At 32.5% G+C, this 57,671-nt stretch carries 54 protein-coding genes (2 of these 54 only partly in view); 14 read left to right on the top strand and 40 right to left on the bottom strand.

What is annotated here, in order from left to right; translation table 11 throughout:
* The 4 genes from LOS89_RS02975 to idi all read right to left on the bottom strand — a co-directional run.
* Positions 1-56, bottom strand: partial view of a type I phosphomannose isomerase catalytic subunit gene (locus LOS89_RS02975; RefSeq protein ID WP_374107727.1) — the 5' end (the start) only. The gene continues 910 nt to the left of window position 1, outside the view; the window shows 56 of its 966 coding nt (coding positions 1-56); the start codon lies at positions 54-56; the stop codon falls past the left edge of the window.
* Positions 57-246: 190 nt separating this feature from the next.
* The gene (locus tag LOS89_RS02970) at positions 247-699 is read right to left on the bottom strand and encodes a peroxiredoxin (RefSeq protein WP_231836279.1); all 453 of its coding nucleotides are present in this window, start codon (positions 697-699) and stop codon (positions 247-249) included.
* Positions 700-701: 2 nt separating this feature from the next.
* A complete protein-coding gene (locus LOS89_RS02965; RefSeq protein ID WP_231836277.1) occupies positions 702-1,112 on the bottom strand; it encodes a 6-pyruvoyl trahydropterin synthase family protein in 411 nt (136 codons plus the stop codon).
* A gap of 108 nt (positions 1,113-1,220) precedes the next feature.
* Positions 1,221-1,748: an isopentenyl-diphosphate Delta-isomerase gene (idi, locus tag LOS89_RS02960; protein WP_231836275.1), complete on the bottom strand. Its 528-nt coding sequence runs from the start codon at positions 1,746-1,748 to the stop codon at positions 1,221-1,223.
* A 296-nt stretch (positions 1,749-2,044) separates the two neighbouring features.
* Here idi and LOS89_RS02955 point away from each other — a divergent pair, with 296 nt between their 5' ends.
* The 4 genes from LOS89_RS02955 to LOS89_RS02940 all read left to right on the top strand — a co-directional run bounded on the left by LOS89_RS02955 (position 2,045) and on the right by LOS89_RS02940 (position 6,329).
* A complete protein-coding gene (locus LOS89_RS02955) occupies positions 2,045-2,491 on the top strand; it encodes a cold-shock protein (RefSeq protein ID WP_231836273.1) in 447 nt (148 codons plus the stop codon).
* Between the two features lie 216 nt (positions 2,492-2,707).
* Positions 2,708-3,601: a DUF6607 family protein gene (locus tag LOS89_RS02950; RefSeq protein WP_231836272.1), complete on the top strand. Its 894-nt coding sequence runs from the start codon at positions 2,708-2,710 to the stop codon at positions 3,599-3,601.
* Complete coding sequence (locus tag LOS89_RS02945) at positions 3,601-5,673, top strand: TonB-dependent receptor plug domain-containing protein (RefSeq protein WP_231836270.1); 2,073 nt, start codon at positions 3,601-3,603, stop codon at positions 5,671-5,673. Before LOS89_RS02950 ends, LOS89_RS02945 begins: the two co-directional genes overlap by 1 nt.
* A gap of 29 nt (positions 5,674-5,702) precedes the next feature.
* Positions 5,703-6,329, top strand: coding sequence for an HmuY family protein (locus LOS89_RS02940; protein ID WP_309508558.1), 627 nt, complete (start codon positions 5,703-5,705; stop codon positions 6,327-6,329).
* 51 nt (positions 6,330-6,380) lie between these two features.
* On the opposite strand, the gene LOS89_RS02935 is transcribed toward LOS89_RS02940, so the two are convergent.
* Positions 6,381-7,943 (bottom strand): NAD(P)/FAD-dependent oxidoreductase, encoded by a 1,563-nt coding sequence (locus LOS89_RS02935; protein ID WP_231836268.1) that lies wholly within the window; start codon positions 7,941-7,943, stop codon positions 6,381-6,383.
* Between the two features lie 81 nt (positions 7,944-8,024).
* Here LOS89_RS02935 and LOS89_RS02930 point away from each other — a divergent pair, with 81 nt between their 5' ends.
* The gene (locus LOS89_RS02930) at positions 8,025-8,264 is read left to right on the top strand and encodes a hypothetical protein (RefSeq protein ID WP_231836267.1); all 240 of its coding nucleotides are present in this window, start codon (positions 8,025-8,027) and stop codon (positions 8,262-8,264) included.
* A 2-nt stretch (positions 8,265-8,266) separates the two neighbouring features.
* Positions 8,267-8,629 (top strand): DUF983 domain-containing protein, encoded by a 363-nt coding sequence (locus LOS89_RS02925; protein WP_231836265.1) that lies wholly within the window; start codon positions 8,267-8,269, stop codon positions 8,627-8,629.
* Between the two features lie 152 nt (positions 8,630-8,781).
* On the opposite strand, the gene recQ is transcribed toward LOS89_RS02925, so the two are convergent.
* A complete protein-coding gene (recQ, locus tag LOS89_RS02920; protein WP_231836263.1) occupies positions 8,782-10,977 on the bottom strand; it encodes a DNA helicase RecQ in 2,196 nt (731 codons plus the stop codon).
* Between the two features lie 85 nt (positions 10,978-11,062).
* Here recQ and LOS89_RS02915 point away from each other — a divergent pair, with 85 nt between their 5' ends.
* The 4 genes from LOS89_RS02915 to lptB all read left to right on the top strand — a co-directional run bounded on the left by LOS89_RS02915 (position 11,063) and on the right by lptB (position 14,126).
* Positions 11,063-12,028, top strand: coding sequence for a KpsF/GutQ family sugar-phosphate isomerase (locus LOS89_RS02915; RefSeq protein WP_231836262.1), 966 nt, complete (start codon positions 11,063-11,065; stop codon positions 12,026-12,028).
* The gene (gene tatC, locus LOS89_RS02910; RefSeq protein ID WP_231836260.1) at positions 12,028-12,849 is read left to right on the top strand and encodes a twin-arginine translocase subunit TatC; all 822 of its coding nucleotides are present in this window, start codon (positions 12,028-12,030) and stop codon (positions 12,847-12,849) included. Before LOS89_RS02915 ends, tatC begins: the two co-directional genes overlap by 1 nt.
* 3 nt (positions 12,850-12,852) lie before the next feature.
* Positions 12,853-13,203, top strand: coding sequence for a carboxymuconolactone decarboxylase family protein (locus tag LOS89_RS02905; RefSeq protein WP_231836259.1), 351 nt, complete (start codon positions 12,853-12,855; stop codon positions 13,201-13,203).
* A gap of 122 nt (positions 13,204-13,325) precedes the next feature.
* A complete protein-coding gene (gene lptB / locus LOS89_RS02900; RefSeq protein WP_231836257.1) occupies positions 13,326-14,126 on the top strand; it encodes an LPS export ABC transporter ATP-binding protein in 801 nt (266 codons plus the stop codon).
* A 47-nt stretch (positions 14,127-14,173) separates the two neighbouring features.
* On the opposite strand, the gene LOS89_RS02895 is transcribed toward lptB, so the two are convergent.
* Both LOS89_RS02895 and LOS89_RS02890 read right to left on the bottom strand, forming a co-directional pair.
* Complete coding sequence (locus tag LOS89_RS02895) at positions 14,174-15,025, bottom strand: glycoside hydrolase family 25 protein (protein WP_231836255.1); 852 nt, start codon at positions 15,023-15,025, stop codon at positions 14,174-14,176.
* Positions 15,025-15,765 carry a CDP-alcohol phosphatidyltransferase family protein gene (locus tag LOS89_RS02890; protein WP_231836253.1) on the bottom strand — a complete coding sequence of 247 codons (741 nt, stop codon included), beginning with the start codon at positions 15,763-15,765 and terminating at the stop codon, positions 15,025-15,027. Before LOS89_RS02890 ends, LOS89_RS02895 begins: the two co-directional genes overlap by 1 nt.
* 124 nt (positions 15,766-15,889) lie before the next feature.
* Here LOS89_RS02890 and LOS89_RS02885 point away from each other — a divergent pair, with 124 nt between their 5' ends.
* Positions 15,890-16,963, top strand: coding sequence for a putative type IX sorting system protein PorV2 (locus LOS89_RS02885; RefSeq protein ID WP_445156333.1), 1,074 nt, complete (start codon positions 15,890-15,892; stop codon positions 16,961-16,963).
* A gap of 278 nt (positions 16,964-17,241) precedes the next feature.
* Positions 17,242-18,360, top strand: a complete 1,119-nt coding sequence (locus tag LOS89_RS02880; protein WP_231836251.1) for a lipoprotein N-acyltransferase Lnb domain-containing protein — start codon at positions 17,242-17,244, stop codon at positions 18,358-18,360.
* Between the two features lie 23 nt (positions 18,361-18,383).
* On the opposite strand, the gene LOS89_RS02875 is transcribed toward LOS89_RS02880, so the two are convergent.
* The 7 genes from LOS89_RS02875 to LOS89_RS02845 form a co-directional block, all read right to left on the bottom strand.
* Positions 18,384-19,766: a sugar transferase gene (locus tag LOS89_RS02875; RefSeq protein WP_231836250.1), complete on the bottom strand. Its 1,383-nt coding sequence runs from the start codon at positions 19,764-19,766 to the stop codon at positions 18,384-18,386.
* A gap of 157 nt (positions 19,767-19,923) precedes the next feature.
* Positions 19,924-20,931 carry a glycosyltransferase family 4 protein gene (locus LOS89_RS02870; protein ID WP_231836249.1) on the bottom strand — a complete coding sequence of 336 codons (1,008 nt, stop codon included), beginning with the start codon at positions 20,929-20,931 and terminating at the stop codon, positions 19,924-19,926.
* Positions 20,897-22,249, bottom strand: a complete 1,353-nt coding sequence (locus LOS89_RS02865) for an O-antigen ligase family protein (RefSeq protein WP_231836248.1) — start codon at positions 22,247-22,249, stop codon at positions 20,897-20,899. The genes LOS89_RS02870 and LOS89_RS02865 overlap by 35 nt, the downstream gene beginning before the upstream one ends.
* On the bottom strand, positions 22,246-23,337 hold the full coding sequence (locus tag LOS89_RS02860; protein ID WP_231836247.1) for a glycosyltransferase: 1,092 nt from the start codon (positions 23,335-23,337) through the stop codon (positions 22,246-22,248). The genes LOS89_RS02865 and LOS89_RS02860 overlap by 4 nt, the downstream gene beginning before the upstream one ends.
* 129 nt (positions 23,338-23,466) lie before the next feature.
* On the bottom strand, positions 23,467-24,696 hold the full coding sequence (locus LOS89_RS02855; RefSeq protein WP_231836246.1) for a glycosyltransferase family 4 protein: 1,230 nt from the start codon (positions 24,694-24,696) through the stop codon (positions 23,467-23,469).
* Between the two features lie 484 nt (positions 24,697-25,180).
* Positions 25,181-25,732, bottom strand: coding sequence for a serine O-acetyltransferase (locus LOS89_RS02850; protein WP_231836244.1), 552 nt, complete (start codon positions 25,730-25,732; stop codon positions 25,181-25,183).
* Between the two features lie 49 nt (positions 25,733-25,781).
* On the bottom strand, positions 25,782-25,988 hold the full coding sequence (locus LOS89_RS02845; protein WP_231836242.1) for a hypothetical protein: 207 nt from the start codon (positions 25,986-25,988) through the stop codon (positions 25,782-25,784).
* Positions 25,989-26,971: 983 nt separating this feature from the next.
* On the opposite strand from LOS89_RS02845, the gene LOS89_RS02840 reads away from it, so the two are divergent.
* Complete coding sequence (locus tag LOS89_RS02840) at positions 26,972-27,721, top strand: hypothetical protein (protein WP_231836240.1); 750 nt, start codon at positions 26,972-26,974, stop codon at positions 27,719-27,721.
* A gap of 563 nt (positions 27,722-28,284) precedes the next feature.
* Here the strand turns inward: LOS89_RS02840 and LOS89_RS02835 are convergent.
* The 25 genes from LOS89_RS02835 to LOS89_RS02715 form a co-directional block, all read right to left on the bottom strand.
* Entirely contained in the window at positions 28,285-29,439 is a 1,155-nt protein-coding gene (locus LOS89_RS02835; RefSeq protein WP_231836238.1) for a glycosyltransferase family 4 protein, read from the bottom strand.
* On the bottom strand, positions 29,440-30,816 hold the full coding sequence (locus tag LOS89_RS02830) for a CDP-glycerol glycerophosphotransferase family protein (protein WP_231836236.1): 1,377 nt from the start codon (positions 30,814-30,816) through the stop codon (positions 29,440-29,442).
* The gene (locus tag LOS89_RS02825; protein WP_231836235.1) at positions 30,806-31,693 is read right to left on the bottom strand and encodes a hypothetical protein; all 888 of its coding nucleotides are present in this window, start codon (positions 31,691-31,693) and stop codon (positions 30,806-30,808) included. The genes LOS89_RS02830 and LOS89_RS02825 overlap by 11 nt, the downstream gene beginning before the upstream one ends.
* Positions 31,693-33,126, bottom strand: a complete 1,434-nt coding sequence (locus LOS89_RS02820; RefSeq protein WP_231836234.1) for an MBOAT family O-acyltransferase — start codon at positions 33,124-33,126, stop codon at positions 31,693-31,695. Before LOS89_RS02820 ends, LOS89_RS02825 begins: the two co-directional genes overlap by 1 nt.
* Before the next feature lie 90 nt (positions 33,127-33,216).
* Positions 33,217-34,173, bottom strand: a complete 957-nt coding sequence (locus LOS89_RS02815) for an LB_356 family protein (RefSeq protein ID WP_231836232.1) — start codon at positions 34,171-34,173, stop codon at positions 33,217-33,219.
* A 3-nt stretch (positions 34,174-34,176) separates the two neighbouring features.
* Positions 34,177-35,613, bottom strand: coding sequence for an MBOAT family O-acyltransferase (locus LOS89_RS02810; RefSeq protein ID WP_231836230.1), 1,437 nt, complete (start codon positions 35,611-35,613; stop codon positions 34,177-34,179).
* On the bottom strand, positions 35,613-36,737 hold the full coding sequence (neuC, locus tag LOS89_RS02805; RefSeq protein ID WP_231836228.1) for a UDP-N-acetylglucosamine 2-epimerase: 1,125 nt from the start codon (positions 36,735-36,737) through the stop codon (positions 35,613-35,615). Before neuC ends, LOS89_RS02810 begins: the two co-directional genes overlap by 1 nt.
* A gap of 359 nt (positions 36,738-37,096) precedes the next feature.
* The gene (gene neuB / locus LOS89_RS02800; protein WP_231836226.1) at positions 37,097-38,137 is read right to left on the bottom strand and encodes an N-acetylneuraminate synthase; all 1,041 of its coding nucleotides are present in this window, start codon (positions 38,135-38,137) and stop codon (positions 37,097-37,099) included.
* A gap of 519 nt (positions 38,138-38,656) precedes the next feature.
* Positions 38,657-39,322, bottom strand: coding sequence for an acylneuraminate cytidylyltransferase family protein (locus tag LOS89_RS02795; protein WP_231836224.1), 666 nt, complete (start codon positions 39,320-39,322; stop codon positions 38,657-38,659).
* Positions 39,315-39,947: a CatB-related O-acetyltransferase gene (locus tag LOS89_RS02790; protein WP_231836223.1), complete on the bottom strand. Its 633-nt coding sequence runs from the start codon at positions 39,945-39,947 to the stop codon at positions 39,315-39,317. The genes LOS89_RS02795 and LOS89_RS02790 overlap by 8 nt, the downstream gene beginning before the upstream one ends.
* Position 39,948: 1 nt before the next feature.
* Positions 39,949-40,962 carry a glycosyltransferase family A protein gene (locus LOS89_RS02785; protein WP_231836222.1) on the bottom strand — a complete coding sequence of 338 codons (1,014 nt, stop codon included), beginning with the start codon at positions 40,960-40,962 and terminating at the stop codon, positions 39,949-39,951.
* Positions 40,953-42,107: a glycosyltransferase gene (locus LOS89_RS02780; protein ID WP_231836221.1), complete on the bottom strand. Its 1,155-nt coding sequence runs from the start codon at positions 42,105-42,107 to the stop codon at positions 40,953-40,955. The genes LOS89_RS02785 and LOS89_RS02780 overlap by 10 nt, the downstream gene beginning before the upstream one ends.
* Complete coding sequence (locus LOS89_RS02775) at positions 42,108-43,037, bottom strand: glycosyltransferase (RefSeq protein WP_231836220.1); 930 nt, start codon at positions 43,035-43,037, stop codon at positions 42,108-42,110.
* Positions 43,034-44,032 (bottom strand): glycosyltransferase family 2 protein, encoded by a 999-nt coding sequence (locus tag LOS89_RS02770; RefSeq protein ID WP_231836219.1) that lies wholly within the window; start codon positions 44,030-44,032, stop codon positions 43,034-43,036. Before LOS89_RS02770 ends, LOS89_RS02775 begins: the two co-directional genes overlap by 4 nt.
* Positions 44,033-44,133: 101 nt before the next feature.
* Positions 44,134-45,078, bottom strand: coding sequence for a glycosyltransferase family 2 protein (locus tag LOS89_RS02765; RefSeq protein ID WP_231836217.1), 945 nt, complete (start codon positions 45,076-45,078; stop codon positions 44,134-44,136).
* A complete protein-coding gene (locus tag LOS89_RS02760; RefSeq protein ID WP_231836216.1) occupies positions 45,078-45,974 on the bottom strand; it encodes a glycosyltransferase family 2 protein in 897 nt (298 codons plus the stop codon). The genes LOS89_RS02765 and LOS89_RS02760 overlap by 1 nt, the downstream gene beginning before the upstream one ends.
* A gap of 12 nt (positions 45,975-45,986) precedes the next feature.
* Complete coding sequence (locus LOS89_RS02755; RefSeq protein WP_231836215.1) at positions 45,987-47,003, bottom strand: acyltransferase family protein; 1,017 nt, start codon at positions 47,001-47,003, stop codon at positions 45,987-45,989.
* Positions 47,004-47,007: 4 nt separating this feature from the next.
* A complete protein-coding gene (locus LOS89_RS02750; protein ID WP_231836214.1) occupies positions 47,008-47,898 on the bottom strand; it encodes a glycosyltransferase family 2 protein in 891 nt (296 codons plus the stop codon).
* 3 nt (positions 47,899-47,901) lie between these two features.
* The gene (locus tag LOS89_RS02745) at positions 47,902-48,312 is read right to left on the bottom strand and encodes a GNAT family N-acetyltransferase (RefSeq protein WP_231836212.1); all 411 of its coding nucleotides are present in this window, start codon (positions 48,310-48,312) and stop codon (positions 47,902-47,904) included.
* Positions 48,309-49,013: a WbqC family protein gene (locus LOS89_RS02740; protein WP_231836211.1), complete on the bottom strand. Its 705-nt coding sequence runs from the start codon at positions 49,011-49,013 to the stop codon at positions 48,309-48,311. The genes LOS89_RS02745 and LOS89_RS02740 overlap by 4 nt, the downstream gene beginning before the upstream one ends.
* The gene (locus tag LOS89_RS02735) at positions 49,014-50,087 is read right to left on the bottom strand and encodes a DegT/DnrJ/EryC1/StrS family aminotransferase (RefSeq protein ID WP_231836209.1); all 1,074 of its coding nucleotides are present in this window, start codon (positions 50,085-50,087) and stop codon (positions 49,014-49,016) included. It abuts the gene before it with no gap.
* Between the two features lie 2 nt (positions 50,088-50,089).
* Entirely contained in the window at positions 50,090-50,869 is a 780-nt protein-coding gene (locus LOS89_RS02730) for an FkbM family methyltransferase (RefSeq protein ID WP_231836208.1), read from the bottom strand.
* An 11-nt stretch (positions 50,870-50,880) separates the two neighbouring features.
* Positions 50,881-52,140 carry an ABC transporter ATP-binding protein gene (locus tag LOS89_RS02725; protein WP_231836206.1) on the bottom strand — a complete coding sequence of 420 codons (1,260 nt, stop codon included), beginning with the start codon at positions 52,138-52,140 and terminating at the stop codon, positions 50,881-50,883.
* A gap of 744 nt (positions 52,141-52,884) precedes the next feature.
* The gene (locus LOS89_RS02720; RefSeq protein ID WP_231836204.1) at positions 52,885-53,742 is read right to left on the bottom strand and encodes an ABC transporter permease; all 858 of its coding nucleotides are present in this window, start codon (positions 53,740-53,742) and stop codon (positions 52,885-52,887) included.
* Between the two features lie 1,447 nt (positions 53,743-55,189).
* Complete coding sequence (locus tag LOS89_RS02715) at positions 55,190-56,398, bottom strand: ATP-binding protein (protein ID WP_231836202.1); 1,209 nt, start codon at positions 56,396-56,398, stop codon at positions 55,190-55,192.
* Positions 56,399-57,191: 793 nt separating this feature from the next.
* On the opposite strand from LOS89_RS02715, the gene LOS89_RS02710 reads away from it, so the two are divergent.
* A protein-coding gene (locus tag LOS89_RS02710; RefSeq protein ID WP_231836200.1) for a hypothetical protein crosses the window boundary here: on the top strand, positions 57,192-57,671 show its 5' portion. 291 nt of this gene lie beyond the right edge of the window; 480 of the gene's 771 nt are visible here — the first part of the coding sequence; the start codon lies at positions 57,192-57,194; its stop codon lies beyond the right edge, outside the window.

The raw sequence follows: 57,671 nt of genomic DNA, 5'->3' as shown, positions 1-57,671 counted from the left end.
CAAATGCGGTCTTTAAGTATTGGTGTAAACGTTAATGGATAAAACTTCATAGTCAAATAGTGAAGTGCAAAGATGCGAAAAACAATTAAAATATGCTAGAGATGGAAATTGTAAAGCAATAAAGCGTAATGAAAATTCAGAAATAATGATATTTTTTAAAACTTTAATCTGAAAAATAGTATGAAGATAAGATAGTAAGAAAGTATTGTCCCCTTAAGGGGACTTTAGGGGTGTAAAACAGATTTTTTATTTTACCTTTTGAATCGCTTTCAAAGCTCTTTCAATATGATTTTTCGCACTCATACTATCAAAAATATAAATACAATAACCCTTAGCATCAAAAACATACGTTACACGTCCAGGCAACAACCCAAAAAGTGCTGTTGGAACTCCAAATAAGCGTCGTAGTTTTCTATCTGAATCTGATAGCAAAATAAAAGGCAATTTATATTTCTGTTGAAAATTCTGATGAGAAGTAGCTGAATCACCACTTACACCAATCACTTCAGCGCCTAAATCTTGAAAATCTTGATAAGCATCTCTAAAATTGCAAGCTTGAGTAGTACAGCCTGGTGTAAAATCCTTTGGATAGAAGTAAATCACAACAGGTTTCTGATGAATTTCATGACTATCAAAAGCAGTTCCATCCTGCTTAGTAGCTTTAAAACTTGGTAATTTATCTCCTATTTGAATCGCCATAATTAGTTTCCTTTATAAGTTACAAAATTTCTAGGTGTTTCGTATAAAGTAATTTCCAACTCTTTATCAGCAGCAATCAAAACGCGAAGTTTGTTCCAGATAATATAAGCGATATGTTCCGCTGTTGGATTCAAATCTTGGAATTCTGGAACATCTTCGTTTAAATTTTTATGATCAAATGCTTCTTCAATATGTTCTTTAATTAAATCGGATAAGATTTTAGTATCAATCACATAACCTGTTTCCTTATCCACTTCACCTGTTACCGAAACAATCAGTTCGTAGTTGTGCCCATGAAAGTTAGGATTGTTACATTTTCCAAAAACTTCCTGATTTTTTTCCATAGACCAATCCTTGCGATACAAACGATGCGCAGCATTAAAATGGGCTTTTCTTGAAACAGTTACTCTCATGGCAATTTAGAATTTAGAAATTTGAATTCAGAATATAATTTTAATTTTTAAGAAATAAGATTTTTAAAATTTCTCTTATTTCTTCAATCTGTGTTCCCTAAATGAATTTTACAATTTATGATCTTCTAGATAATGATAAAACTCATCAAATATGATTTTAAACCAAACAGTATAAGCATCCGGATTAACAACCATATCTCCTTTTATAGCTTCAATAGTCATCCATTTCCAGCTTTCTACTTCATCCTCATTAATAACAGGCTCTCCATTGTAATAACCAATCATTACATGATCTAATTCGTGTTCGGTTAAACCGTTATCAAAAGGGGCTTTGTAAATGAAATGAAACAACTCTTTTAATTCTGTTTGAAAACCCATTTCTTCAAACAGGCGTCGTTTTCCAGCTTGGATGTTAGTTTCACCAGCGCGTTGATGACTACAACATGTATTAGTCCACAAAAGAGGAGAATGGTATTTGTGATGGGCGCGTTGTTGCAACATCACTTCGTTTTTATCATTCAAAATAAACACTGAGAAAGCTCTGTGCAAAACCGCTTTTTCATGTGCTTCCATCTTATTCATAAGCCCAATAGGCTCATCTTGCTCGTTGACTAAAATTACTTGTTCTTCTATCATATAGGTTATAATGCTTGTCAAAAATACGAAAAAAGATAGGATTAAATACTCGTTTTTGAGTTTGTGATAAGTTTAACGTGTGTTGAATAAAGTTTCTTCGAAACCCAAATCATGTATTAAATTGTGCTTTTTTACAATTGGAACACTTTTTTCACTATCTTTGCACCATTAGTAATGATATGAATTTCTTCTCGCAATACTTTGAATAAAAGTACTTTATAAATTTCTTGTTTATTTCGCTTGTGTGTTTTTATCCGTTTACTTTTAAAAAATACTAATTAAAATTATTAAATTTAATGGCAAGACCGCAAGAAACCTTCAACAAAAGAGAACAAGAAAAACTAAGAGCACAAAAAAGAAAAGAAAAACAAGAAAAAAAAGAAGCTCGTAAAGCCAATCCAAAATTATCAGGAGAGGATTTATATGTCTATGTAGACGAAAACGGGCACTTAACAAACACTCCTCCAGACCCTTCAAGAAGAATTGAAATTGATGTTGAGAGTATCGAAATTGGCGTTTCAAGAAGAACTGAATCCGATGAGGCACCAGCAGAAAGAAGAGGAACTATCGATTTCTTTAACGAATCAAAAGGATTTGGTTTTATTAAAGAAGTAGAAACTGGAGAAAAATACTTTGTTCACATCAGTGGCTTAGTGGATAAAGTTAAAGAAGGTAACTTAGTAACGTACGATTTAGAAAAAGGCGCTAAAGGCATGAATGCTGTAAACGTTAAAAAAATATAATTTCCCCCCTTTTTATCCCAAATTTCTTTAAATCACAGTGCAAGCTGTGATTTTTTTGTTCCTACTAAAAAATTGATTCTTTAATAATCATATCACATTATAAATCAATTCACTATTTAGAATAATTAAAAATAATGTCTTTATTATTTGGATTTATTCTAAATAGTTTTTTAAATTTGCATTGTTTAGAATTAGTCTAATTTAAAATACAAAAAAATGAAGAACTATTTATTACTTGCTATTTTGTTTTTATCAGTTTCAACTTATGCACAAAAAACTGAAGATGTTAAATCAATTAAAGCAATGTGTGGTTGCTATGAAATCAAATTCAATTTTGCAGAAACGTTTAACTACCCTAAAGATTCTGCAAATTACAAAGCATCAAAAGTAAAGCATGAAACCGCTTTAGAATGGGCTCAATTAATTGAAGATGGTACTGATAAAATTTCAATTCAGCATTTATTAATTGTTGGAAAAGGTCATATAGTAAAGCATTGGAGACAAGATTGGTTATTTGAAAACACCAAATTATATGACTACAACGGTTTTGAAGATTGGAAATTTAAATCACTTCCAAAAGATAAAGTAAAAGGTCAATGGACACAAAAGGTGTATGAAGTTGATGATAAGCCAAGGTATGAAGGTAGCGCATCATGGATTCATGCAGATGGTCGTCACTATTGGGAAAACACTACAAACGCACCACTTCCAAGAAGAGAGTATACGCAAAGAAGTGATTATAACATTACTAAAAGAACTAATGTTCACGAAATCATCAAGGATGGATGGATTCACGACCAAGATAACGATAAAATCATTAGAGACGAAAAAGGTAATGACTATGTTTTAGCGCAAGAAAAAGGTCATAATACTTATACAAAAGTTGATGATTCAAAATGTGAAGCAGCTCAAAAATGGTGGGTAGCCAACCAAGAATTTTGGAAAAAAGTTCGCACAAAATGGGATGCAGAATTTGCAAAAAACAAAGACATTAAACTAAAAAGCGATATTGATGGAAAGCCTTTATATATGCACTTAAGCAAATTAAAAGCAGACGCAAGCCAAGAAGAAATCAATACAGTAATTGACAGTTTTATAGTTTCAAAATAATGCAATTTAAAAAATACATAGGCATACTATTTTTTAATTTTTGTAGTCTATTATTGGTAGCTCAAGTAGAGACTGATTCTTTAAAAACGAGTCATCTTAAAGAAGTTATTGTAACAGGAACAAGAACTGAAAGAAGCGTTGCAACATTACCTTTGCCAACACAAATTATCACAGGCGAAAGCATTCGCAAGTCAGGATTAAGTCGTTTGAATGAAATTATTCAAGAGCAAACGGGTTTAATTACTGTACCTGATTTTGGCGGTGGCGAAGGTATTCAAATGCAAGGTCTAGATGCGGCCTATGTTATGGTTTTAATTGATGGTCAACCTCTTTTTGGAAGAAGTGCAGGAACTTTAGATTTAAGTAGAATTTCGGTTAACAATATCGAAAAAATTGAAATTGTCAAAGGTGCTTCCTCAAGTTTATATGGTTCTGAAGCATTAGCTGGAGTTGTAAATATTATCACAAAAAAAACAACAACTAAAGAACAATTAAAAGGCAATATCAATTACAAGTTGGCTACATTTAATACACATGATATTTCAACTTCGTTTGAATTTGGCAAGAAAAAAATCGGATTTGAATTGTTTGGAAATTACTTTAAAACGAATGGTTATAATCTTTCGGAAAGTAACTTTGTTCAAACAGTTGAACCCTATTCAAATTTTACTATTCAACCAAAAGTAAAAATTAATTTTTCTGACAAAGTGAATTTGCTATTAAACTCGAGAATTTACAATCAAAACCAAGACTATAAATCAGAAGTTGGAACTGATAAATTCAGAGGAAAAAGTAAAATTAATGAATGGAACAATTCTATTTTATTAAATCATGCCGTTTCTGATAACTTCAAATTAGTTTATGATTTATATGCAACTAACTATGAAGCAGATGAATATTTAAATGACGAAAACAATCAATTGTTTGATGAAAGTAATTTTAACCAATGGTTTTATAGACCTGAAATTCGTTCACATTATAAATTAGGTAAAAATACACTTACAACCGGAATTGGTGTGAATTATGAAACGCTAGAAAGAACCTATTTCGAAGAAAAAGCAAACTTAAATTCTGAGTATTTATTTGGTCAATTCGAATGGTTCTTAAAAGAAAAATGGAATGTATTGGTTGGTTTTCGTTATGACAACCATCACCAATATCAATCACAATTTAGTCCAAAAATTGGGTTAAATTATAAATGGAATGATAATCTTTCTTTAAAAACCTCTCTTGGATACGGTTATAAAGCACCCGATTTACGCCAATTGTATTTTGATTTTACCAATTCATCTGTGGGTTACACTGTTTTAGGCTACAATGTAGCAGCCGAAAAGCTTGCTGAATTACAAAGTCAAGGGCAAATATTATTTACAAACGGTTATGATTTTTCAAACCCACTTAAACCAGAAAGTTCTATAAACATCAATTTTGGTGGATATTATAAAAAGAATAAGCTTTCTGTTGATTATAATTTTTTCTACAATACCATAGAAAATTTAATTGACACAAGAGCAATTGCACAAAGAACAAACGGTCAAAATGTTTTTTCTTATTTCAATATTGACAAAATTTTCACTTATGGTTTAGAATTAAACGGAACATATAAAATTAATTCCAATTTTTCAATCAGTTCAGGTTACCAATACTTAATTGCTAAAGACCAAACCATTGTAGATAAAATTGAACGAGGCGAAATTTTCGCAAGAGATCCGATAACATTATCCTCTTTTAGACTTAAACCTAGTGACTATTTTGGACTATACAATCGTTCAAAACATACCGCAAATATTAAACTAAATTATCTAATACCATCAATTGAAACATCAATTAATGCTCGAGTTTTTTACAGAAGTAAATACGGAATTTTCGACTCTAACAACAATGCTATTTTAGATAAATACGACGATTTTGTTAAGGGATATTTTTTAACAAATCTGACAATAAATAAAGATTTTAAATATCGTTTTTCCGTTCAATTTGGAGTAAACAATCTGTTTGATTATAAAGATGAAAATAATATTCCAAATGTATCAGGAAGACAATTATATACCAGAATCCAATATCAATTTTAAAAAACAATTAATCAATAAATTTTATAATTATGATCAAATCAAATTTTTTCAAATCGGTTTTACTACTTTCAGTATTTAGTTTCTTTACCTCTTGCTCTAATGACGATGATAACACATCTGGAACAGCAACTTTAGAAACTAAAACATTCTCAAATTTATATGCACCACAAACTGGCGGAATGGGTGCACCAGTTGGAGGTGAATTTACAAAATTTAGTTTTTCTCAAAACGCAATTGTAACAAACGATTCATGGGATATTGCATTTCGTGGCACAACAATTATTGTAAATGGTGGAACTGCGATTGGAATTACAGATGAGCCAACTCGCACAGGAAATGGAGCTGTAAGTATTGTTTCAAATACTTTAGATGCTGTTACTACAATTCCAAATGTTTCCACTTTTAATCAAGATGGCGCAAGTACTTACGCGATTCCAACTGGAAGCGGAAATGGTTGGTACAATTATGACGGAGCAACAAACATAGTTACTCCAATTGCAGGAAAAGTATTTGTTGTAAAAACACATGATGGAAAATATGTAAAAATGGAAATTATTAGCTATTACAAAGATGCTCCAGCAAATCCAGATGCGACTTCGTTGACAAGATATTTTACCTTTAAATATGTTTACCAACCAAACGGAACGAATTTCTAAATACCATTTTTTTCGTTTCAAAATTAAAATCACAGTGAGAGCTGTGATTTTTTATTCCCCTAAACTCTCAGCAATTTTCAAAGCACATTTTTCTCCATCAATTGCTGCAGAAATAATACCACCAGCATAACCAGCACCTTCTCCACAAGGATACAAGCCTTTAATTTGAACGTGTTCCAATGAATAATTATCTCTTGGAATTCTAACTGGAGATGAAGTTCTACTCTCTGGAGCATGTAAAATGGCTTCATTTGTCATGTAACCACGCATGGATTTTCCGAACTGCACAAAACCCTCTCGCATGATTTGAGTTAAAAATCCAGGGAAAACTTGTCCTAATTCAACCGAAGTAGTTCCGGGAACATATGAGGTTTTTGGGATATCCTTCGAAACTTTATTTTGCGTAAAATCAACCATTCGTTGTGCTGGAACTTTTTGGGTTGAACCCGCTAAATGCCATGCTTTTTGCTCGATAGCTTTTTGAAATTCCATTCCCGCTAGCGGTCCGAATTTTTGAAACGGTTTGAAATCTTCTAATTTTAATTCCACCACAATTCCCGAATTGGCTGTAGCTTGATCGCGTTTTGAAGGTGACCATCCGTTGGTAACTACTTCACCTGGAGCCGTTGCACAAGGTGCAATTACACCACCTGGACACATACAAAACGAATACATACCACGACCATTCACTTGTTTTACAATTGAATACGGTGCAGGCGGCAAATAATCACCTCTAAAATCGCATGAATATTGAATTTGATCAATTAATTCTTGAGGATGTTCTGCACGAACACCTAAAGCAAAAGGTTTCGCTTCAATATGAACCCCTTTTTTATGTAACAATTCAAAAATATCACGAGCCGAATGTCCGGTAGCTAAAATGACTTTGTTAGCCGAAATAACCTCACCGCTTTGAAGTACAACACCTTGCATCTCGTTATTTTTGATAACAAAATCCGTCACACGAGTTTCAAACAATACTTGTCCGCCACATGCGATGATTTTCTCGCGAATATCTTGAATGATTTGAGGTAATTTATTAGTTCCAATGTGCGGATGTGCTTCCACCATAATATCAGGTGTAGCTCCGAAGCCTACTAAAAGCGCTAGAATTCGGTCTACGTCACCTCGCTTTTTAGAACGAGTATATAATTTTCCGTCAGAATACGTTCCTGCTCCACCCTCTCCAAAACAATAATTAGAGTCTTCGTTTACGATACCATCACGATTAATAGCTTTCAAATCACGTCGACGACCGCGTACATCTTTTCCGCGTTCTAAAACGATTGGTTTTAATCCTAATTCTATTAATTGCAAAGCAGCAAATAATCCAGCCGGACCTGCACCAACCACAATTACTTCTTGTTTGTTGGTAACATTAGGATAATCGGGTAATTCAATTTTAGATTCAATATAGGCTTCTCCAACTAGAAATACATTCGCTTTAATGTTAATTTTTATCGCTTTCTGACGTGCATCAATCGAACGCTTTACAACCACTACTTTCTGAATTTCTTTAGGGCTAACCTGAAATAGCTTCGCTACATGTTGGGCTAACAAACTTTCGTTTGCGGCTACTTCGGGTGAAACTTGAAATTGAAATTCGCGTGGCATAGTGTATTCATTGTTAATTATGCTGCAAAAATAGTAATTTGAAACTTGACTTTGTAACTTTGCTACTTTGAAACTTACAAAATGCGAAAAATAAAACTAATTTGGGATTTTAGAGGAGAAGCCGCCGCCAAAACAGCGGAACATCATGATATTCATCTAAACGAGTACTTAGAAAAAGAGAAAATTACACTAGAAAAAACAGGCTTTGAAATCATCAACGAAATGCATGCTATCGCTTTTATTGTAGTAGAAGAGAGAGATATGATTAGATTTAGAGATATTTTAAAACCACATCGCGGTGAAATTTATACCATAAATTAATTATGATTAGTACTATTATCAATATGTTTGGGAACAAATGTCCCAATTGCAACAAAGGAAAGATTTTTGAAAAAGGATTGTTGCATTTTAGCTTTAGTTTTCCAAAAATGCATGAAAATTGCTCCAATTGCGGAACAAAATTTGAAAAAGAACCTGGTTTTTTCTTTGGAGCTATGTTTGTAAGTTATGCTTTAGGAGTTGCTGAAGCAATTATCACCTATTTCGTTTGCATGCCGTTTTTTGAAGAAACTTTTGATTTACGTATTATTCCAATAATTGGAGTGGTGATTTTGAGTTTAACCTTAATCAATATCAAACTATCGCGAATCATTTGGATTTATATGTTTAAGGAGTATTCTGTGTAAAAAAAGAAAGAGGCTTTCTAAACAGTCGTTTGTCATTTCGAATTTATTTCGGAATCAAAAATACTTAAATTAAATATTTTTAGAAGCTGAAACGAGTTCAGCTTGACAAAACACAATGGTTAAGAAAGCCTCTTTTATTTTACTATTTAATCTTAATTTGCTACTTCGCTAATAAACTTAATTCGCATCAATCGTAATTCTTCGATATCGTAATCGCCATCGAATTCTTTCAAAGCATCTTTAATATTATCTGATTCAGAATCCATGAAATAATCGTGAATTTCTTCTTGTTGATCTTCATCTAAAATTTCGTCAATCCAATAATTGATATTCAATTTAGTTCCCGAATACACAATTTGTTCCATTTCTTTCAACAAACCATCCATATCCAAACCTTTAGCTTTAGCAATATCGTCTAAACCTAATTTTCTATCAACGTTTTGAATAATATACAACTTCAATCCAGAATTGGCTCCAGTAGATTTTACTACTAAATCATCAGGACGAATAATATCGTTATCTTCTACATATCTGTTGATTAACTCAACAAATGGTTTTCCGTATTTTTTTGCTTTTCCTTCTCCAACACCGTGAACATTACTTAACTCTTCAACAGTAATTGGGTATTTCAAAGCCATATCTTCTAATGAAGGATCTTGAAAAATAACAAATGGAGGAACTCCAAGCTTTTTCGCTTCTTTTTTACGCAAATCGCGCAACATACTCATTAAAGCTTCATCTGCTGTTCCTGTAGATTTAGCAGCTGTTACAATTGCTTCATCTTCTTCTTCGTTGTATTCATGATCTTCCGACATCATAAACGATTCTGGTTTTTTGATAAATGCTTCTCCTTTTTCAGACATTTTCAACACACCATAGGTTTCAATATCTTTTGTAAGAAGTCCCGCAACTAAAACCTGACGAATAAGTGCCATCCAATATTTTTCATCGAAACCCGAACCGCTTCCAAAATAAGATTGCGTATCTATTTTTTGTGCTTTAATAATTGCATTTACCTTACCAACTAATGCCAAAACAACTTCTTTTGACTTGAATAATTGTTTGGTATCGCGAACCATTTTTAACAAGGTAACTACTTGATCTTGCGCTTCAACTTTTTTCTTAGGATTACGAACGTTGTCATCCATATCAGCACCTTCTCCGTTTACATCGTCAAATTCTTCACCAAAATAGTGTAGCAAAAACTTACGACGCGACATTGACGTTTCTGCATAAGCAACCACTTCTTGTAACAAAGCAAAACCTATTTCTTGTTCGGCAACTGGTTTTCCTGAAAGGAATTTTTCTAGCTTCTCAATATCTTTATAGGAATAGTACGCCAAACAGTGTCCTTCTCCTCCATCGCGACCAGCACGACCCGTTTCTTGATAATAACTTTCTAGTGATTTTGGAATATCATGATGAATTACATAACGAACATCGGGCTTATCGATTCCCATACCAAAAGCAATCGTTGCCACTACAACCTCAACATCTTCCATCAAAAACATATCTTGATGTTTAGCGCGTGTTTTAGCATCTAAACCTGCATGATAAGGCACAGCACTAATTCCGTTTACTTGTAAAACCTGAGCAATTTCTTCTACTTTTTTACGTGACAAACAATAGATTACTCCCGATTTCCCTTTATGTTGTTTTATAAAACGAATAATATCTGATTCAACATTTTTCGTTTTTGTACGTACTTCGTAATATAAATTAGGACGATTAAATGAAGCTTTAAACGTATTTGCATCTGGCATATCCAAATTCTTCAAGATATCTTCTTGTACTTTTGGAGTTGCCGTAGCGGTTAATCCAATCATTGGAACGTCGCCTAATAAACGAACAATATTTCTTAAGTTTCTATATTCTGGGCGAAAATCATGCCCCCATTCTGAAATACAGTGTGCTTCATCAATAGCAACAAAAGATAATTTTACGCTATTTAAAAATTCAATATATTCTTCTTTTGTTAACGATTCTGGAGCAACATATAACAATTTAGTGATTCCTGAAGTAATGTCTTTTTTTACTTTAGCAATCTCTGTTTTATTTAAAGATGAGTTTAAAACGTGTGCAATTCCAGACTCAGAACTCAAGCTTCGAATAGCATCAACTTGGTTTTTCATTAAGGCAATAAGTGGAGAAACAACAATTGCAGTTCCATCAAGCACTAAAGCCGGTAATTGATAACATAACGACTTTCCTCCACCTGTTGGCATAATAACAAAAGTATTATTTCCTGTAATAATACTTTTAACAACCTGTTCTTGAAGACCTTTGAACTGGTTAAAACCAAAATATTTCTTTAATTCTTTATGTAAATCAATTTCGTTTGGATTCATTCTCTATTAATATGATTTTACCTAAATTTGCAAACATAAAGATACAATTTTCTTTTACACATACAAATTTTTTAATATTTCAATTTTGAGCACAACTGATACGATTTTAGCTACCGCAAAAAGGACTTTACTTGACGAAAGTAAAAGCATTGCAAATCTTGTAAATTACCTTGATGATGACTTTGCAAAAAGTGTTACAGAAATTTATAATACCAAAGGAAGACTAGTAGTAACTGGCATTGGCAAGAGTGCTTTGATAGCTCAAAAAATTGTAGCCACGTTAAATTCTACAGGAACACCTTCAATGTTTTTACATGCAGCTGAAGCAGTTCATGGCGACTTAGGAATGGTACAACCAGAAGATATTATCATTTGTATTTCTAAAAGTGGCAACAGTCCTGAAATTAAAGTTTTAGCTCCGTTATTAAAGCGTTTTGGTAATACTTTAATTGGAATGACAGCTGATAAAAACTCATTTTTAGGAAAAGAATCACATTATATTTTACACGCTTATGTTGAAAATGAAGCTTGTCCAAACAACTTAGCACCAACTAACAGTACAACTGCACAACTTGTTCTTGGTGATGCTTTAGCTGTTTGCTTAATGGAAATGCGCAACTTTAAAAGTGAAGATTTTGCAGTTTATCATCCTGGAGGTGCTTTAGGTAAAAAACTTCTATTACGCGTAAAAGATATGTTGGACACAACTCACAAACCTATGGTTAGTCCAGATGCTTCTATCAAAAAAGTAATCATGGAAATCTCAGAAAAACGTTTGGGTGTTACCGCTGTAGTTGACAACAATACAGTAGTTGGAATTGTAACGGATGGAGATATCCGTAGAATGCTAAACAACAGAGATACTTTTGCCGATTTAACAGCACAAGATATCATGACTAAAAATCCCAAAAACATCAATTCTACTATTTTAGTTTCTGAAGCATTAAATATTTTAGAAAACAATTCGATTACGCAATTAGTAGTAATTGACGATAACGAATACAAAGGAATACTACACTTACACGATATTTTAAAAGAAGGAATCGTATAATGGCAGATAAAAACATAAAAGAGATGTCTTTTTTAGATCATCTTGAAGAATTACGTTGGTTATTAGTTAGAACTTCAGCTGCAATATTAATTTGCAGTGTAGTGGCTTTTTTCTTCAGCGATTTTATTTTTAATGAAATTATTTTTGGTCCAAAAAGCCCAGATTTTATTACCTATCAATTCTTTTGTGATTTAGGCAAACAATTCAACTTGGAAGAAACCATGTGTGTTACCGAAATAAATCTTCCTATTCAAAACAGAGAAATGGGAGGTCAGTTTTCAATGCACATGTGGACATCAATAACAGTAGGATTCATTTTTGCATTTCCTTTCTTCTTATGGGAACTTTGGAAATTCATTAGTCCAGCTTTGTATGAAAAAGAGAAAAAATATGCAGTTTCATTCATTATTATTTCTTCCTTTTTGTTTTTTATTGGTGTCTTATTTGGTTACTATTTAATAGCGCCTTTATCGGTACAATTTTTCGCTAGTTATATAGTGAGTCCAGAAATCAATAATTCGATTGATATTGATTCCTATATTAGCTTAATGAAAACATCTGCAATAGCGAGCGGATTACTATTTGAATTACCTATAATTATTTTCTTTTTAACAAAAATAGGATTGGTAAACCCAGAATTTTTAAGAAAATACAGAAAATACACTTTAGTAATTGTTTTAATTTTATCAGCAATTATAACACCTCCAGACGTTATTAGTCAGGTTATTGTTGCAATTCCAATCATGATATTATATGAAGCAAGTATCCTTATAAGTGTTTTAGTAGTTAGAAGTCAAGAAAAAGAAAAATTAAAAGCATAAAAAATGGCAGATTTAGTAAAAGAATTTAATGATTATCGTTCTAAAATGAACGAAAAATTATTAGCAGACAACAATAAAGTTATCAAAAGAATTTTCAATGTAGACACCAATGCCTACATGGAAGGTGCTTTAGATGTAAAAACGAAAGAATTACTTGGATTAGTAGCTTCAGCTGTTTTACGTTGTGATGATTGTATCAAATATCATTTAGAAACAGCTTATAAAAATGGCGTAAACAAAGAAGAGATGATGGAAGCGATGGGAATTGCCACATTAGTTGGTGGAACTATTGTAATCCCTCATTTAAGAAGAGCTTACGAATTTTGGGAAGCGCTAGAAGAAAGTGCTCAGTAAGCAGTCTCGGTCGCAGTCTACAGTTTTCTAAAATTGACGTTAAAACTAAAAAAGTACAGTTTGTTTTTTGTTTATTTGTAAATCAATTAAACAATTAAACTTCTAAACATTTAAACCTTAGAATGAAATTAAGAGCAGAAAATTTAGTTAAAACCTATAAAAAAAGAAGTGTAGTTAAAGGGATTTCCGTAGAAGTAAATCAAGGGGAAATCGTGGGTTTATTGGGTCCAAATGGAGCCGGAAAAACCACTTCGTTCTACATGATTGTAGGTTTAGTAAAACCAAACAGCGGGAATATCTATTTAGACGATATGGATATTACAAATTTCCCAATGTACAAACGTGCCCAACACGGGATTGGCTATTTGGCACAAGAAGCTTCTGTTTTTAGAAAATTGAGTATTGAAGATAATATTTTGAGTGTTTTGCAGTTAACAACGCTTTCTAAAGCTGAACAAGAAGCTAAAATGGAAGAATTAATTGCAGAATTTGCATTAGAACACATCAGAACCAACCGTGGTGATTTGCTTTCAGGAGGAGAACGTCGCCGTACGGAGATTGCACGTGCTTTAGCAACCGATCCAAAATTTATCCTTTTGGACGAACCTTTTGCTGGAGTTGACCCTGTAGCGGTAGAAGACATTCAACGAATTGTAGCCCAATTAAAAAACAAAAATATCGGGATTTTAATTACGGACCATAACGTTCAAGAAACTTTAGCAATTACGGATAAAACCTATTTAATGTTTGAAGGTGGAATTCTGAAAGCCGGAAAACCTGAGGAACTAGCGTCAGATGAAGTAGTAAGACGTGTTTATCTAGGTCAAAACTTCGAATTAAGAAGAACTAAAATCGATTTTGAAGCTCCAAAAACCACTATCATTCACGGTAAAGGCGAATTGAATTTGAATAAAGAAGAATAAAAAAATCCCTCAATCTATTTGAGGGATTTTTTTATATGTAATTTTAATCATCGAATACACTTCAACAACAACTTATTCTTATCGCCATTAAAAATATTCACATCCACCATACCTTCAATTCCTTGAATTTGGGCTTTCTCGGTGAATTGCCAAAACAACCAATCGTCTTCTAAATGATTGCGCCAAAAATTATAATTGGCAATCCAAAGCGGATAATCCGAAAACTCTTTTTTTAAAAAATCATTGTAATAACTTTCTCCGGAATAAATTATGGGCTTGACTTTATAATGCTTTTCTACCTTTTTCAACCAGCGACGTAATCCTACTTTTAAACTATCAATTGATTGCGATTTAGGTAATTTTTCAATATCTAAAACAGGCGGCAAATCGCCTTTTTCTAGTTTTACGTTTTTGATAAAGTTATTGGCTTGTTCGATAGAATTTTCGTTGGGACGATAATAATGATAAGCGCCGCGAATGAGTTGACGTTCTTTTGAAGCTTTCCAATTCTCTTTGAATCTTGAATCTACCTTATTTTTTCCAGCAGTAGCACGAATAAAAACAAAAGACAATTCAAACGATTCATCAATGTGATAGGTTTGTTCCCAATCGATTTCACTTTGATATTCCGAAACATCAAAACCTATAGCTTTTTCATCGTGTTTGTGCAACACTTCATAAATTCGGATGTCGGCTAATTTTCGTTCTTCTTTAGAAAGTGCGGCTACATTTTTATCGGTTTTAAAACCTAAATAATAGAGAAATCCATCGCGAAATTTATAAATTCCAATCGCAACAAAGAGCAACAAAACAAAAGAAATAAAGTAGAAAATCCATTTATTGGTACTATTGGATTTTCTTTTAGAAAGAGGTTTTCTTCTGTAACTTGTGGACGCCATTACGACTTAGCCGTCATTTTATTACTGATTACCGACACTAGCACATAACTAATGATAATCAAAGGAATAGCTACAAAACCTAGAATAAAAAAGGACACCAAAGAACCAATTAAAAATAGGATTTGCATTTTATATTTTGACCAAGTAAATTCTTTAATTTTCAAAGAAAACAAGGGAATTTCGGCATTTAAAATATAAGCACTAATTAATGTAATTACTAGTAAAACATAAGGATTGTATAAAATAGCCGTCAACATTTCAAAATCATTTGCATACTGAATCATCGGAATGCTCATGATGACTAAAGCATTTGCTGGTGTTGGTAATCCTATAAAAGAATCTGTTTGACGCGTATCGATATTAAAATTTGCCAAACGATAACAGGAGGCAATGGTGATTAAAAAGCCCAAATAAGGAACAAATCCCATATAAAACGTTTCTTCTGTTAACATGTACTCGGGTTGGGTTTGCTGAATATCTTCAAACAAACGAAACATCATCAAACCTGGAACTACACCACAAGTAACCATATCAGCTAAAGAATCCAACTGCACGCCTAAAGGACCTGCTACATTGAATTTTCTAGCTAAAAATCCATCCCAAAAATCAAGAAAAATCCCCAAACAAACAAAAATAAAGGCTTCATCAAAATAACCTCTAAAAATGGCAATAATAGCTAATAAACCAGTGGATAAGTTCAATAGCGTGATAGCGTTTGGGATGTGTTTTTTAATCTGCATAAATAAACGTTTAAAAAAATCTTACAAGACTTTACGAATTTAGAACAAAGGTAATACAATAAGTTAATACTTTTAGAGTTTACTATTTGAGAAATTTATTTCATCTTTGTAAAAAAAATTGGCATTGAAAAAGACCACTTTATATTTTCTAATTTGCTTTAGCTGGATGGCATATGGCCAAACCGTTCGAAAATATTCCAACGAATTCATGAATATTGGAGTAGACGCTGCGGCTTTGGGAATGTCTAATGCGGTGGTATCCCATACAGGGGATGTGAACTCAGGCTATTGGAATCCTGCTGGTTTATTAAAATTAGAAGACAAACAATTCGCTTTAATGCATGCAAATTATTTTGCGAATATTGCCCAATACGATTATGCCGGCTTCGCTATGCCAATTGATGACAGAAGTGCGGTGGGAATTTCGTTAATTCGTTTTGGGGTTGACGACATCTTGAATACGACCCAATTAATCGATAGCGAAGGCAACATTGATTACAATAGAATTTCTCTTTTCTCTACTGCCGATTACGGCTTAACCGTTTCTTATGCTAGAAGTTTACCTATCGAAGGCTTAAATTATGGTGTAAATGCAAAAGTAATTAGAAGAATTATTGGAGATTTTGCTAATTCTTGGGGATTTGGATTGGATTTAGGAATTCAGTACATCAGCGATGATGAGGATTGGAAATTTGGTTTAATGATTCGCGATATTACTACTACCTACAATACTTGGACCATCGACGAAGCAAAATATCAAGAAATCGCCGATGCCATTCCAGGAGAAAATCAAGAATTACCAGAAACCAGCGAAATTACATTACCGAAAGCACAATTAGGTATGTCCAAAAAATGGATAATCCGCTATGATTACAGCTTGTTAGCAGCTACCAATTTAAACATGCAATTTACCCGAACTAACGATATAGTTTCAACCAACACCGTAAGTATTGATCCAGCATTGGGATTGGAATTTGGATATATTGATTTGGTATATCTAAGAGCAGGAGTTGGAAATTTTCAACAAATTACACAAATAGACAATTCAAGCAAACTAAGTTTTCAACCCAATATCGGATTAGGATTCAAATACAAAGGCATTCAAGTAGATTACGCTTTAACCGATTTAGGCGACCAAAGTGCGGCTTTGTATTCCAATATTTTCTCTTTAAAAGTAGACTGGGAATTGTTTAGATAATGAGTTATAGGTGATAGGTATTTGGTTATAGGTAATGGGTCATAGCAAACAAACTTGAAACCTGAAACTTGAAACCTGAAACCTGAAACAAAAACATTACAAATCTAATGTGAGTTATGTCTAGTGAAACGCCTAAAAATAGAGACAAAGCTAATCTAATGTGTCTATGTGTTGAAAAATAGCTAAAACCATTGATTCGCCCAGGCGGACCCGTTTCATTCGCGTGCCAAAACCTGAAACCTGAAACTTGAAACCTGAAACTTGAAACAAAATACTATATGACTAAAAAACTACTTTTAACACTTTCAATACTACTAAGCACCATTGCTTTTTCCCAAAACATGTCACTTTCTGAAAAAGCAAAAGTCAGTATTTTAACCTGTGGATTAGGTCCAGAATCATATGCCATGTATGGTCATACCGGAATTCGTATTCAAGATAGCTTAAAAGGCATTGATGTAGTGTATAATTATGGCGCTTTTGATTTTAGCACGCCTAACTTCATTGGAAAATTCGTAAAGGGCGATTTACAATACTTTGTAACTAATGGCAGTTTTATCGATTTCTATTACAACTATCAAGCAGAAAATAGAGAAATCATTGAACAAGAAATCCAAATGAATCCTGCCCAAATGAATCTGTTGTTCCAACAGTTAAATCATTCCGTTTACAGTGACGAACGTTTTTACACCTATAAATTCATCGATAGAAATTGCACGACAATGGTAGTAGATAAAATCAATGGGATTTTAGGAAAAGAATACATCAAATCAGATACTTCCAATCAAACATATCGAGAAATTCTGTATCCGTATATGACGGATTTTTACATGAAATTAGGTATTCAATTGATTTTTGGGGCTAAAGTTGACGAACCAGCAACACGATTATTCCTCCCTTACGAATTCAAAGAAGCGATTTCGTATACTAAAGTTAACGATAATGCAATTGAAAAAAGCAATAAAAGAATTCTGGAAGTCAGTAAAACAGAAGTGTCTTTCAATTGGATGAACTCTATATATTCCTTAATCGCCATCTTATTGGCTTTAGTGTTAGCAAACAAAAAATGGATTCAAATCAGTTACTTTGTTTTCGCGGGAATATTGGGATTGTTTTTCTCTTTAGTAGGATGCTATTCCTTACACGAAGAAGTGTTGTGGAACTACAACATTTTATTGTTCAATCCACTTTTGTTGGTATTCGCTTGGTATCTTAAAAAAGGAATTAAAGAAAGAATAGTACTATTTGGACAAGTTATTTTGGCGATGCTATTACTATATCTAGCCTACATGACCACAAAAATTCACTTAGAAATCGTTTGGCCATTTATAGCCTTACATTTTTATTGGATAGGAAAAATCATTTTGCAAATTAAGAAATCAAATCTAGCACGCTAATAAAACTGACTACTGAAAACTAATTACTGTCCTCTAAAAAACAAAACTGTACTCATTGTTTTCACAACAATATTGATATCTAAAAACAAGCTACGATGTTTGATATAATACAAATCGTAACGAAGTTTCATTAAACTGTCTTCTAAATTAGAACCGTAAGGATAATTCACTTGTGCCCAACCTGTAAGCCCTGGTTTAATAACGTGACGCGTTTGATATAAAGGAATTGAGGCTGCTATTTGCTCCACAAAAATAGGACGTTCTGGTCGAGGACCGATAATGGCCATATCCCCTTTCAATACATTGATAAATTGAGGCAATTCGTCTAATCTTGTTTTTCTAAGAAATTTTCCAAAAGGAGTAATTCGACTATCATTAGTTGTTGCAAAAACAGCTCCGTTTTCTTCGGCATTTTGTACCATGGTTCTCATCTTGTAAATCGTAAATGGAACTCCGTTTTTACCTACGCGTTCTTGTGCATAAAAAAAACTTCCCTTATTAACAAAAAGATTGATAATCCATAAAAAAGGTGCCAATATAAAAAAACCAATTAATCCAACTAGCGAAAAAACAATATCAAAAAAACGGCTGTAATACACATACAATTTGTTTTGATTGCTTCTACTAAACGGGAAAAACTTATACAATTCTCGATCTTCAAAATGAATAGGCAATCGATACGTACTGTATTCATAAACTTGATTGTACTTTCTAATTACAATACCTTTTTCAAGTAGTCGAAGTAACTTATTATACAAATCAACCGAGGTTAATTTATTTTTAACATTAGCTACTACGATTTCAGAAATGTAATTTTGGTACACAAAATCATCCAAATCAGAATCTAGTACACGTTCGACTTGAGTATCATCAGGTTCCTCATTTACTGCAACATAACCTACTACTTTATAATGTGGATTAAATTTTGCTAGTTCCCTCACCAAACCATCCACTTCTTTACTACTTCCTACAAAAAGTACTTTTTTCATAAATCGATTGGAAGCCAAAAAAATAATGTAAGTATAACGCCAAATGGACAATGAAATTAAAATAGAAAAGAAAAACAGAATAATTTGGAAACGATTAGAAGGCAAAACAGGAGTATAAAAAGGAGTTAACAAATAAAGTAAAACAGTTACAGAAGTTGTTAAAATAATACTTTTAGATATTTGAAATCGGTTACTTGCGGTTTGTAAATTATACATTTCGAAAATTGTCCCGAAAAAAACCAAATAAAGAGCTAAAACGATTGTCCAGTAAAAATTGGTTTGGGATATTCTGAAATAATCAAATTTTGTATAATGTCCAATTAATGCTAAAGTCATTAAAGTAAAAAATACATCCATGACACGCAATAAGATTTTGCGTTCTGAAATTTCAAAATGTATTTTTTGAGAGGCACTCATTCGTTTATAATTCTAACGCAAAGTAACGAATTTAAAAGAAACCACGAAATCATCCTTAAAAATTTATTGAAATAGTAATATTAAATTTTAAAGATTTCTCCAATCTGTGTTCCAAAAAACTTGAAACTTGAAACCTGAAACAAAAATACTCTCCCTTTTACCTCAAAACCTGCTTCCAATCCTCTTTCACTACATTCCAATCCATCTGTTCGATAAAGTTACGTGCATTTAAGGCTAAAGCTTTGGTTTTTTCTTGATTATCTAATAAACTACAAATAGCGGTTGTCATTGTAACAACATCATTATCGTTAACCAATAAAGCATTTTCTTTATCTGTAAGTAAATAAGGAATACCACCTACATTAGTACTCACAACTGGCAAACCTAAAGCCATCGCTTCCATAACACTAACAGGCGTATTATCAAAATGAGTGGTATTGATAAAAATATTGTGTTCTGAGGCCAACTGCCACCAATCTTCTTTTGCTAATTGTCCTGTAAAATTTACTGCAACCCCAACAGATTCAGCAAATGCTTTTGTGGTTTGTAAACTACCATCTTTGTCAGGGCCCACCATAGTTAAAGAAGCATTGGGATATTTTCTTTGCAATTCAAACAACACTTTAACGGCCATTTCGGGATTATAAATAGATGCAAAAGCGCGTACCCAAAGTAATTTTGGAGCAAACTCCGTTCTTATTTTGAAAGAATATTTTTCAATTTCAATAGAATTCGGAATGTAGATTACATTTGTAAAAGCGGCTTTCTCAAAAGCTTTTTTTAAGTAACCTGATGGAGCAATATTTTTGTGTGCATTGGCAAACAACATTTGGCATAACTTGGGATTCTTTTTTAACCGATTTGGTAAAGCGCCACCATGCAAAATAGGAATATATTTAATATTGAAAATACGTGCCAATTGACTACAAAAAAAAGCATACCAGAACGCTTTTGTACTATAGGTATCAATCAAAATGTAAGACACCTGCTTGCGATAAATAAATACAGCCCATATCATATCCAACAATCGAAATAAAAAGGACTTTTTATCAGAAGCATAATAAATTGTATAACCTTCCTGCTCTAGCTGAAGTCCTAAAGTTTCTATTGTGGTTTTATTAAAACCATGCTTACTTAACTGATTCCCTAGATACAGTAGTTTCATCTACAAATTGAACTTTTAAAAGTGACAAGGCGTATACAAAAGCTGGTGCCGCTAATCGCATGGCGGCGTGGTTGATAGTAAGGAGCCAAAAAACAACAAAAGAAAAAACAAAAATGTTTTGTTTATTATTCAAATACAACACCATTGGAGTGATTAATAGAATAATCAATCCAAATAATCCGAACATTCCATGTTCAGCTAACATTCTTGTAATCTCATTATGTGAAGCTGCATCAATACCTGTTGTTTCAAGCCTATACTCTTTATTTTTTCCAACACCAATACCAAAAATAGGATTATCTAAAAACATATTAAATTCTGATTCGATTAATCGCTCTCTTCCAGTTAGTTTACTTGCCTTTTCTCTTCCTCTTGCATCTTGATTAGCATAACGTTTATCAATAAGACCACTAGTTTGTATGGAACTATAAGCCCAAATACCACCCAATGCAAAAAAGCCAAATACAACTAACATTATAATTTTAGACTTTACATGTGATTTCGTAAATAAAAGAAGTAAAACTACAACAATCAAAATCATAGCAAAGCCTGTAATAATACCTCCCCTAGAGAAGGTTACAATACCTCTAAAAGTAATGACAATAAAAAATAAGATATTAATGTTGCGTATCCACGTTGTTTTAGAAATTAAAACAATCTTTACAAAAAATAAAAAGATACCCAACCCCAAAATAGTAGAAACTTGGTTGGGACCAAATCCACCTGAAGTTTCAAAATTAGATTCCGTATTAGTGACCACATCCTTAACACTTGGTGTATACAAGTACATATAAACTAAAGTAGCCATTAATGGGTAGGCCAGCATATCAATCACGTTTTTAATCTGGTCAAAAGTAATACGACGCTGATAACAATAAATAGCACTAACGGTCAAAGTTATAGGTCCAATAATGTTAAAAGTAATTGCTTTCCGAATATCAGTTTCAAAGTTCAATGTAAAAAACCCATAAATCACTCCTGGTAATAATAGTAATCCAAAAATCCAGTACATAATGGCATTTTTAGAAAACCCTTTGAAAAGCATTCCAATAATTAAAACACCCATTACCCCATATTTTGCATATTGTTCGAAAAAATTTCCTTGAGTCATTCGCAAAAAAACCTCAGATCCAACTATATATGCCGCTACATATAAGGCTTCATTATTAGCATTTTTTCTTAGAATCACATAACGAAAACCTACCAAAATAATAGCTATCGCATACACTTTTGAAATCGGCGGTACTAAAAATATCGCCAATCCAATTAGTAAGTGGATGATTACAAATTTTAAATACTTTAGGGTTTCGCTCTTCATACGTGTTTTTGATAGGCTGCTATTATTTTTTGAATCACCTTTTCTGGAGCATAATTATTTTTGACAAAAGTATTCAAATTTTTAGCTAGAGTATCATTTTTATGAGATTCATTTGCTAATTTGATGAAGGCCTCTGTGAGCAATTCATTATTATCTGACGGAATCAAATAACCTGTTTTGTTATTTTGAATAATAGTGTTACAATACCCTACATCGGTACTAATCACGGTCAGTTCAGCCATTCCATATTCCAATAGTGTAACTGGAAACCCTTCATAACTTGAAACTAAAATCCCCACCTTAGCTTGCTCCAAAATAGATTTTATATCATTACAAGAACCATAAATAAAAATGGCTTCTTGCAAATTATTTTGATGTATAAAGTTTTTTAATTCCTGAGAATAATCGTCTTGTTTGTCCTTTCCAATTAAGTGTAAGGTCCAGTCTTGACTAGCTATTTTACTATTCAAAAAAGCCTTTAAAGCTAGTATATGGTTTTTAGGAGCATGTAAATTAGCTAAAAAAACAATTCTTTTGTTTGCAACTCCTTCCAAAACAGTAACAGCTAGTTCTTTCTCATTTGAAGAAGTAAAATTAGGAAGAAACTGAACATCCCCAACCCATAAATACTTCTCAGCCCATACTTTGAGGGTTTCGTTAACCGTAAAAACACCACTAAAAAAAACAGAAAACAATCGAAGTGATAAATAACTCGCCTTAGATTGTACTCGGTTTCCAAAATGATCGTGCCAAAAAATTTGAAGAGACGGCATGGTTAACTTTAGCAAAACAGCAAAAAAACAAGAACTGCTGTGAGCATGTATAGTGTTTACTTTATTTTTTTTAACAAAGTCTCTTAAACGAAGTAGTGCAAAAAAGTCAACAGCCTTCTTTTTATTTAAAAAAGTGTATTCTACTCTCTTAGCAAGGGTGTTTTTTAGTCCGCCTTCTAAACGGGTTGTCACCAAACCTGAAAAAGCTACCTCATCAGCAAGTTCATTCGCAATAGTAACCGCCATACGTTCCGCTCCACCAGGTTCAAGGCTATCGATTAATTGAATAACTCGTATTTCTTTTGGAGAAGCCAATGCTACTTACTTATTAAGATTAGAATGTAAAAATAGAAAAAATCAAAAGAACAAGAGCAAGAGCAAGGGCAAAAATCAAGTACAAGTTTCAATTTTCTATTTTAATTAAAAACAAGTACATAAGAACTATTATTTGAGCAACTTCCTAATTTCGGCTTCAAACTTATCTGTGGTAAATTGTCTCGACCAAGATTGTCCTTCAGAAGACATTTTTAAATACACTTCTAGATTCTTTAAAACGTTGACTATTTGATTTACATCAAAATCTAATTGTTCTTTTAAAATAATACCTCTACTACCATTCCCCATCATATAGGGAACACAAGAAACAGGAGAAGCAATAGGCACACAACCCCAAAACATAGCTTCCGCCACTACTTTGGGCCAGCCTTCACTTTTGGAAGGCAGAATTAAAAAGTGATGAGATTGATACGCTTTTAAAACGGTTTCTTTAGATTGATTTCCTTTTAAAGTTACAATAGGTTCTAACTTATTTTGGGCTATATAAAGTTCTAATTCTTTTCGTAAAACACCTTCCCCATAAAGTTCAAGAGTCACTCTTAACCCTTTTTTATACAACTCTTCCACTAATTGAATAGCATATAAAGGCTGCTTACCAGGTGAAAGTGTCCCTATAAACAGAAACTTGAATTGGTTTTCATTAGTTCTCGACTCCGCTCGAAGTGACAATGAGTTGTTATCCTTTTTGTCAGACTGAGCGGAGTCGAAGTTGTTTTCAGTAGTTTTTGACTGCGCTGGAAGTGACCATTTGTTCTGAATTCTAAATTCTGAATTCTGAATTTCATCTACGCCATAAGTAGCTGTAAAAAACGGTTTAATATTTTTTGTCTGATTCGGCCATTCCCCATAGACCAAAACTTGCATATTTCGAGTTAAAAAAGTAGTAGATAAAATCCATTTTTGTAGGCGATAACTCCATGGTTGTTGGCTTTTAGGATCCCAATTTCCTGCGTACTTAGCCGTTTTTTGTTTATTAGAAAATAAAATCTGTACCAAACAAGCCAATAAAGCAATATTACCTGGACAGCGTAAGTGAATATGGTCGGCTTGTTTCATGGCTTTAAAGATTTTCACCAAAGCCACTAAAGCAAGAGGAATTGCTTTCAGTTTATTTGAAAATGAAGTGATATCAAATTCTTGAAGTTCAACAACTTTTTCCACTTCAAAAGAAACAGGTGCAATTAGAAGTTTTTTATCTTCTCTCCAAATCGGACAGCAAAATTGTATCGTATCGGCATGTTTTGCCCACAATTGCATTTCCTTTTCATAGGGAGCGTACAAATGTAATTTACCATCAAGTTCTACAACTGGTGCTGAGGATATGACTAAAAGCTTCAAGATAATTTATTTTTTGGTGCAAGTTACAATTTCAAAAATCAACTTCAAACTCTAAACAAAACTCTATTTAAGTGTAACGTGCAAAACTTCGAACTCGGAGTGTCTCGTTCAACACAATCTACTTCAAAAAATCTCGGTGTAGCTCTGTGTAAAAAACCTTCTATAGTTCTCGACTGCGCTCGAAGTGACAATCATGTGAAACCAATTTTTAAGATTATTACAATTTCTTTAATCTGTGTTCCTAAAATTTCAAAATTCAACATTCATTACTCGAGAGTTTTGCTCGAACTGGCGAAGCAATCAATATTCAAAATTCAAAACAACCGCTACACCCCTAAAGTCCCCTCAAGGGGACAATCCTACCAATAACTTTTGCTTTAAATATTTTAAATAAGAAAATCCGTAATTATCAGCGCTTCCCCTAGGCGGACCTATTTCACCCGCGTCCCAATCTCCCCATCATCCAATCTCCAAGACTCCCCATCTAAACATATCCCTCAGAACTTTTTTCTGAAACCTTTACAGCTGGCACTCCTAACATTACGCTATTTGCTTTGACATTAGTATTAACTAGTGAACAAGCTCCAATTAACACATTATCTTCTATTATAATATTTCCTGCGACTACTACATTCGCTCCAATATATACATTATTTCCGATTTTTGGAACCCCTCTATTTTCTCCTTGACCTGAAACCCCAATGGTTACGCCTTGTGATATATTGCAATTATTTCCAATAGTTGTTTTTGCATTTAAAATAATTCCTCCAAAATGCCCTATATAGAACGAATGTCCAATTTGAGCTGAAGCAGGAATTGAAATACCAGTGAGTATTTCAATTATTTTTTGCCAAATCAAACACAAAAATTGCAATAATTGCTTTAGAATAGGAATAGGCATCTTGTGAACAGCATGTGCTACTCGGTATTGGAAACTGGCCCAAAATCCTTGCGTAAAAAATAAGATGGTGATAAAGTTACCTCCATATTTTTTATATTTTTTGTAATCGGATGAAATTAACTGTAAAAAATTCATTTACTTTCAAAATTGAAAAGTAAATATACAATTAACCTGAATAAAAGTATCATTTCCTTTTATAAAATTCTTTTAACTCTTGAATAACATCTTGTAGATCTAAGCCTTGATCTCTGCAAAACTCTTTTACGGTTATTTTTTGGTGTTTCAACTTGTTGTTTTTCATTTTAATTACTCTAACTACTTTTCTGGCATAGCTGGAGCTTCCTCCTAAAATAATTTGTACCTCTTTTGGAGTCATAATAATTCTTGACATAATTTTTAGTTTTTGTTTTTAATACTCAATTTATATTTCAAAATAAACACGTGTTTCTTTTTAAATGTGTAACGTGAAAAACTTATCCTTTTAAAGTTTTACAATACAATATTAATTTATTGGTCATTCCCAAAATAGGACACTTCATTTCCTTCATTTAATAACATACTTCAACAAAGTAAAACCAACCCTTTTTCTAATGTTGTGGCATGAAACAAATTTTACTTCGCAAACTTAAATTGAAGACTTTTTAAAAAATAGGACACTTCATTTTATCCATCTTATAACATAATTCAACAAAGTAAAATCAGCTCTTTTTATAATGTTGTGACATGAAACAAATTTTACTTTACAAACTTAAATTGAAGCCTTTTTAAAAAATAGGACACTTCATTTTATTCATCTTATAACATAATTCAACAAAGTAAAATCAACTCTTTTTCTAATGTTGTGACATGAAACAAATTTTACTTTACAAACTTAAATTGAAGCCTTTTTAAAAAATAGGACACTTCATTTTATTCATCTTATAACATAATTCAACAAAGTAAAACCAACCCTTTTTCTAATGTTGTGACATGAAACAAATTTTATATGGTTACACACGGGATATGTACGGGATATGTATGGAACATCAATGGGAGACCAATGGATTAAATGATAACATAACTAGACTGTAACACAAAGTTTCGCAACGTTTTTCAGGAAGTAACACGAAGGGCTTTAGAAGAAGATAGAGTTGCAATATCTTTAAAAGGAATTACAATTTAGCTAACACTGAAAGAAAAGTCTAGTAAATTCGAATTAATAAATTTTGATTACCAATTTTAACGGTTATAATGTTATAAAATGGAACAAAACGGCACATTTGAGTGCAAACGGAACCTATTCTTTTTTTGATTAAAAAAGTTGTTCTAGTTTTGAAATCGAAATCAAGGCGCCTGATTTACAAAACATTTTATAAATCTTTAAAAAAGAAAATTATGGCAAAGCAACAGTCTTTCCTTAAAGTAGCGGGAACGCTAGATGGTCTAACTTTTTATAAAAGTGTAGATGGGCACTTGGTTCGCACCAAGGGTGGGGTTTCAAAAGGTAGAATTATGAATGATCCTGCCTACATTAGAACTCGTGAGAATATCGCCGAATTTGGCACTACAGCTCAATCGGGAAAATTATTACGTAATGCCATTGGCACTATGCTCAATCGAGCGAAAGATCCTCGTATGAGTAGCCGCATGATGGGTATTTTGAGTAAAGTTCGACAATTGGATAGCAGTTCTGCAAGAGGTGAACGAGTAGTCAGCGAAGGATTATTGACTTTAAATGGCAAACAATTATTAAAAGGTTTTGATTTTAATAACCGTGCTGCCTTACAAGCTGTATTTCATGCACCTTTCAATTTAGACACTCTAACTGGAGTTGTAACTATTGCAGATTTTGTTCCGTTAGATCAATTGCAGATTCCGGAAGGAGCCACACACGTGTCGTTTCGTAGTGCTTTTATTAATTTGGATTTTGTTACGGGCGAGTTTGACACCCAGTATAGTCCTGTAGTGAATACGGTACTTGATATGAATTCGACAACTATAACGCTAACACCGGCTGGAGTACCAACAGGAGCAGGAACACAATTGTACTTATTGCTTATTGAATTTTTTCAGGAAGTTAATGGAGTACAATATCCTTTGAGAAATGGAGCTTTTAATGTATTGAACTTGATTGATATTGTTTAGATTTGGAATAGCATTTTTAAAGAGCCTCAACTATTTGTTGGGGCTTTTTTTGCTTCTAGTTATTTTTAATATTGAACTGAGCTTTGCATTTTTTTTTGTTGAAATTTAAGATTTGTGGTTTAAACAGATGAAATTATTTTTTTTAAACACATAGGCACATAGTTTTTACACGGAGTTACTCGTAGTTTTTTTGAAGTAGTTTGTGACGAATTGAGAATCAAAGAGGCGTTGCACTTGTTATGAGTTAAAATTTTAGGATTTGAATTTTGATTGGAGATTGCTTCGCCAGTTCGAACAAAACTCTCGGGTAACGAATGTTGAATTTTGAATAATGATTAACGAATATTGAATTTCAAGAGATGGAAAACGGATAGGAAATAGATTTTTTAAACACATAATCACAATAGTTTGGCTTTGTGTTGATTTTTAGTCCGAAGCTTCGGACGTTGCACTTGACATAGTTATCATAGGATTACATTCTTATTTTGAAATTAAATTTTACACCACCCTAACTCTTCTTAACCCTCTCAAGGAGGGAATTCTATCTAAGACTTTAAAGATAATTAGCTATTGCATTTTACTATTTCTGTATAAAAATCGATATTCTGTTGGACAATAATTTCTGGATTAAACTTTTCTAAAACCGTTTGTCTTGCTAGTTTCGCTATTCGTTTTGCTTCTTCTTCATTATCAAAAACCTTTAGAATTTGATCTGCAATATTTTTAGGTTCATACGGATTGACTAAATAACCGTTATAACCATCTACAATAACTTCAGGTCCAGGTCCTAATTCTGTAAAGATTACTACTTTTCCCATGGCCATTGCTTCAGGAGCAACAAGCCCCAATGTCTCCATATGAGATGGAAAGACACAAACTGCTGCTTTTGCATAAGCATTCGGAATGTCTTGAAAAGCGACAGCCCCATGAAAAACAACGTCATTAGCAAATTCTTTTAGCTTTGGCAATTCTGTTTCTTTTAGCATTTTCACATAAGAACTTCCATCAGGAAAGAACCAATCCCTGCCATACAAATTCAAAATAGCTTGCGGAAATTTTGCTTTTACCATTGGAAAAGCTTGAATCAACTGACGAACACCTTTCTTCTCACAAATAGTCCCTGCGAAAGTAATATTATTAGATTCAATGGCGATATCGAGAGGTTGAAACAATTGGCTATTGATTGGGTTAAAAATAACCTCAATAGGCTTGTTATGATAACTCAAATAGGTTGCAGTATGATTTTTAACATAATTAGAAACCGCAATAAAAGCATCTGCTTTTTTAAAAGAACGTTTTTCTTGAAAACCTTTCCACTTGTTGATTCCTCTATTTTCGGCTTCTGCAAAAAAATGATGACCTCCATGTAAACGAATAACGTATTTTATTCCTTTTATCTTAGGTAAAAAAGCAAAAGACAATTCGGCTCCTTCAACTATATCAATAGGTGTTTTTTCATGGATGGCCGCAATAGTTTTGACAATCATTTTTGAGTTAAAGTACCAAGCCAATCCTTTTACTTTACTTTTTTGAATTCGAATAATAGTTACGTCATTTACACGCTCTGTTTCACTAGAATAATTATAATTTAACCCCACAACACTAACTTGAGTTCCGTTTTTAACTAAAGCTTCCGCCATAGTTTTCACAAAACTACCTAAGCCTCCATGCGGAAAGCCTGCTTTTGGATATTCGTTAGTTAGAAAACAGATGTGCATTTAATTAAATATTGAATTAATTACTTTGGTTGACGATGATGAATATTCTTCTAATACTTTATCAATCCAAATTCTAGTAGATTCATTCCAATTCAAATTTTCAAGTAAAGTTTTTATTTCATCTTTTGTATTCCACCATAAAACCGCACTTTCATCAGGTAAACTTTTAAAATGCTGAAACTTATAAATTGTGTTAACTGACCAATTAGGATTTACTTTATTCTTTTGGTCATAATTGATATAAATACAAGGTTTTTTAAACATGCCAAAATCAAACGCCATAGTCGATCCTAAATTAACTACTACATCGCAGTAATATGCTGTTGAAACCAATAACCTAACATCATCAGGCAAAGGATAGATTGTTGTCCAACTACTATCAACATCAAAATTCCATAAGGGTGACGCTTGCTTTATTAGATTTGGATATTTTGAAATTATTCTATCAAATCTACCAGAAATATCTACTGGACATCGTCGTAATAAAATTTGGTATTTATTATCTAATTTATTTTTAATCAACGTATCAGCTAAATCATCTAAATATTGTGGATCATCTGGACAGGTTAACACGTCATCTCCTGAATAACAAATGATTTTTTTATCTAAATCTAAATTATACCTAGTATAAAACACTTCTTTAGGAATAATATTTTCAGGTTGTTTATAACATTCAAACTGAGGCGTTCCAGTAACAAAAATTTGATTTTCATTAATTTCAGGGTAATACAATTGTAATTCCTTTTTCATATAATCTGACCAAACCAAATATTTATCTGCTTGCAATGCCATTCTGGCTTTAGGCAAATTATCCCAAGAATAAATAACCGTTATAGTTTCAATTCCTAAATCTTTAGCAGCAGCAAAAATTGGCGCACATTGTACTCCTCGTTGATGCGAACAAAATAGTTTTTCAGGAGCGTTAGTAACTAAAATTTCTCGTGCTTCTTTATAAAAACTTGTTTTTCTAATTGATTTTTGATACCATCTCTCTAGTTTTAAAATGCGCTCATAACTCGTAAATCCATACGATGCTATTTCAATGCATTTATAAAATAATGTTTTAAAAATTCCTTTGTGATTGGATTTCCAATTGGTCAGAATCGTAGCATTGTTTACTAACGTAGCATTATGTTTTAAACGAGTCAAACAAATTAATTCTCTTAAAAATTTTTCTTTTAAAGATTCTGTATATTTTGGAATGCTGATTGTATTTTGGATAGAAGAGATTTCTTTAACAGCATTTTCAGTTTTAGCATCAAAAGCATGAAATAAAACCAATTCTTTTTCCATTCCTTTAAATACATCAGAATACAAATAATTTCGAATCCCAACACCATCTGGGAAAAGCAACATTACCTTCATGCTATTTTTCATTTTTCAAACCTAGTTTTCCAATAATTTTAGTTGTAAATAACCTTGCTCCTTTATCATTCAAATGCCCACAAGAAGAAAAAAAGTCGTCTCCTTCTACAAAATGTTCAAATTCATTTATTTCAGGATACAAAGCTTTTACTTTTTTAAAGTACTCCATTCCTTTCACATTAGAACACATAGGTGTGGTTACAGCAATCAAATTGATATTATTAGCTTTACAAATTTGCTTAATTTCTTCGAAATATCGGTTACGTAAAGGCACTAAACTTTCAATATTATTTTTCATATTAGCTTTTGGATTAAATCCAAGTGGATAATAACCTTTATTGGCCAATGTATTAGTAGGCTCATGTAGTAATGTTTTATAACAAGCTCTGAATCCTACTTTAGCATCAAATTGTATATAACGATAAAACGGCACATAATATAATTCGTTGAAATCAGCTTCATTTTCAAAATGATTTGAAATTGTTTTGGATTGATGTAAAAAAGGCATAAAACGCCCAAAAGTAGCATCATCGCGTTTTTCGTTGGACAGATTTAAATCTGTTTCTACGATTACATTTTTTATTTCCCAACCTCTTTCGACCATCAATTTTAATAGTAATGACGTTTCAAATAAATGCGAACCACTCATCCCATAATTAAAGGTTTTTAATCCTTCTTTTTCAAATAATTCCGAAACAAAATGATTGTTCGCTCTTGAGGTTCCTAAAATAATGACATCGTAGTTTTGCTGTTTCGAATTGATGACATTTTCTACTTTATTTCGAGTTTCCGATCGTACAAAAACAGAAGTGTAAATAAAATCTAATGCAAAAGCAGAGAGCAAAAGCACTAGCAAAATTTTACCGATAAAGATTAAAAACTGTTTCATTAGAATTGGAAATAAATAAATTCTTTATAATCGGAATACACGCCTAAAGCTAATAATGCCAAAATAGCTAAGGTTACTTTAATCCAACTTGCTTTTCCAGATAATGGTTCTACTTTTGAACGATTGAACCATTCTACTCCAACGAAAACCATAACTAAAAGTAACAATTCAAAATTATATCGCTCGTTATTTAAATATTGAGATTCAAAATGAAAGTCGGTTACCATTTTTTGAATATAACCAATTGCCTCCGAAATAGATTTAGCTCTAAAGAAAATCCAAGCAATCGTAGTTAAAACAAAAGTTCCTAAAATATTAAGGATAATTTTTACACTACTAAAATCCCAACCCATTTCAATTTCGCCCATATTAGAACGATTCTTATTTTGTAACAACAAAGGCAAGAAGTAAATCGCATTCAACAAACCCCACACAATAAACGTCCAATTAGCGCCATGCCAGAATCCGCTCACTAAGAAAATGATGAAGGTATTTCTCACTTTCATCCACATACCGCCTTGACTTCCGCCTAATGGTATGTACAAATAATCTCGAAACCAGGAAGATAACGAAATGTGCCAACGACGCCAAAACTCAGCAATATCTCTAGAAAAATAAGGATAATTGAAATTCTTTAATAAATCGATTCCGAATAATTTAGACGTTCCTAAAGCGATATCGGAATACCCTGAAAAATCGCCATAAATTTGAAATGCAAAATAAATTGCTCCTAAAATTAATGATAATGAATTCATTGATTCATAATTATCAAAAACAGCATTAGCATACGTAGCACAACTATCTGCAATCACTACTTTTTTAACCAATCCCCAAAGGATTTGATAAACCCCTTCTTTGGCTTTTTCAAAATTAAAATGACGTTTGATTTTTACCTGCGGTAATAAATGGGTAGCTCTTTCAATTGGTCCCGCCACTAAAAGCGGAAAGTAGCTTACGAATAACGAATAATCGATAAAATTACGTTCAGCTGTGATTCGTTTATAATAAATATCAATTACATAGGATAAACCATGAAACGTATAAAAGGATATTCCAACAGGAAGAATCAATTTCAATAAAACAGGATTGGTTTGAAATCCGAAACCGTTTAATAAATCGGCAAACGATTGTGCAAAGAAATCGTAGTATTTGAAAACTCCTAAAAATCCTAAGTTGATTCCGATTGTCAACCACAACCATAACTTTCGCTTTTTATCCGAAGAGCTGTTTTCCATCATGATGGCGCTGAAATAATCCAACAAGGTAGAAAACACTAATAAAAATAGAAAACGCCAATCCCAACAGGAATAAAAGTAATAACTCGCAACAATTAATACCGCATTTTGGGTGGTTTTGTTTTTATTAAACACCAACCAATACAGTAAAAATACGATGGGTAAAAAAATAGCAAAGGATAAGGAGTTGAAAAACATTAATTATCTTTAAATTGTTTTTGATGATTGAGTTGCCAAATATCGGGTATTTCTTTGAATTGAGAAACTATTTAAAGAATTAGAAAAACACTATTTGATTGTATTGTGCTTTACAATTTCATCTTGAACCAATTGTTCGGGATTAGAACTTTCAACAAGTCCTTTCTTGAGCAAAGCATCAAAAAATAATGAGAATTTCTTAGCACCTTTATAATTTAAGTGCTCTAAATCGGCATAATCATCATTTAACAAATAGAAGTTTTCAAAATCTAAATAAAACAGTTGTGAATATCTAGTTTTTAAAATTTTTTGTAATTGCTCTTCATTTTCACAATAAATATATTTGGGATGTTGTGGCGATCGTATCAAAAACAATTGGATTCCTCTTTTTTTACAAATCGATGCTATTTTATCAACAAAAGGTAGATTAGTAGTATCGACTACTATTTTCGTAGAGTTAAGTTTTTTCTGCTTTTCATTACTTTTAATAATGGAATCTACTTTTTGTCTAGGGTTGGCATAAAAACCACCCCAATCGCGTTGATTCAGTATATTTTTTTTTCGATATAACAAAAAGTTTAAATTATTCTTGATGACCATTTCTTGAGATTTAAAATAACTCCATGGATTCTGTTTTATCAAAAAAGAATGATCCTCAAAAGTCATAACGGGAGCAAAATTGGGAATATTCACAAGATTTTTTTGAGTATCTTCAATCCACTTAGTCATATCAGTAGAAATCTGATTGTTAGTAAGCTCTAAGAAAACTACTTTAACATTTGGATTGGATTCTATAATTTTTTTTGCTTTTAAATAAGTATAAAAATAATGTTCTCCACCTCTAGCAAAATTTTTTGTTTTTTGAATTACAGAATCATTAAAAGCTTCTTCAGGATGTGAGTGACCTAGTACAATATACGCGTAATTTTTATCAATTGAAAAATTGGAATCTTTATTAATTAAAATGTTGGATGACACAATAATTCCAATTAACATTATGAATGTCAATAAAGAAAAAACAAATATTCTTTTAATAAATCTTTTCATCAATTAAAATTGAAAATATATAAAATTCTGCTCCTTGGCACCAAAATAAATCAACATCAAAATCAGGAACAGATAAAAACTCCATCTAAAAATAACATGCCAACTCTTTCCAAAATTAGCTATCGCATAATTATTTTCTCTTCCTAACCATTCCATCAGTAAAAAACAGCCACAAAGTAATAGTTCAATTTTGGGTAAATTCTCAGGTATCGAAAGTATAGAATTTGAAAAAATCCCTTTTAAATACAAAAAAGCTTGGCTAACAGATGCTGCTCTAAAAAATATCCAGGCTATTACGGTAAGACCAAAAGTTAATAGAATATGGCAAAAATCTTTAACCGAAGGCAAAAATTTCCCTTTTGCTACAATTTCTAAATTATTTCTATTGGTATTTAAAATAATAGACGGCATAATATAAAGGGCATTTAATGCACCCCAAACGATAAAAGTCCAATTTGCACCGTGCCAAAAACCACTGACTAAAAAGATAATAAAGGTATTTCTGACTTTCATCCACATGCCGCCTTGGCTTCCACCTAAAGGAATGTATAAATAATCGCGAAACCAAGTAGATAATGAAATGTGCAAACGACGCCAAAACTCGGCAATATCTCTAGAAAAATAAGGATAATTAAAGTTTTTCAATAATTCTATTCCTAATAATCTAGAAGTTCCTAATGCAATATCCGAGTAACCCGAAAAATCACCATAAATCTGAAAAGCAAAAAACACAGCTCCTAAAACTAGGCTACTTCCCGAATGACTTTCAGGGTTGTCAAAAATCACATTGGCATAAAGAGCACAATTATCAGCTATTATTACTTTTTTAATCAACCCCCATAAAATTTGTCTTAGGCCGTCTACCGCATTAGAGTAGGAAAAATCTCTTTTCTTTTTTAATTGAGGCAATAAGTGAGTCGCTCTTTCTATTGGACCCGCTACTAATAAAGGAAAATAACTCACAAACAAAGAGTAATCAACAATATTCCGCTCTGGTTCGATACGATTTTTATAAATATCAATTACATAAGATAATCCGTGAAAAGTATAAAAAGAAATACCAACAGGTAAAATAATTTCAAGGGTTCTTATATTTACTTGAAAACCAAAATGGCTTAAAAAATCAGCAAATGATGCGGCAAAAAAGTTATAATACTTGAAAACACCTAAAAAACCTAAATTAACAACAATGCTCAACCAGAACCAAAATTTCTTACTTTTAATCGTGGAAGCATCAAACATCTTTAGTCCCGTAAAGTAATCTAATCCAGTAGAAAAAACAAGTAAAAACAAAAAGCGCCAATCCCAACAAGCATAGAAATAATAACTGGCAATTAGCAATAAAATATTTTGAAGTTTTACGGACTTATTATTAGCCCACCAGTAAATAATAAATACAATGGGTAAAAAAATAAAATACTGTAGGGTATTAAAAAGCATTAACTATCTCTGAATTGTTTTTGATGATTTAGTTGCCAAATATCCTCATTTAAAAGGGATTTCAAAAATAATTCAGCACTATTTCCTTTTCCGAAATCGCTTTCTGTTGGTTGTACTTTATGAGTATCTATAACATTCAGAGCATTAGAAATACTTTCCGATGTATAATCTACATTGATAATGTCGGCGTGGAGTGCCCTATTTTGTTGTCGTGTTCCAATATTGATAATAGGCAATCCATAATAAGGAGCTTCTCGAATACCCGCGCTACTATTACCAATAATGAACTGAGATTTTTTTAATAAGGTTAAAAAATATTCAAATCGTAACGAAGGAAAAATACGGAATCGAGAGTTCTCTTTTAATCTTTCATACGATTTTAAAATAGTTTGACTTCCTAAATCGTTATTGGGAAAAACTACTACATAATTATGATAATCCTCTAATAAAGCGTCTACAAAATTATCTGCATATTCCTGCATAAATTTGGCTTCAGTTGTCACGGGATGAAACATCGCAACGGCATATTTATCATATGCAATTTCATAATACTGTTTAGCGGTTTCTAAATCGGGTAACGTATTGGAAAACATAATATCTACATCTGGAGAACCGATTGTAAAAATAGCATTTTCTAATTCGCCCATTTGAATCAAACGTTTTTTGGCTTGTTTATTAGAAACAAAGTGAACGTGACTCATTTTACTAGTGGAGTGACGGATTAACTCATCGATAGTTCCAGAAACTTCACCTCCTTCAATATGCGCTACTAAAATGTTATTCAAACTTCCTACAATCGCACCAGCTAAGGCTTCCACTCTATCTCCATGAATGACAATCATATCAGGCTCACAAGATTTTACATAAGTAGAAAGTCCTTCAATGGTCTTCGCTAAAGTCAAATCCATCGTGGTTTCGTGCGTGTGATTTTCGAATGTATGAATATTAGTAAATCCACATCGTTCTACTTCTAGCAAAGTATAACCATATTCTTTTTGCAAATGCATACCTGTAACAAAAATAAATGGTTCAAATTCGGGATGTGCTTCCAAAATTTGAATCAAGGATTTTATTTTACCAAAATCGGCACGAGTGCCCGTAAGAAATAGGATTTTTTTGGACATTTTTTGTTTGCTATCGTGTTGCAAATATAGGATTTTTGGTTAATGATTTAAAATGTGTTTTTTATACATTTTGTTTGTCCTATTGAGCGAAGTCGAGATAGTTTTCATCAGCCTTCGACTCCGCTCAGAGTGACATTAGTGGAATTACAATTTTATTTGAACTAATACGCGTCATATCGAGCGAAGTCGAGATATTTTTATATTTAAACCCATATAAACATCCCCCTACCCCCTTCAAAGGGGGAATTCCTACAAAGACTTTTGGCGAGAACTTTTTCTAGAAGACTAATTGAAAAGAAAGAGACAAAAACGTTTAAGAAGTAACTCCCCCTTTGAAGGGGGTTGGGGGGATGTAAAACTTACTCAAAATCGCCAAAATCCAATTGCTCGTCATTGGCAATATCTCTTGTCGCTTTTTTTCCTAATAACGAATCAAAATGTTCTGCTAAAATTTTACCAGTTCCAGGTCGTTTTACCCAAATATTCTCTTTGGTTAACATTTCTCCTTTTTGGATAGAGGCAATAGAACAAACCGTTGCAAAAGCAAAATCAATTGTCACTTGTTCTTCGTCTGCCGGTTTTTTGGTTCCGCCTCGCATTTGCGCCATTTCGGCACTATTGATGATTAGTTCTTTAGTGGCTTGCTCATCCATACTACATACAATATCTGGACCTGTTCGGTTCATGTGGTCGGTAAAGTGACGCTCTAAAATGGAGGCTCCTAAAGCAACAGCACCCAAACATGCGTTATTATTTAACGTATGATCCGATAATCCAAAAACTTTATCAGGGAACGCTTGATGCATTTCCATCATCGCACCAAATCGTACTAAATGAATTGGGGTTGGATATAAATTAGTGGTATGTAATAAAGCTACTGGAATATTGTGTTTGTCAAAAACAGCTACTGCCTTTTGAATACTTGCTATGGTATTCATGCCCGTACTTAAAATTACTGGTTTACCAAAAGAGGCAATATGCTCTAATAAGGGATAATTATTACATTCTCCCGAACCAATTTTATAAGCTGGAATATCAAACTTTTTCAAACGTTCGGCCGCAGCACGAGAGAAAGGCGTTGAGATAAAAATCATGCCTTTGCTTTCTACATAATTTTTCAACTCCAGTTCCTCTTCTTCGTTTAAAGCACAACGTTCCATAATGTCATAAATAGACACGTCGGCATTTCCTGGAATGACTTTTTTAGCAGCACCACTCATTTCGTCAGCTACAATATGGGTTTGGTGTTTCACCACCTCAACGCCTGCTCTATGAGCTGCATCTACCATTTCTTTGGCTACTTGAAGCGAACCTTCATGATTTATACCGATTTCAGCAATAACTAATGGTGGAAAATCAGGTCCTATTTTTCTTCCTGCTATTTCTATGTAGGGATTCATATATTTAGTGATTAGTGAATAGTAATTAGTGAATAGTTTTTTTTCAAATATAATAAAGTTTATGAAGTTTGATTAAATAGCGTATCATCTTTAATCAATATCAATCATAATTGGTAGCAAACAACATCCGAAACATCCCTAATCCCGATAGCTATCGGGACCTCAAGGGGACAATTCCTTCTAAGATTTTTTACTTTAACTCATTTAAATTAAAAAAATCCGTGTTCATTAGCTAAATCAGTATCATCCGAGTTCCAAAAAAAATCAACATACAAAAACCTGAAACTTGAAACTTAAAACTCTTTCTAGTAAAACGCCTCTGTGTAACTCTCTCAACACAATACATTTCCAAAAAAACTCGGTGCAACTCTGTGCAAAAACTATGTTTCTATGTGGCTAAAATTAAACCATATAAGTCATATAAGTTTTTAAAGTTTATTAAGATTATGTTGAAAAGTTCATAAAAGATTTTTCCGATTAAATTAATTTCTTTAATATGTGTTACAAAAACCTGAAACTTTAAATCTGAAACTTCCCAACCAAATACTCAGCATAATCAAAATCTTCTTGTGTATCGATATCTACATTAGCAAAAGGATGATTCACTTCTAACGGAAAAGCATCTTTTGTAATGATTTCATTTTGGAGTATAATAGATGCTTTTGTAATATAAAGCAACCCATTTTCGTAATATAAAGGCTCTAAATCCTGACTGCGTTGGCCAACTTTATAATTAAAAGGGATAAATTGGTCATCGATAATTTTTCCTAATTTATGATGACTTCGCGAAACGGTAAACAAACTATCGAATTGTTGTTCTTGAAAAATAGTAAAAGCTTCTTGTAGTAGATTTTGTGGTCGCAAGGGATTAGTAGCTTGTAATAATATTACATTTTCAACTGCTCCATCGATGGATTCAATAACATGCTTTAAAGCCGAAACAGTAGGTTCCAAATCACCTGAAATTTCTTGAGGTCTATCAATAACTACAGCTCCATATTGTAAAGCCACCGCTGCAATAGCCACGTCATCGGTGGAAACGTAAACCGCATCAATAAAATCATGCTCTTTCGCATACAAAATACTGTGAGCAATAAGAGGAATTTCTCCCAATAGTTTTATGTTTTTACCCGGTAAGCGTTTAGAACCGCCTCGTGCTGGAATGATGGCTATGGTTTTACTCATAAATACTGTGTCTATTTGAAAAATCTTTGAAAAATAATGGTTTTATTTTCTCCAATTCCTGTTCTGACTTATCCCACCATTGTAATGTTTCTATCTCTTGAATAATGGTTTCCGAAAAACGTTTACGAACTTCTTTAGCTGGAATTCCTGCAACAATACTATAAGGCGCAACATCTTTTGTTATTACACTTCCGGCTGCTAAAATGGCTCCATTTCCTATAGTTACATTACCCACAATAATAACACCATGACCTATCCAAACATCGTGACCAATTGTAATAGTATTTTCTTCTTTTAGCTGCTTTAAATCCCCTTGAAATAGGTTTTGATTGATATAAGTGGTCATGTAAGAAATAGGATGATTGGTAGCATGCAAAGCTACATCAACTCCTAATTGACAATACTTGCCGATGGAAATTGTACCTCCTAGTAAATTCCTATAGCCGAGCGTAGTGGCATAACCAATTTTTATTTTACCTGAAAAATTACAACCATCAGGTACTGCATTTTTACCTTCAAAAGTTACATTTTGTAGCCCTCTTGAAAAACCTGAAAGTATTACTTCTTTTCTTTGTTCAACAACATTCAAAAAATAGTAGAGTATTTTTTTTATAAATTTTCTCATTCTAATACAATTTAGATTCAGCAGTAGACAATCCTTTAAATTGCAAAAACAATCTCCATACCATTTTAATTGCTAACAATTTATAAAAAATATTATAACTGAATACTCTTATTTTTGAAGACGTAACATTATCCATCAATTTAATATCTTCAACACCATCTGCCTTAACTATATTTTCAAATATAGTATCCATCCAATTTTCTTTTGTATTACCTAAATGATAGGTGTAATTTTCTTTCGTTGACAACCGCCAATATCCCAAATCATTAACTGGTTTATCTAAAAACATTGTTTCACTTGCTCCTCCTAAAGCTAAAGAAGTGTATCTGTTTTTTAATTTATCAAAAACATGCCCTCTATAAGTAGCTACAAAATGACCCGCTCCTATTACTGCACTGACATTTTTACTAGTTATGGTTAAATATTTTTTCAAATGAATTGATTTATAAAAATCCTTATTACCAATACTTTCTGCAAACATTGCCATAGCATTGGGGTTAACAACATTTGTGAATTTTAATTTCTTCGATAAAAAATTTGAAATCAACACATTACTCGTGTACTGCTTTAATACTTTTGATGAAGGCGTAGTACTAACCACACCGGCTTTTGGAAAAGCTTCAAAAACTTCATACGTAGCTTTTTGCCAATTATTTAAGAACAACACATCAGCATCTGTTATCGTGATTAAAGGGAATTGATGCCCGGTCAATCCTTTTAAAATTGCATTTAGTTTTCCTATGGCACTAGTATGAATCACTTCTTGTATTTTTCCTTCTTGTTGTAATTGATTCAAATAATTAACGACTTCGATACAACTTCCATTGTTTACAACTGTTATGTAGGTTTTATCATGACATGTTTTAAAAAGCGACTCCAAACACAACTGCAAAATTTGAAAACTATCTTTAAAATAATCGTTTTGATGTGGTATATAAACAGGTACAACCACCTGATGGGTATAATCCGATTTTGGAAGGACTTTATCTTTGTTGGGGTTGAAGCCTACTCGCATGTATCGTTTTCAATTTGATGGTATAAAGCTACTATTTTTTGTTGATTAACCGCATAATCTAATCGCTCTTTTGCAATTTTTTGATTGATTTCAAATGCTTTTGGAAGTAATTCGGATTGCTGTAAAACCTTAATAATTAGATTTGAAATGGCATTGTCATCATTTGGATTTTCTATTAAAAATCCATTTTCACCTTCTGATATAATTTCGGCGGTTACCTTTCCAGGATTCGACTGAATTGGAAAAGCGCCCATAATAATGGCTTCCAATAGCGTATTCGGCATACCATCTGAAATACTATTTCCTAAATATATTGCTGCTTTTCCCATGAGTTGCAACAAATCATGATGCGCTAATCCGTGACGATCGTGTACTTCATAAGGCAATTTATTTTCCTTTATAAACTCGATTACTATAGGATGCGCTCCAAAAACTACCACTTTAAAACCTAGTTTTTGAATACTTTCCTGAATACTTTGTACTGCTTTTACTAACACCAAACCTCTACCTACATTATGGTGATAGCCCTTAATTAAAATGATTTTTCGTTCGGATATCGGTTGTGAATACGGTAAAAGTTGTTCCAAATGAAAACCACCTCCACCAGGAATTACACCAGTGTGACGTCCTTTGAATCCTAATTTTTTTGCAATTATAAAATCACGTTCACAATCGGTATGTAGATACTGAATACGACTTAAAACTGCTTTAATTTTTGACTCGTGTTGCGGTTGGTTTTGATAATAAAACAAATCGCTACCCCAACACGAATACAACCATTTGATTTGTGGAAATTTTTGCATGGTTTCCAAAATTGGATAACTGCAAGTTTGCATTTCAAAACTATGCACTAAGTCGGGTTGGATTTCGTTTAGAATTTGTGCTAATTTTTCGTTTGCCGTAACTTCTAAAAAAGGCTGTAAAGTATTATAAAAAACAGGAAACTTTCGTTGTAAAAAGTATTCTCCTTTAATGTAAGGTACTTTTCTTCTTTTCCAATCTGTAATTTGCTGAATGGAGATTTTTGTATGTAATTTTCCTTTTCCTAATAAATCAAACCAGTACAATTCATATCCAGATGCGTTTAGATTTTCAATCCAACGAACCACATGAAGCGAAGGCATAGAGACGAATAGGATTTTCATTTATTTACGGGATCTCCCATGAATTAAGTTAAGCAACAAGCTTTTTGTTGTTATAAATACCGTTTTCCTGTTTCGAATTAAAATTTCAAAATCAAAATAAAACAATCTTAAATAACATGATAGCTGATGTAAGTTGTTATTATAAACTCTATTTGTAATTATTTTATTATAAGCCATAAAAATATTAAAACGCAGTTCTTTTCTGATTTTTTTTTCAAAATAAAAATCCATAGCAATCATTTGAGCAATGTAAGAATTATAATATTTTAATGTATTATATTGGTTTGAAACTCCAAAATCATTTTTTCTATAGACGGACATAACCTCATTTATCAATTTAAATTTTCCAAATTTTGACAAAAAGAGTTGAAAACCTAAATCACTATGAGGTGCTGACATCATATAGTCAGGGAGTTTTTCAGGGACATTTCTAAAAACCATACTGGCAGTTGGAATATACCATTCTCTCAGAATATCTTTGGCAGAATAATCCTCTTTTTCATATTTTTCTATAAACAATCTTCTTTCTTTAGAATTTTCATACAATACCTCCGCATTGTGAAAACACAAAACATACTCACTGTTTTTTTCTAAGAAATCCACTTGCTTTTGCAGTTTCTTTTTATCACTCCAATAGTCATCTCCTTCGCAAATTGCGACATATGCTCCGTTACATTGATTATATGCAAAATCAAAATTATTCATCATTCCTATGTTTTTTTCATGTCTAACATATTTTATAGAAATGTTGCTGCGAATTTCTTTTATTTTATTCTTTACTAAAGATTCTGTATCATCTGGAGAAAAATCATCACTAATTATTAATTCTATTGGATAAGAACACTCCTGCGTTATTATTCCGTCGATTGCTTCTTCTATATAATCTCCATGATTATATGTAATCATACAAACGCTTATTAATGGTTTCATAAATTGTTATTTATAGTTTTTTTTAGTTGTTTTGAAACAAGATAATATCCTTTTTTTTGGTAATAATATTTGTTTAAAAACAATACTAAATTAAAAATCAACTTTTCTTTAAATGTAAAACCGATTTTTTCATCAAAAAGCTTAATGGTTTCAAAAAGCACTTCTCGATTTATCTTAGGAATAACATAAAAGCTAATTTGGTTAAAAAATTTACGTTTTAATTGCTTATTAAGCTTCTGTTTTTGTTCTTCGTTCAAAGCTTTAAAAACTGTGGTGTAGTATTCATTGAAACAATTTACGATATTTTGGTATCCGCTCAATGATTCATATTTATTTAAACTTACTTCATCGTAACGATAGTAACAATCTGTTATATCAATAGATAAATAATCCGGTTTCAGTTCGCTTAGTAATCTAATATGAAATTCGTCATCTTGAAAATTATGGATTTTTTCATTAAAACCTATTTTATTCTGAATCAGTGACATTTTAAAAATTGGACGACACACATTCCATGGCAAAGCAACACTTAAAATAAAATCTTCTATTGTTTTGTCCAAAGGAAGATTTACCACTTTTCGATTTGGGGGAATCTCATAAGCATACTTTTTTTTGAAAATCCCCATTGAAAAAACCAAAAAGTCTTTATTTTCATATTTATTAAAAGCCTCAACTCTTTTTTCCAGACAGGTCATTACCATAATATCATCACTATCAAAAAAAATAACATAATCTCCTTTAGCTAGTGAAAGACCATAATTTCTGCACGAATTAGCTCCCTTACTTTTTTCTGGAGGTCTTTCTAAAGCACTTATTCTTGGATCTTTTAATGCATAATTATGAATTACTTTTTTTGTTTCATCTGTAGATCCATCGTCAACCACAAGACACTCCCAATTTGAATAGGTTTGATCCAAAATTGAATCTAATGTATCATTAATAATACTTGCTCTATTAAAAGTTGGTATAATGATTGAAACCAATGGTGTGCTCATGTTTTATTTTTCAGAATATTTACTTACAATTTTTTCTCACTTTATTTTTCTTTTATTTTCAATCCTAAATTCTAACTTTGAAATTAAATATAAAATATTTTTTATTTTATGTTAAACCTTTTAAAGATGATTTTTCTTCTACTAATTAAGGGGAAATTTTTAATAAACATTTCTGTCCCTAGTAACTTAGGGCAAATTAATGCTAATTTCATCCAATATACACAATCTTCCCATAATGAATCAATATATTTCAAACGATAATAAAAAAGCAACTTTAAAACAGGTAATGTTTTCTTAATTGCTATCTTTTCCTTTATTATCCATCTAAGAAGAGAATCATACATTTTTATCCTATACACTTTGTATAATTTCTCATTTGAAAAACTATTAACATCATGAACTCCTCTTAAACAAACTGGCTTATCTATAATACCTGTAACCAATTTGGCTCTTAAAGTCATTTTAAGGATTAACTCTGTATCTTCAGCCACCAATAACTCTTCATTAAAATAGCCAATTTTCTCAAAAACTTGTTTTTTTACAACTAAACCATCAATTGAAAAATACCCTTTTTTACCTGATAGTAATTCTTCAAATAAATTTACAGGTAAAATATTTTCTCTAACTGTTGTTAAATTAAGCTCGTTTTTTTCTTCTTGTGTGGCGTTTCTATAAAAATGAACCCCAATGGCGTTATAAACTCCGTCAATAGAAGAATCTGATTCAAATAGCTTTATATCATTTTCAAAACGATTTTCCAAGTAAAAATCATCGGCATCTAAAAAGGCAATAAAAGGTTGGGTTGCTTTTTGCAAGGCTAAATTACGACTTGCAGAACGTCCTTTATTGACCTTATTTTCATGATGATATATTTTAATTCTAGCATCGGATTGTTGTAATTTTTGAAGAATCGGTAAAGAATTATCTGTACTTCCATCACTTACTACAACTATTTCTTTTACTTCACTATGAAACAAAGCAGAAGTCACCGCTTTTTCAATGTAAGCAGCAGCATTGTAAACGGGTATAATAACAGAAATATTCATTACTTTATCCAATAAATGCGCCTTATAAAACGAAATGCGTCATAAAAACACCCCATAAAACAAAACTTATAAAACACTAAAAAAACTCTTTTAAAAGTTATCTCTTTATTCTCTTTTATTAAAATTCCAAAGTCAAACAAAAAAACATTCCTTTGAGGGTTTGTAAAATAATCCCACTTGTAGCGGATAATATCTTCTAGAAACAGCATTCGTGCTTTACGCTTTAAAGAAATATTATCATTTCTTCCCGAGATATTTTCGGAGGACAATCGAACTTGAACAATAGCCTCATTACATCCAAACAAAATCCCATCTTGAGAAAAATCCAACCATGCTTTGTCATCGGCATGCCAAGCTAAAGGGAAATTGGTAAATTTATATTGATTGTAACAACTTCTTCTAAAAATATATTCTGACAAAGAACTTCTACTTTCTCCTTTATAATGTTTCCAATAGGCATTAGATGCTTTTTCTCTTGAAGGATGCTTGTAAATTTTTGAAATCGGTTTTCCAGTTTCATTAATAATTACCGAAGCTAATTTAAATACATTAACCCTTTCTTTGTCAAGACCCTGTTTTGATTTATAAAACTCCTCCACCACATTGTCTCCCAATATATCATCATCACCCAAAATCATCAACCATTCTTCATCCTCAGAAAGCACAATACAACGTTCCCATTGTTGGGTTAAACTAATGCCTCCTAAATTGGTTTCAAAACGATGGTATATAAAATCAAACTGTCCTTCAAATTTTTGCAATAATGTGGTACAATCTTCTGGACTAGCATCATCTCCAATGTAAACTTTAAAACGTTTATCGCTCTGATGCGCTAGCGATTGTAACGTAGCTTCAAAGAACGTGAGTTTGTAAAAGGGTATAATGATGGCTAACATTTATTTATACAATTAAAATTTATTTTTAAAAACCAACATACGTTTCTCTATTAAATGCCAAGAAAGATAACCAAATAGCATAGCGATCAAAACAGAAAACAAAATTAAGGTATTTGTATTTAGCTTAAAATAATACATTAAGGTTTGTTGAATTGGGAATCCATAAATATAAATCCCATAGGATAAATCTCCAATTACATTAATTTTACTAATAGGATAAAGGGCAATCAATCCAAATAACAAAACAAACAACGATAATAAAACATGCTTTGTAGCGTCATAAACATTGAAATGTAAAGCTACTAATATTACTAAAAACACCACAAATAACAATCCAACTTTATGTTTTATAGTTTCAACCTTAGCGACTCCTAATAATGCGCCAGCCACAAAGAAAGTTCCCAGATTAAAAAAAGGCAAAACCTGCATTCCAAATCTATAAATTGCGCCATATTTTTCCATTAGAAAATTGTAACCTAAAAACATAAATAAAAAGGCAAACAATACTAACGCAAATCTAACTTTATCGTTTTTTATAAAAAACAATAAGCCTAATAACAAATACATTGAAAACTCATAACAAATAGTCCAAAGTGATCCATTAATTGCTGAAGGATAAGGATTCTGATCAAAAATACCCTTAATGTGATACTGCAAATCGTATAAGAGAAGATTCCTTGGCAAATAAGAAAACACTTCCTTATTTTGCATATAAGGTGTTGTACTTTCATAAACCAGAGGCGCTAAAAAAACAGTTAATAACAACACTACGAATAGAGCTGGAAACAATCGTAAAACACGTTTCCACAAATAGCTAACAATTGTTTTACTTCTTTCTAAACTCTGAAAAATTAAATAGCCACTAATGATAAAAAAACCATTTAAACCAATATTAGAAAGCTCTATCTGTCCATTGGTAACTTGATAAATCCATTGATTTGAAATTAAATTTCCCGACAAGGGATAACTATGAGCAATAACAACAAATAAAGCAAAAATTAAACGAAGAAAATCAAAATTATTTTTCATCAATTTAGTTGAATTTATTTTTAATTTTCCTCCAAAATTTACTCGGATGCTTTAACGATTGTAGTGCTTTAAAAAAGACATGATGGGAAACAAATGCTTCTTGATATTCGCTTCTTACCAAGTGTTCAAAATTATCAAGTGCATTTAACTGACGATCTAAAAGAATATGATTTATTTTAGGATTATTAAAATAAGATAACAGTAAGGTGAATAATTTAAAATTAGCTTTTGCCATTTTAATTTGCGAGTTTACCGAATGGATTCCAACTCCAAAACGATAGACAGCCATTTCCTCATCCATATATTTAAATTTTCCATGTTCAGCCAACATCATGTAAAGAAAATAATCTCCAATTGGAGACATTTCAAATTCTTCAGGAAACTTTCTAAGAATATTTCTATAAACTACAGAAGGAGTGTGAATATAATTACCCAAACGGGCAAAAGTTTCTTGTGCTTCGTAATTTTCTGGAACTTTTGTAATGAAATCTTCAACTAATTCTCCTTTTGGTTTTAAAATTTTCACTTTGTGAAAACATAACACATAATCAGGATTGGTTTCTAAAAAATCAACTTGTTTTTGGAGTTTGTAAGGGTCTGTCCAATAGTCGTCGCCTTCACAATTAGCTATATATTTACCTGAACAATTAGAATACGCATCAGAAAAATTTGCCTGCATCCCAATATTATTCTTCCTATCTATATATTTGATTAATTTTCCTTTTGGGTGGTTCTCAATAAGATCAACAATAACTTTATCCGAATTATCGGGAGAATTATCATTGGCAACAATCAGTTCAAAATCGAAATCAGTTTCCTGCATCAACACCCCTTCAATAGCCTGACGGATATATTTTTCATGCCCATAAGTAATCATTAAAACACTTACCATCATAACTTACATTTTTTTTTCCATGTAAATGAAACCATTTTTTCTTTCCTCTTTGAAAACGAAACCATATTTCTCGTAGAGTTTAATAGCGTCAAAATTATTTTTCTTAACTTCTAAACCATATCTTTTAAATCCTTTCTTTTCAATTTTTCTAATTGAAATTTCCAAAAGACTTTTACCATAACCCATACCTTTAAAATCATTACAAACTGCTAACATTGACAAAAAGGCAAAGTCAAAATTAGGATCATTATCATAATAAGCGATAAAAGCTACTAAACTGTCATTATTGTAAACTGAAATTATAGAAGCATGTTCTTTTATTTTCTCAACATATTCTACAGCGTCTAAGCTCAGTAATTCATTATTCATTTTAATATTTAAATCTTTGAGGAAATGAATCAATTTCTCTTTCATATTAATTCGTATTGATTTAAAATTTGCTTTACATCATGAACGTTATTAAACATTAAAATATCAATTATCGACAACCAAGGTATGAATTCATTACCAAATTGATTGTACTCAAATGAACTTGACTTTATAAAATTAAGAGTAATTTCTTGTTTTTTAAAATCTTCTTTTGAATATAAATCAATTCCACCTATTGGGTTTATGTAATAATTCGCACACTCAATTTTACATAAAGAAATAATTCTTTCTTGACCTTTTAATTCTTGATTTTTGTAACCCTCAGAAGTTTCTATGATTTGAGTATTAATATCTAAATAATCACATACTGCTGTAATACTCTCTGCCGCTAATTTACCTACTAAATTAGTATTTGTATTTAAAACATTTTCAACCAAATTTATAACATGATTGTAATAAGGAGCTTTTTTATAAGATTGTTCTAAAGTTTTTAAAAATTTGGTTTTCCAAATCGGATACAACTTTGGATGTAAAATAGTATGATTTATTTGCTGAAATGAACTTAAACTTTCTAACGGTACTGTAAACAAATAACTTTTATTATTGATAAGAATATTATTTCTATTTATCCATCCCCCTTTAATATAATTAACATCATCATAAATAATAAACTTATCCACTGCATTGATTAACTGAAAATAACCAATGTAAGGAAAAAAATAAGGTTGCATGATGGCTAATTTCATTTAACAATTTCCGTTTAATATAGAAACAATAAATTCTAAATCAGATTGATTTAACTCTACATACATAGGCAAACAAAGTATTCTTGCTGCAATACTTTCTGAAACAGGCATACTTGAATTTTCAACATAATTAATGGTATTCAAAGATGGATAAAAATAACGTCTTGGAAAAATCTGTTCTTCATTCAATGCTTTTTGCACGCGTAACAAAGTATCTTCATCTTCAAAAACAATAGGATAATAACTGTAATTCCACACCGTATTTTCTCTTATTTTCAAAGTTTGCACTTTAGTAACATCTAAGTTTTGATTGTAAAAATCTACAACTCTTTTTCGTTCGGCTAAGATAGTTTCCATGTGAGGTAAAACCGCTAATCCCATAGCCGCTTGTAATTCTGAAATCTTACCATTGATTCCTAAACCGTGAAACGCTAAAGGTCCGTCATGTCCAAAATTATGACTGTAAAACAACTGATGCTGTAATTTAGGATCTTTTGCAAATAAAGCGCCGCCTTCCCCTGTATGAAATAATTTCGTAGCATGAAAGCTACAAGTGCTCACATCGCCATATTCAAAAATAGAGGTGCCATTATGAGTTACTCCAAAGGCATGAGCAGCATCATAAATTACTTTTAGCTGGTACTTTTTTGCAATAGCTTCAATAGCTTCGACATGGCAGGGATTCCCAAAAACATGAGTTGCTAATATTGCTGTTGTTTTATCGGTTATCGCTGATTCTATTTTAGTTTCATCAATAGTTAAATATTCGGGATGAATATCTACAAAAGCAGGTGTACAATGTTCCCATACAATAGCAGCAGAGGTGGCCACGTAACTGAATGGCGTCGTAATAATTTCACCCCCATTACCCAATAACTTTAAAGCAATCTGAATAGGAATGGTGCCATTATTAGTTACCAAAATATGGTCAACTGACAAATAATTTTTTAACTTTTCTTCTAATTCTAGCACCAATTCTCCACGATTGGTTAACCATTCGTTTGACCAAATACGTTGTAATTGTTTTTGGTATTCTTCTAATGGAGGAAAAAAAGTTTTAGTTACGTTGATCATTTCTAGTAATTGATTTTATAATTATCTATTATTCCTCCTTTTTTAATGAAAGCCAACTCGACTAACCATAAAACTTGTGGTTGGAACGGACGGTTTAAATCGGTAATTTCAAATAAAGAATACCCTTTTTTGTCCATGTAATCTACCATTTTCAACAAGCTATTATCAAATTCTTTGCAGAAAAGAGCCGCTTCCACTAAAAAAACTTCTGTTTTTCCCATTAAATCAGAAGCTCCCTCTAAAACGTTAATATCTAAACCTTCCGCATCAATCTTAACTAAATCAGGAAATGGCAAAGTAGCATTATTAGATACCATTTCGTTCAATGTAACGATAGGAATTTCAACTTGTTTAAAACCTCCCGCTTTTGCTTCTTCTTCAGTATATCTGAACGAACAGCTATCATCTCTATTTACAATAGTAAACATAAACGATCCTGATTTGTCTCCTGCTCCAACTGCATTAAATGTAACTTTTGAATTTACATCTAAAATATCTTGCAAAGAAGGCTTCAACCATTCCTGCGGTTCTATTAGTGTGTAATAAGCTTCTGGAAAATACTTCAAAGTTTCACGTGTCCATGTTCCGTGGTTAGCCCCAACATCTATAATATGCTTAGGTATAAAACCCATTGACTTTATGTTATCAAAAAAAACTTCTAAAAGAGTGTTTTTCTCAAATGCATTTTTCAAATTTACTGTTTGTACCCCCCTAACGTAACCTAATCTTTTAGCTATTGGATTAAATAATTTAATCGCTATTTTTTTAATTATCTTTTTCAAAATTGTAAATTTTATAAATTAACCCATTCAAAAACAGGTTTAATAAATCCAGGTTCTCTTCCCATCCAAGCCCCCAATGGTCTTGGTCCTTCTTGAATTGTAAATGCAAGAACATCTGGCTCATGTAAAACTGCTTTTTTTGAATCCTCAATCAAATATAAATCTAAATAATAATTTCCAATATTTAAAAATCCTTTTGGAAAACTACATATTAATTCATTGATCCCATTTCTTAATTGAGCTGTTCCCGCCGTCGAAAATGTAAATAATGCCTCCCCGTTACTATCTTTTAACACATACGTCAAATGTAATCTTTCAGGTTGTGATTTTATTTCTAAATTGGTATGAAATTCTAATTCATGATATTCATTTAATATTTCATCTGAAGTTAAGCCTTTAGGGTTAATACTAATCTCATTTAGCTTTAATTGTTGAAAATCAAAATCATTACCAAATTTTTTATGATTTAACGAATCTGATTCCCCAGCTAAATAATTAGACACAGCATTTTCAGCGGTACCTTGAAAATATAAGCCTCCATTTTTTAAAACCATACCAGAATTGCATAAACTTTTCACCGCTGCCATATTATGACTCACAAACAACACCGTTCTTCCTTCACCCTTACTCACATCATTCATCTTCCCTAAACATTTCTTTTGGAACTCAGCATCGCCTACTGCCAACACCTCATCTACAATCAAAATCTCCGATTCTAAATGTGCTGCCACTGCAAAAGCCAAACGGACATACATGCCTGAAGAATATCGCTTTACGGGAGTATCAATATAACGTTCAACCCCAGAGAAGGCTACAATTTCATCAAACTTCCTTTTAATTTCATGTTTACGCATTCCTAAAATAGCACCATTCAGATAAATATTTTCTCTCCCTGTCATTTCAGGATGAAATCCCGTTCCAACTTCTAACAAAGATGCAATTCTGCCCTTGGTATAAATTTTACCAGTAGTAGGTTGGGTTACTTGACTCAATATTTTTAACAATGTTGATTTCCCAGCACCATTACGACCTATAATCCCAACAGAATCTCCTTGATTAATTTCAAAATTTATGTCTTGCAAACTCCAAACATAATTACTTTCTCCTTTACTACTTCTGTCGTTTGCCTCTCCGATTTTTAAAAAGGGATCTTCTTTACCGCGAAAATTATACCACCAACGTTTCATATCGTCTTTTACTGTTCCAGTTCCTACAAGCCCTAGACGATATTGTTTAGAGATATTTTCAGCTTTTATTACTACTTTACTCATTTTATTATATTTATTCTTGTCAGACTGAGCTTGCCTGTGCTGAGCTCAGTCGAAGTATCGAAGTTTTCATTAGTTCTCGACTGCGCTCGAAGTGACAATATTTTAATTATTTTTTCAAGTTCAAATTCAAGTTCAAACGCAAGTTCAAAAATCAACTTTAATTTTTTTAAACACATAGACACATTAGTTTTCTTTATGTTGATTTAAGCGTTGTACTTGGCATAGCGAACATAGTTTTTCTTAACCACTAAGTGCACTAGGTTTTTCACAATGTACACAAAAGGTCTATAATCTCCAAATCTCCTAGTCAACCAGTATCTCAACAGCTTACCTCTAAAAAGTGAAACGCCTCTGTGCTGCTCTCTTTAACACAATCCACTTCAAAAAACCTCCGTGCATCTCTGTGTAAAATCCTCATAATCCTCTAATCCGTGGCAAAAAAACAAAAAAGTGAAACGTCCGAAGCTTCGGACTCTGTGCATCTCTCTCAACACAATCCTCTTCAAAAAAATCTCCATGTAACTCTGTGTAAAACAACCCCGCTACACCCCTAAAGTCCCCTCAAGGGGACAATTCCTTCAAAAAAATCCGCTATCATCAGCGCTTCGCATTAGCGAATCCGTTTCATCCGCGTGCCTATCTCCATACCAACCACTTCAAAAAACCTCCGTGCATCTCGGTGTAAAAAATTCAACATTCGTTATTCAACATTCAAAAACTTGAAACCTGAAACTTGAAACCCGTCTAAACCGTATCCATAAACGTCTTCTGCGTCTTATTAAACACTAAAATACCAATGGCTAAAATTACTATTGAAAATATAGATGGATAAACTAAATTAGAGAAGTTAAAATTCCCCACACCTAAATAAGCATAACGCATATAATCAAATAATCCTACTAATGGATTAAGTTCTACCACCCATTGATAATTTTGAGGAACGGATGAACTTGGATAAATAACCGGAGTAGCATACATAAACAACTGCACTCCAAAACCAATTAATTGATTCAAATCTTTATATTTTGTGGTCATGGAAGATAAAATCAAACCAATTCCCATGGAAATCAAAGCCATTAATACGATGATTAGGGGAGTCAGCAATATCCAACTATTAGGATGAATTTGATTTTGCAAGGTAAAATACCCCACAAAACAAACAAACAATAAAAACTGCACCCCAAACTTCATCAAATTAGAAATCACGATGGTCAGTGGCATGATTAATCTTGGAAAATACACTTTACCAAAAATACTTGCATTGGCATTAAAAACACCCGAAACCGTTGTTAAACAAGTTGAAAAGTAATTCCACAAGGTAATCCCGGCCATGTAGAAAATAATTTTTGGAGCACCATCTGTTGATAATTGCGCCACATTACCAAAAATAATGGTAAAAGTAATAGTAGTTAATAAAGGCTGAATAAAGAACCAGAGGGGACCTAAAATTGTTTGTTTATAAACTGTAACAAAATCTCTTCTTACAAACAACACTAACAAATCACGATAATGCCAAAGCTCTTTTAGATTAATATCAAAAAGAGAATGCTTCGATTCTATTACGGAATCCCAATGTTCGGCTGTAGTATTTTTATGACTCATTGATGAATGTATTGTAAAAGTCTTACTTAATAAGACTTAGCGTCCAAATTTAAACTTTTTTAACGGAAGGACAAATTTTATTGGGTAAAGTCTATTTTAAATTTTAAAGGTAAGACCAAAATTCAAGGGCAAGGGCAAGATCAAAAATCAATTTAAAACTTGAAACAAAAACTAAAACTAAAACATATAAGTTTGTTTTGAGTTAATTAGATGGTGGTGAAAAGTTCATAGAAGAAATGCTGAAATGAATCATGCATAACAAACAAATCGTAGAGTCTATTGTGATTTATGTCAAGTGCAACGCCCTTAATAAACACAAAGCGCAACTAATGTGACTATGTATTTCAAGAAAAACCCGCCAACAGCTGCGCTACGCATTAGCGAATCCGTTTCATCCGCGTGCCATTCAATTCAACATTCAAAAATCAAAAATCTGAAACCTGAAACTCGTTCAAGTAAAACCTCTCTGTGCACCTCTCTCAACACAATCCACTTCAAAAAAAACTCCGTGAAACTCTGTGTAAAACAACCCCGCAACACCCCTAAAGTCCCCTCAAGGGGACAATTCCTTCAAAAAAATCCGCTATCATCAGCGCTTCGCATCAGCGAATCCGTTTCATCTGCGTGCCTATCTCAAAAAAGCGCAGCGCCTTTGCTCCCTTTACAAAAAAACTTAGCGCTCTTTGCGTAAAACCTTAGCGCTCTTTGCGTTTAAATCAACATCACCACACCCCTAAAGTCCCCTCAAAGGGACAATTCCTTCTAATAACTTTTTCCCTTTATCACTTCAATTAGAAAAATCCTAATAATCCTTTAATCCGTGGCAAAAAAAACAAAAAAGTAAAACGCCTTTGCTCCCTTTGCAACCCGAGACTAAAGGTCGAATTGACGAAATAAAAAACTTTGCGAACTTTGCGAAAAAACTTAGCGCTCTTTGCGTTTAAATCAACATCACCACACCCCTAAAGTCCCCTCAAGGGGACAATGCCTTCTAATAACTATTTTATATTATCACTTCAATTAGAAAAAATCCTCACAATCCTTTAATCCGTGGCAAAAAAACAAAAAAGTAAAACGCCTTTGCTCCCTTTGCAACCCGAGACTAAAGGTCGAATTGACGAAGTAAAAAACTTAGCGCTCTTTGCGTTTAAATCAACATCACTACACCCCTAAAGTCCTCTCAAGGGGACAATTCCTTCTATAAACTTTTTTACTTTAACTCGTTTCAATTAGAAAAATCCTCATAATCCTTTAATCCGTGGCAAAAAACTAAAAAAAGTACAACGCCTCTGCAAACCTCTCAACACCATCCACTTTAAAAAACCTGCACTTCTCTATGTAAAAACTATGTTTCTATGTGGTTAAAAATCCGCCAACAGCTGCGCTTCGCATTAGCGAATCCGTTTCATCCGCATGCCAATCTCCTCACCTCCCAGCATCCCCACCATCAAACCGTCTTCAAAAAACTACGCAAATCCACCACTTTAACCCCTTGATAACTTGCCCCATCATAGACACTCAAAGTGACCACCATTTTAGGGTAATTATCGTCAATGGCGAGCAAATTACCAAATTCGCGCTCCATAGTTTTTTCAGCATCAAGAGATAAAGCGACTTGAACATAGATCTTTTCGTTTTTTTTCTCTGCTATAAAATCAATTTCTTTATCTCCTAAAACCCCCACTTTTACAACATATCCACGAAATACCAAGTGATTATACACAACATTCTCTATAATTTTACCACGATCTTCAATGCGGTAACCCCAAATAGCATTACGAATACCTAAATTTTCAAAATAAAATTTATCACCTATTTCAAACAAACGTTTCCCAACAAGGTCATAACGTGCCACCTTATGTAATAAAAAAGCACTAACCAAATACTGTACATAGGTTTGAACTTGGTTGGGCGCCATATTTATTCGTTGCGACTTCAAAAAATCACTAATCTTTTTAGCGGAAAACAAACTGCCTGTCTGAGCCGCTAAAAACTGAACCAATTGCTCTAAAAAAAGCGTATTACGAATAGAAAAACGATTAATAATATCGCGATAAACAATGGTATGGTAAATATTTTTTAAATATTCAAAAACGATGGCATCCTCTAAAGGCAAATGTTTGATATAAGGCAAACCACCATACTTTAAGAAAAGATTCAAACTAGCTTCAGTATCCGTTAAAGTATGAAATTGTAAAAACTCGACATAAGACAAACTGTAAACCGTTATTTCAATATAACGCCCACTTAAATGCCCAGCTATGTCTCCCGACAATAAATTCGCATTACTACCAGTACAATAAATATCAAGGTTTTCATAAAGCAACAACGAGCGTAGTGCTGCTTCAAAATTTTCTACATCCTGAATTTCATCAATAAAAACAAAAGTCTTACTTCCTGTAGCTTGATTAGAAACAACATAATCGTGTAAATCAGTAGCCGTTTTAATGTGAGAAAAACCAAGATCCTCTTTGTTGATATAGATTATTTTACCTTCAGGAAAATGTTCTTGCACATACGCAATAATTTGAAACATCAAGTAACTTTTCCCCACGCGGCGTTGCCCAGTAAACACCTTTATCAGGTTTTTACCAATGAACGGAATCACTCGTTCCATGTAATCCATTCTTGCAGTAATCTGTTTAGGAATATTCATTATAATCATACTTTAAACAATACGCAAAAATACAAATAATTATAAACATAATTATAACTTTTTTACAAAAATAGAATTATTATAAATACAATTAAATCATCTGTCCTCCATTTTTCCTTATCTGTAATTCCGAGCTTGCCGAGGAAACACCTACCCAGCAGGCAACCCTACCCGCTAAACAAAGTGCAGCTATTATCCAACTCAATCCATCTCAAACCCTCCAAAAAGCAAAGCGCCTTCGCGCATCTATTTCAACACAAAACTCTTCAAAAAAAGCTCCGTGAAACTCTGTGTAAAACAACCCCGCTACACCCCTGAAGTCCCCTCAAGGGGACAATTCCTTCAAAAAAATCCGCTATCATCAGCGCTTCGCATCAGCGAATCCGTTTCATCCGCGTCCCAATCTCAAAAAAGCGCAGCGCCTTTGCTCCCTTTGCAACCCGAGACTAAAGGTCGAATTGACGAAGTAAAAAACTTAGCGAACTTTGCGTAAAACCTTGCGCTCTTTGCGGTTAAATCACAACCACCACACCCCTGAAGTCCTCTCAAAGGGACAATCCCTTTTTACAACTTTTACTTATATCCTTTCCAATAGAAAAATCCCATCTCCCATCCCCTCGTCTCCTCATCTCCCAGTCCCACATCTTCTCATTACCAAACCCCCCAAACGCGCGCCTCCACTCTAAAAAAACACCTAAAAATCAACCAAATTGCATCAAATCACACCAAATCACATCTTGCACAAATCAAAATCCAGTTGTAATTTTAGAGGAAACTATAAAATAAACAAATCATGGCAAAAGTAACAGCACCTTTTGAAATCGAAGGCACAATTGACGATTTAAATTTCTATAAAGCATCGGAACAAAATCTAGTCCGACTAAAAGGAAAACCGGGAATCACCAAAGAACAATTTGCAAACAATCCCATCTTCAACACCATAAGAGAACACGGAACAGAATTCGGAAGTTGTGTCCGTAAAGCAAGAATTTTTCGCCTATTAGCAAAACAATTCTATGACAAAGCAAAAGAAGTGTCTTTCGCTGGAAGAGTCAACCAATTACTGCTCGAAATCCTGGAAGAGGATACAACAAATAAAAAAGGAGAAAGAAAGCTAGAAATCGGACTCCAAAATTCCGAATTACACGAAATACTGGTCAACTTTGAAGCAAACAAACTTAGACCTTTAAACAAAGTGGCAAAGAAAAAAATAACATTCGATTGGAAACAAAACAAAATCGATCTGACAACAATCAATACAGAAAAAGACATC

The organism is Flavobacterium channae (genome assembly GCF_021172165.1).
Classification (GTDB): Bacteria; Bacteroidota; Bacteroidia; order Flavobacteriales; family Flavobacteriaceae; genus Flavobacterium; species Flavobacterium channae.
This window is presented reverse-complemented; position numbering and strand designations above follow the sequence as displayed.

What these genes read in the sequence shown, in the direction of transcription:
- LOS89_RS02970 (WP_231836279.1), bottom strand. Translation starts at nt 699, where the DNA reads ATGGCGATTCAAATAGGAGATAAATTACCAAGTTTTAAAGCTACTAAG.
- LOS89_RS02965 (WP_231836277.1), bottom strand. Translation starts at nt 1,112, where the DNA reads ATGAGAGTAACTGTTTCAAGAAAAGCCCATTTTAATGCTGCGCATCGT.
- idi (WP_231836275.1), bottom strand. Translation starts at nt 1,748, where the DNA reads ATGATAGAAGAACAAGTAATTTTAGTCAACGAGCAAGATGAGCCTATT.
- LOS89_RS02955 (WP_231836273.1), top strand. Translation starts at nt 2,045, where the DNA reads ATGGCAAGACCGCAAGAAACCTTCAACAAAAGAGAACAAGAAAAACTA.
- LOS89_RS02950 (WP_231836272.1), top strand. Translation starts at nt 2,708, where the DNA reads ATGAAGAACTATTTATTACTTGCTATTTTGTTTTTATCAGTTTCAACT.
- LOS89_RS02945 (WP_231836270.1), top strand. Translation starts at nt 3,601, where the DNA reads ATGCAATTTAAAAAATACATAGGCATACTATTTTTTAATTTTTGTAGT.
- LOS89_RS02940 (WP_309508558.1), top strand. Translation starts at nt 5,703, where the DNA reads ATGATCAAATCAAATTTTTTCAAATCGGTTTTACTACTTTCAGTATTT.
- LOS89_RS02935 (WP_231836268.1), bottom strand. Translation starts at nt 7,943, where the DNA reads ATGCCACGCGAATTTCAATTTCAAGTTTCACCCGAAGTAGCCGCAAAC.
- LOS89_RS02930 (WP_231836267.1), top strand. Translation starts at nt 8,025, where the DNA reads ATGCGAAAAATAAAACTAATTTGGGATTTTAGAGGAGAAGCCGCCGCC.
- LOS89_RS02925 (WP_231836265.1), top strand. Translation starts at nt 8,267, where the DNA reads ATGATTAGTACTATTATCAATATGTTTGGGAACAAATGTCCCAATTGC.
- recQ (WP_231836263.1), bottom strand. Translation starts at nt 10,977, where the DNA reads ATGAATCCAAACGAAATTGATTTACATAAAGAATTAAAGAAATATTTT.
- tatC (WP_231836260.1), top strand. Translation starts at nt 12,028, where the DNA reads ATGGCAGATAAAAACATAAAAGAGATGTCTTTTTTAGATCATCTTGAA.
- LOS89_RS02905 (WP_231836259.1), top strand. Translation starts at nt 12,853, where the DNA reads ATGGCAGATTTAGTAAAAGAATTTAATGATTATCGTTCTAAAATGAAC.
- lptB (WP_231836257.1), top strand. Translation starts at nt 13,326, where the DNA reads ATGAAATTAAGAGCAGAAAATTTAGTTAAAACCTATAAAAAAAGAAGT.
- LOS89_RS02895 (WP_231836255.1), bottom strand. Translation starts at nt 15,025, where the DNA reads ATGGCGTCCACAAGTTACAGAAGAAAACCTCTTTCTAAAAGAAAATCC.
- LOS89_RS02890 (WP_231836253.1), bottom strand. Translation starts at nt 15,765, where the DNA reads ATGCAGATTAAAAAACACATCCCAAACGCTATCACGCTATTGAACTTA.
- LOS89_RS02880 (WP_231836251.1), top strand. Translation starts at nt 17,242, where the DNA reads ATGACTAAAAAACTACTTTTAACACTTTCAATACTACTAAGCACCATT.
- LOS89_RS02875 (WP_231836250.1), bottom strand. Translation starts at nt 19,766, where the DNA reads ATGAGTGCCTCTCAAAAAATACATTTTGAAATTTCAGAACGCAAAATC.
- LOS89_RS02870 (WP_231836249.1), bottom strand. Translation starts at nt 20,931, where the DNA reads ATGAAACTACTGTATCTAGGGAATCAGTTAAGTAAGCATGGTTTTAAT.
- LOS89_RS02865 (WP_231836248.1), bottom strand. Translation starts at nt 22,249, where the DNA reads ATGAAGAGCGAAACCCTAAAGTATTTAAAATTTGTAATCATCCACTTA.
- LOS89_RS02850 (WP_231836244.1), bottom strand. Translation starts at nt 25,732, where the DNA reads ATGAATTTTTTACAGTTAATTTCATCCGATTACAAAAAATATAAAAAA.
- LOS89_RS02845 (WP_231836242.1), bottom strand. Translation starts at nt 25,988, where the DNA reads ATGTCAAGAATTATTATGACTCCAAAAGAGGTACAAATTATTTTAGGA.
- LOS89_RS02840 (WP_231836240.1), top strand. Translation starts at nt 26,972, where the DNA reads ATGGCAAAGCAACAGTCTTTCCTTAAAGTAGCGGGAACGCTAGATGGT.
- LOS89_RS02835 (WP_231836238.1), bottom strand. Translation starts at nt 29,439, where the DNA reads ATGCACATCTGTTTTCTAACTAACGAATATCCAAAAGCAGGCTTTCCG.
- LOS89_RS02830 (WP_231836236.1), bottom strand. Translation starts at nt 30,816, where the DNA reads ATGAAAAATAGCATGAAGGTAATGTTGCTTTTCCCAGATGGTGTTGGG.
- LOS89_RS02825 (WP_231836235.1), bottom strand. Translation starts at nt 31,693, where the DNA reads ATGAAACAGTTTTTAATCTTTATCGGTAAAATTTTGCTAGTGCTTTTG.
- LOS89_RS02820 (WP_231836234.1), bottom strand. Translation starts at nt 33,126, where the DNA reads ATGTTTTTCAACTCCTTATCCTTTGCTATTTTTTTACCCATCGTATTT.
- LOS89_RS02815 (WP_231836232.1), bottom strand. Translation starts at nt 34,173, where the DNA reads ATGAAAAGATTTATTAAAAGAATATTTGTTTTTTCTTTATTGACATTC.
- LOS89_RS02810 (WP_231836230.1), bottom strand. Translation starts at nt 35,613, where the DNA reads ATGCTTTTTAATACCCTACAGTATTTTATTTTTTTACCCATTGTATTT.
- neuC (WP_231836228.1), bottom strand. Translation starts at nt 36,737, where the DNA reads ATGTCCAAAAAAATCCTATTTCTTACGGGCACTCGTGCCGATTTTGGT.
- neuB (WP_231836226.1), bottom strand. Translation starts at nt 38,137, where the DNA reads ATGAATCCCTACATAGAAATAGCAGGAAGAAAAATAGGACCTGATTTT.
- LOS89_RS02795 (WP_231836224.1), bottom strand. Translation starts at nt 39,322, where the DNA reads ATGAGTAAAACCATAGCCATCATTCCAGCACGAGGCGGTTCTAAACGC.
- LOS89_RS02790 (WP_231836223.1), bottom strand. Translation starts at nt 39,947, where the DNA reads ATGAGAAAATTTATAAAAAAAATACTCTACTATTTTTTGAATGTTGTT.
- LOS89_RS02785 (WP_231836222.1), bottom strand. Translation starts at nt 40,962, where the DNA reads ATGCGAGTAGGCTTCAACCCCAACAAAGATAAAGTCCTTCCAAAATCG.
- LOS89_RS02780 (WP_231836221.1), bottom strand. Translation starts at nt 42,107, where the DNA reads ATGAAAATCCTATTCGTCTCTATGCCTTCGCTTCATGTGGTTCGTTGG.
- LOS89_RS02775 (WP_231836220.1), bottom strand. Translation starts at nt 43,037, where the DNA reads ATGAAACCATTAATAAGCGTTTGTATGATTACATATAATCATGGAGAT.
- LOS89_RS02770 (WP_231836219.1), bottom strand. Translation starts at nt 44,032, where the DNA reads ATGAGCACACCATTGGTTTCAATCATTATACCAACTTTTAATAGAGCA.
- LOS89_RS02765 (WP_231836217.1), bottom strand. Translation starts at nt 45,078, where the DNA reads ATGAATATTTCTGTTATTATACCCGTTTACAATGCTGCTGCTTACATT.
- LOS89_RS02760 (WP_231836216.1), bottom strand. Translation starts at nt 45,974, where the DNA reads ATGTTAGCCATCATTATACCCTTTTACAAACTCACGTTCTTTGAAGCT.
- LOS89_RS02755 (WP_231836215.1), bottom strand. Translation starts at nt 47,003, where the DNA reads ATGAAAAATAATTTTGATTTTCTTCGTTTAATTTTTGCTTTATTTGTT.
- LOS89_RS02750 (WP_231836214.1), bottom strand. Translation starts at nt 47,898, where the DNA reads ATGATGGTAAGTGTTTTAATGATTACTTATGGGCATGAAAAATATATC.
- LOS89_RS02745 (WP_231836212.1), bottom strand. Translation starts at nt 48,312, where the DNA reads ATGAAAGAGAAATTGATTCATTTCCTCAAAGATTTAAATATTAAAATG.
- LOS89_RS02740 (WP_231836211.1), bottom strand. Translation starts at nt 49,013, where the DNA reads ATGAAATTAGCCATCATGCAACCTTATTTTTTTCCTTACATTGGTTAT.
- LOS89_RS02735 (WP_231836209.1), bottom strand. Translation starts at nt 50,087, where the DNA reads ATGATCAACGTAACTAAAACTTTTTTTCCTCCATTAGAAGAATACCAA.
- LOS89_RS02725 (WP_231836206.1), bottom strand. Translation starts at nt 52,140, where the DNA reads ATGAGTAAAGTAGTAATAAAAGCTGAAAATATCTCTAAACAATATCGT.
- LOS89_RS02720 (WP_231836204.1), bottom strand. Translation starts at nt 53,742, where the DNA reads ATGAGTCATAAAAATACTACAGCCGAACATTGGGATTCCGTAATAGAA.
- LOS89_RS02715 (WP_231836202.1), bottom strand. Translation starts at nt 56,398, where the DNA reads ATGAATATTCCTAAACAGATTACTGCAAGAATGGATTACATGGAACGA.